The sequence below is a fragment of the Metabacillus sp. YM-086 genome, from assembly GCF_048059995.1.
GTDB lineage: Bacteria > Bacillota > Bacilli > Bacillales > Bacillaceae > Metabacillus > Metabacillus litoralis_B.
The window spans coordinates 1-48418 of the sequence record NZ_JBLUOI010000018.1; the positions used below are offsets into that span (position 1 = coordinate 1).

The following is a 48418-nucleotide window of genomic DNA, read 5'->3' on the forward strand; positions in this document are numbered from 1 at the left end:
AAGTTACATTTAATTCTTCCAGCCGTTTTGAAATTTTTGCCTCTAAAGAAGAAATATTATTCAAGTAATTTAATCCACAATACTCATAAACTAATTGAGCTAATTGCTTTAGCGCAAAATTTTCCATAGTGAGTATCTCCCTTTTCCTAATCTATTGATGCATAAATAGTATGAAGGGTCAGACACTTTTAAACAGTGTAATAGAATATATTCAACTGTAAGATCTGACCCTTATTTTACTATTAGTTTACTGACTGAAGTGTACGTTGCATGTCCTTGTTCGTATCCTTAATGGTTGATGATAGTCTTGTTACTCCATCAATATCTTTCGCACTTTGCTTAAACATAGCACTAGTTTCATTCATTACTTTTTCTAGCTCAATAATTTCATTTAATTGTAGCTTTGTTGCTTCAGTTATTTCTTCAGATTGATCTTTAACAGCCTGAATAAGCTTTACAACATCATCACTTTCTGTAGTCAATCCTTTTGTTTCTGTCGTAACAATTGTCATTTGATCCGCGATATTGGCAATACTCTTTGTAATGTCTTTGATCAGTGCCGTTTGCTCTGATGTTGATTGGGTCACAAGTTCTGCTTGATTTGTGACATCACTTGTAATCGAAACAATTGATCTAGTTTGTTTTGTTTGCTCTTCAATTGCTGAAGTAATTTGGAGCATTTGCTCTTTTGCAGATCGGATATCATTTGTAATTTCTTCAGCTCCACCTGCTTGTTCAATCGTAGCATTTGTGACCATTTCTGCTTGATTTGCCATAGATTGAGCAGATTGCACTACGCTTTCCGCTTGTTTTGCTTGTTCAACCGTTGCAACTGTTACTTGTCTTACTTGTTCACGGGCTTCTACAACACCTGTGATAATTTCTTCTACTCCTGTTACTTGTTCTTTTACTGATTCTGTTACTTGATTTGCTTGGTTCGTAATGGATTCAACTGCATTTACAACATCTTGTGCTTTTTTTGCTTGCTCATCAGTCGCTAACGTGATTTGTCTCACCTGTTCACGTGCATTCGTTACACCTTTAATGATCTCTGTTACACCAGCTTTTTGCTCAATCATTGCTGTCGTAACCTGGTCAGCTTGATTTGTAACATTTGCCATTGCTTTTACCATCTCTTCAGATTGCTTTGTTTGTTCAACTGTAGCTGTAGTAATCTGCTTCACTTGCTCACGAGCATTGAGCACACTTTTAATAATATCTTCTACTCCAGCAGCTTGTTCTTTCATTGATTCTGTTACTTGTTTTGTTTGCTCAACCATACTACTAACTTCATTAATAATCATTTGAGATTGTTTTGCTTGTTCCTCTGTTGCTACTGTAATCTGCCTTACTTGCTCTCTTGAATTACGAACACCCTCGATTATTTCATCCACAGCAATAGCTTGCTCATTCGTTGCATTTGTCACAAGCTCAGCCTGCTTTGTAACATTCGCAACCGATTCTACAATGCTTTGAGACTGCTGTGCTTGCTCTTCCGTTGCTGTTGTGATTTGCTTTACTTGCTCACGTGCGTTAACAACACTGTTAATAATTTCAGTTACTCCTGCTGCTTGTTCTTTTATTGCTTGAGTAACTTGTTCAACTTGATTTGTCATACTTTCTATTGAGCCAACAATATGTTGAGATTGCTTCGCTTGTTCTAATGTTGCATCTGTAATTTGTCTTACTTGGTTTCTTGCATTCAGAACACCTTTAATAATTTCTTCCACTCCAGCTGTTTGTTCAACCGTTGCTTTTGTTACTAAATCTGCTTGTGTTGTTACATTTTCAACAGATTTTACGATATCCTGTGCTTGTACAGCTTGCTGAGTAGTTGCAGTGGTAATTTGAGAAATTTCTGTAGTAATATTTTCAACACCATCTACAATTCGAATAATGGCATCACTAGCACTGTCTGATAGCTTATAGCCCTGTTCAACTTTTTCTTCACCAATTTCAATTGCCTTTATCGCATCAGACGTTTCACCTTGAATACCTTTAATTAACGTAGCAATCTCCTTTGTCGCGGATGCCGTTCTTTCTGCTAGCTTACGAACTTCATCTGCTACAACACTAAACCCTTTTCCATGCTCACCAGCTCTAGCTGCTTCAATCGCAGCATTTAACGCAAGTAGATTTGTTTGCTCTGCAATATCATCAATCACTTCAATAATGCTACCAATTTCATCTGAGCTTTTTCCTAAACTTTGCATAACCGTAGAAGCTTGCTTAACAACTATTCCAATTTCTTTCATCCCATCGACTGATTGTAAAACGGCATCACGACCATTTTGTGCTTCATGTGCTACGTTTGCTGTTAGTGAATTAACATTTTCAGCATTTGCTGCCACTTGTTCAATAGAGGCAGCCATTTCTTGAATGGACTGATTTGTTTCTTTTGCCGAACTTGTTAAGCTTTCTGCATTTACGGAAACGCCTTTTATTGATTTACCCATTTGCTCAATAGAGGCAGATACTTGCTCAACAGAGCTTGCTGTACTTTGTGCATTTCCTGCTACCTGTTGTATTGACGCTGCAAGCTCTTGGATAGAAGCTGCTGACTCCTCAGCTGATTTATTCAAGCTTTCTGCATTCACTGAAACACCTTGTACTTGACTACCCATTTCTTCAATAGCTGCAGATACTTCCTCAACAGCCATTGCTGTACTTCTTGAATTACCAGCCACTTGTTCGATCGACGCGGCCATCTCCTGAATTGCATCATTTGTTTCTTTTGCTGAATTTGTTAAGCTAACTGCATTTGTTGCCACACCTTTAACCGAATCACCGATTTGCTCAATTGAAACAGAAACTTGCTCAACAGAACTTGCTGCGCTTTGTGAATTCCCTGAAACTTGTTGAACAGATGCAGCCATTTCTTGAATAGAAGCACTAGTAGAATCAACTGAAACTGCTAAAACTTCAGCATTTTGAGTAACTCCTTTAATTTGACTACCCATTTCCTCGATTGCAGCTGACACTTCTTCCACTGATGCAGAAGTACTTTCTGCATTTTTTGACATCTGCAGAGTGGATGCAGCCATTTCCTGGATTCCATCATTTGTTTGTTTAGCTGAGTCTGTTAAACTAACAGCATTATTCGCCACTTGCTCAATTGAAACAGCCATCTCTTCTATTGCTGCGGATACTTCTTCAACAGAATTTGATGTACTGCGTGTATTCCCAGCAACTTGTTGAATAGATGCAGCTAGTTCTTGAATTGCTGCAGTCGTATCTGTAGCAGACAATGTTAAGCTTTCTGCGTTTGCTTCAACACCTTTAATTGATTTCCCCATTTGCTCGATTGAAACGGAAATTTGTTCTACAGAAGCTGCTGTTTTCTCAGAATTCCCCGATACTTGCTGAATAGATGCTGCTAATTCTTGAATAGCCTCACTCGTGCTTTTTGCAGAATCAGTTAGACTTTCAGCATTTGTTGCAACTCCTACTATCGATTTGCTCATTTGTTCCATCGATGCTGAAACATTTTCAATAGATTTTGATGTTTCAACTGAATTTCCTGATACTTGTTCAACTGATGCAGCAATTTCCTGGATAGAGTGTGATGCATCTTTTGCAGATCCTGTTAGTATATTTGCATTTTGTGCAACTGCGGTAATTTGGCTAGCCATTTCTTCCATTGCAGCAGTAATTTCATTTAGTGATTTTGAGCTGCTTGTTACATTGTGATCCAAACCTTTGATTGAATGAAGAATACCTTCTAATGAAGAAAAAGATTTTGCAGTAGACTTTCTTAGGTTTTCTGCATTTGAAACAACACCATTTATTGATCTAGAAATCGTCGACATCATGTTCCCTGTTTGATTTAAAGATGCTGCCTGTTGATCGTTTCCGGTTGAAATTTGTGTCATAACATTATTTAATTGATTAATATCTTGCTCTAAATTTGACGATACTCTCGTTAGTTGCTCCATAGGTACTTTTGTTTTTTTAAAGAAACTCATAGCCAAAGGCCTCCTAGTCGTTTAATAGATTCTTACTTTTTGTCATTTATGGTTGTGATACTAGCTCTGCAGGAAGATCTTGTAGATTAATTGATTGTAAGATCTCATTAAATTCAAGAATTATAACAACTCTATCTTCTAGCTTGCTTATTCCTTTAATGAGATTTGAATGATTATATTGACTACCTGACGGTGGTTGTTCAATAAGACTATTTGTTGTTTTTAACACTTGTGTTACTTCATCTACAAGGAAACCAACATCATGCTGGTTATTTTCAACAACGATGATTCTTGATTTCTTTGTTTGTGACTGTTCTTGCAAATTAAACTTTCTCCTTAAGTCAATAACAGGGAGCATTTTTCCTCTTAAATTAATGATTCCTAATAGATCCTTAGGTGCATTGACGACTTTTGTCATAGCAGGAACGGAGACAATATCTTTAGCACGTTGGATGTCAATTCCATATTCCTCTGTATCTAGCTTAAAGGTGACAAATTGACGTTCGTCTTCTAGTTCTTTTCGTTTATTATCTGTAGCTGTTTCAGTATCTTGTGTACCTTGTTCACGTACGACTGAGGAAACGTCTAAAATGAGTGCAACACTTCCATCACCCATGATCGTTGCACCAGCTATATATGGTGGTGAACCAATATAAGGGCCAAGTGATTTAATGACAATTTCTTGATTACCAATTGTTTTATCAGCTATAATGCCAATTCGTTTGTCTGCAATTCCTACAACAATGACAAATTCACGTTTTTTCTCTTCCACCGCCTCTTCAGATGGATCCAACCCTAGTTTTTCCTTCATTCTCACAAGTGGCAGGACTCTTCCTCTCACAAGGCCAACTTCTTTTTCTTTAATTGTTTGAATATCTTCTTTATTTAATCGAATAATTTCAAGAACATTTACCAGTGGAATCGCAAATGTTTTTTGTCCAAACTTGACTAATAAGGAACTAATAATAGCCAATGTAAGTGGCAACTTAATTGTAAAAGTGGTCCCAACTCCAATTGTTGAATCAATATCGATTAAGCCATTTAGCTTTTCAATATGTGCACGAACGATATCCATCCCAACACCACGACCAGATATGTCTGTGATTTTCTCAGCTGTTGAAATACCTGATTTAAAGATGAGGAACATTGCCTCTTTATCATCTAATTTAGCTGCCTCTTCTTCAGAAATTGTTCCCTTATTAATGGCTGTTTGTTTGATCTTATCTGGGTCAATTCCTTTTCCATCATCACGTATTGAAATAACAATATGATTTTCTTCATGTGCGGCACGAAGTTCAATTTTACCTTTTCTTGATTTGCCTAAGCGTTCACGTTCATCAGCTGGTTCAATTCCATGGTCAATTGAATTCCGAAGCAAATGAATGATTGGGTCGCTAATTTCTTCTATCAAAGTTCGATCAAGCTCTGTTTCTTTTCCAGTCATAACAAAGTCAATTTCTTTATTTGCTTTTTGTGTTGTGTCCCTCACCATACGGGGGAACCGATTGAAAAGTTGTTCAATTGGTAGCATTCTTGTTTTCATCATGCCTTCTTGAAGTTCAGTGATCACACGACTTAAATGATTTGTTACCTCGTCGAGTGTTTCCATATCATCTTCTTGACGCGTATCACGGTCTGCCAATCGACCACGAACATCAACTAATCTTGTTTGGTCAATCACTAATTCGCCTACTAAATTCATTAAGTGTTCAAGCTTATCCACATCTACTCGAACGGTAGGATTAATTTTTGCCTTTTGGTTTCCTACAGGCTTTTCTTCCAGCACTTGTTCTAATTGTGTTTTTTGAATCGGAACAGCCAGCTCTTTTTGATGTAAATTCATATTTTCTTCTGTTATTTGATTGATGTTCACATGCTTGATATCAGATATTTGGTTAATCATTTCAAGAATTTCTTGTTTTGTTTGCATGGTGAGAAGAATAAAAATCATTTCACCTTCAAAGCCTTCAGACTTCTCCATCTCATCAATAGAAGGAAAAGCAGCAACAATCTCCCCTGCTTCTTTTAAATTATTATGAATTAAAAGTGCTCTTACATTTTTCATCAATGCTTCATTTGAGAGCTTAATTGAGACCTCCAATGCATTATGACCAAAGGCTAGGCCACTAATCACTACATTTTTGGTGTAATCATCTAACTCGGTTATGATTTGATCTTTTGAAGGTTTCGCATTTTGGATTTCTTCATCGTTCATTTCTTGTGGATGAAATTCATTCAACTTATCAACATAAGGTTGAATGTTAATTTCATCAAGATTTCCATTTAAAATGCCATCTTTTAAAACTTTGATAAAATCGATGCTTTCAAAAATCACATTAACTAGTTTAGGTGTAACAGCTAGCTTTTGGTTTCGAACCTGATCAAAAACATTTTCTAGATAATGAGTAAATTCTTTCATTTGCTCAAAGCCCATTGATGCCGATGACCCCTTAAGTGTATGAGCGGCTCGAAATATATTCTGAATCGTTTCAATTTTTTCAGGGTGCTGTTCTAGCACTAATATCTCTGAATCTAGTATTTGTAATTGTTCATCCACCTCATCAAGGAATACTCCCAGATAGGCAGATAAGTCAAAATCAGCCATATTGACCTCCTTATAACGTTCTATGAGTGCTCATATAGAACTTTCTCTAAATGAAGAATCCCAATAACTTGCTCATTAAGCTTTGCAAAGCCAGTAAAGATATCTTCATCTACTTTCAAACCAGGTGGGGGTTCTACGTTTTCCTCTTCAAATTTCGTCACCATTCTTACTTCATCGACCATTAATCCTATGTTTTCATTTTTGCCTTGAACAATAACAATCCGATTTTTTTTGTTTCTTTCTGAAATTGGTAATTCAAAACGCTTATGAATACTAACAACCGGAATAATGCTTCCGCGTAAGTTAATAACTCCTTCAATCATTTCATTAATTCCAGGAATGCTTGTAATGGCTGGAACTCGTAGAATTTCAACCACTTCTTCTATGGATAATGAATAAAGTTGTTGATTTACGGAAAATACGACAAATTGAACCTTGCCTATGTCAGAAGCAACCGCCAAATTGATCGCCTCCTTGTATTTATTTGATAGCCTTATTGTGAGGGATGTATTAGATTATGAGTATTGGAGTGGATTCCTATTTTTCTACAAAAGTCGACATGCTTATATAGGATTTGAGACCTATTAAAGGGTCAAGAATATAGTTTCAAAGTTTCACTCTTTCATTTTATAGGAATTGTTTCCTGTATTTTTATAGGATTATCTATCTAAAACTTATTTTTACGCCAAATGTGATTGAGGATTATACGTTGGAGACTAAAACTCAAATTTAGGGAGGTTATGAAAAACACCAACATCATATAATTCTTTTCTAACAGAAAAAAGCCAGACCCAAAGGGTATGGCTTTTTCTACGTCCGTATATTAGGAACAAAATTTCTGAAGTGCTTCTGTAATTCGATCTGGAGAAAATGGTTTCACTAAGAAATCTTTTGCTCCTGCTTGAATTGCCTCAACAACCATTTGCTGCTGTCCCATTGCCGAGCACATGATTACTGTTGCATTTGGGTCAAAAGCTTTAATTTCGCGAACAGCTTGGACTCCATCCATAACAGGCATTGTGATATCCATAGTCACTAAGTCCGGCTTAAGATCTTTATATTTTTGTACAGCTACTTCACCGTTTTCAGCTTCACCAACTACTTCATGTCCTGCTTTTGTGATCATATCTTTTAGCTGCATTCTCATGAATGCTGCATCATCTGTTACTAGTATTCTTGCCATTTGTCTTGCCCCTTCCTTTAAAGCAGCCTTAGTCTAACATTAAGCCAACTGCTAATTTGTTACCATTTTGAAATGTTACCTCTACTTCTATTGCTTCTCTAAATCCAGAAAGTGTTGAATTTCCTTCCATAATGGTTGGAGCTGTAATGTCGATGGTCACACCTTTTGAAAAAATATGCGTACAGAGCCCGCCAGATAGCATATTCCCTAGTTCACCTGAAAAAGATTTTAACATTTCACCCTCTAGTGCCATTCCAAACATTAATTCTCCAATTGAGCCAAAAACATCAGGATCTGCTTTATACAGGATTTTCCCCTTCACAGACCCTGTTACCCCAACAAGAACTCCATATTGTAAGGATAATTCTTTTTGTACAATAGGTACTGAAACATCTTCATATGGAATAGGAACAATCTGTTTAATCGAGTCGAGTATTCCTTCCTGAAAATCTTCTAATGTTGTTGATACAGACGCACTCAATAAAAACACCTCCTGTTTATTGGTTGTTGGTCTCACTATTAATTTTTTATTCTATTAACTGGTATACTTAAATTATATCTAAGACTTTTTTCTTATTATATAGTACATCATTCCTAGGAATGGCTCAATAATAAGGTGGAGTTATTGTAGAAATTTGCGGATTTTCGTTAAAAAAATTGCGCCCGAAAATTTGGACGCAATTTTATATGATTACTTTAAGTTAAAAAGTGTATTAAGCTTTGTGATATGTAACAGTTTTTGAACTTTATCATTTGCATTTAATAGTTCCATTTTCTTTTTCTGTGCATTTGCCACTTCATAGACGGAAACAAAAATAGAAATACCAATACTGTCTACATAGTCGACATTTTTCAAATCAATTAGTAAACCTTGCTTACTCTTATTCAATGTATCGAGCAGAGCAGTTAATATCTTTTGATTATTCCTGAAATTCAATTCTGAATGTTCAATATAAAATGTGTCCATAACAACCTTCCTTATGATAATTTTACATAAATAAAGCAAACATCATCTTCATGTTCCGTTAACATTAGGCGTTTTTTTATTTTATCTAAATTCTTACGTTCAATAAACTCAGCGGAAAAACCGCTTCCATTTTCCGTTAGGATTTCATTCATTCCATCAGTATGCAAAAACAGTTCACTATTTGATTGATAATATATGGTGCTCATCCTAAAATCATAGTTCTTTAGAATGCCTACTGGAATAGAAGTAGAATCGAACGATTTCACAGTATGTTCATTTTTTAAATAAAAATCGGGATGACCTGCATTTATATAATCAATTCTTCTTTTTTTAGTATCTATCAAAAGGTAGATACATGTAAAGTAAAATTTTCCAAATTCTTCATTCTTTTCTAAAAACAAGCTAATTTGATGATGATTCAATTTCGCTAAGACCTCTTTAGGATCTATTATCTGCTGCTCAAGGAGAGAGTTTATTTCTGCGTTAATAGACATTGTAATAAGAGACGGCGCTATTCCATGTCCCATTACATCCATGATCATCACGACATATTGATCCTCATTTATCTGATGCCATTTGTAATAATCCCCTCCTAATTTATTAGAAGGACGATAAAAGCCCTCAATTTCAATTAGATTGTTCGTTAAAGGATGACTAAGGAGCATCTGCTGCAAATTTCTCGCTAAACTTAAATCAATAGAAATATCTAGCTCCATCATTTTTCTTTTTGTTATATCAACTTGTATACCAATAAAGTGAGTAAGCTCCCCATTTGGTGAAAAAACTGGACTAATCGTTAGTTCATTCCAAAAGGTTGAGCCATCTTTTCGGTAATTAAGAATTTCGCAGTGAATTTCCTTCTTCTTTTCAACCGCTTCTCTTAGACTAGATATTGTATGTTCACTAGTTTCCGGTCCTTGGAGAAATCGGCAGTTTTGACCGATTATTTCTTCACTTCTATAACCTGTTATCTCCTGAAAAGATTTGTTTGCAAAGATAATAGGATTATCATGCTGATTAGGGTCCGTTATAATGATTCCAACACCTGTTTGATGAACAGCCTCCGCTAATAAAAAGTTTTGTTCCCGCAATTGCTTTTTTTCATTCCTCAAGACCATTAGATTTCCAACATCTTTTAGGACAAACCATATGTATTCCTTTGAATCATGTATGATTGTATCAAACCAGAAGCTGTAATAATGCTTGTTTTGATTACTTGAGATGGCTGTGATGATCATATCCATATGAATATCACCAGCCTGCATCATTGGGTATTGTTCTTTTAACAATTGAAGGGATTTTTCCGTTAGAAAGTGAAACTCCGAGTAATGTTTACCTGTAAAATCATCTTGATGGTAGCCCAAAACATTTTGAGCTTTTTCATTAACGTAAACATATCTCCCCTTTTTATCCATGACAAAAACGATCTCAGGGTAATGTTTAAATAGTTTCTCGAAAATAGTTTGTTCCTTCATTTGTTAGCCCTTATCCAGGTGATAGGCTAAAAAAACTTTACGTCCGTTATCGGAATAGCTTATCATATCTGAACATTTTTTCATGATGGCTATTCCTCTGCCTCTAATACTTCTAATATTATTTTCAAAATACTGATCAGGATTACCAATATGTTCTAACTTTTCTTTATAATCAAATCCTTCTCCTTTATGATCACATTCAACAGAGAAACATTTTTCTTTCACTTCTAAATTTAAAGTTATTGGAATAGCTTGGTTTTCTTTCGTTCCATGCTCTAGCGCATTGTTAACTGCTTCCATAATTGAAAAAATAATCACTGTTTTTTTTGCCCTTGCACATTTTTCAATAAATGCCTCGATGTCAGGCAAGCTTTGCTGAAATTGGTCGTGATCAGTAAAAACAAATGATTTTTTCATAAAATAATCCCCTAGTATCGTTTATTTTCTCTGGTAAGATATGTTTATTTTTTAAAAACAGTTTTTCCTAATTTCTTGTAAGTATGCAGAAATAGCATTATGTAGGAAAGCACGATACTTAGTTTCAAGTATCGTGCTTCTTTTTTATAGTTTAAAGACTGTAAGCTCTTGTTTTAATTGTTCAGCCATCTTTGCTAGCTCTCTTGCGCTTTCTGACACTTCCTCTATCGTCGCGCTTTGCTCTTCAGTGGACGCTGCAGCTTCCTCAGATAAAGCTGCTGATGCTTCAATCACTTCTGTAACCTTTTCAATTGACTCAAGAACAGAGCTTGTATAATTTCTTAGTTCTGAAAAGATATTTTTCACCTGTGAAACTCCTTGCTCCGTTTCCTGTACATTGGATACTATTCTATGAAGAGATTCTCCACCTTTTTCAATTAATCCGACCTGTTCTTTTACGGAGACAAGATTTGTTTCCATTGTATTTACAGTCACTTTTGTTTCTGACTGAATATCTTCAATTAATGTTGTAATTTGGTTAGCTGCGTTATTCGATTGCTCTGCAAGCTTACGAACTTCATCTGCTACAACAGCAAATCCCTTCCCATTTTCACCGGCTCTTGCCGCTTCGATCGCAGCATTCAATGCTAGTAAGTTTGTTTGATTAGAAATGTCTGAAATCACTGTAATAATACTACCAATTTCCTCAGAACGTTTACCAAGCTTTTGGATGGATTCTGTAGCAAATTCAACAGTATTCGTTACTTTTCCAAGATGCTGTATCGCTTCATTGATTGCCATATTTCCTTGACCAGCTTCTGTTGTTGAACGCTTTGCCAATTCGAGAGTTCCATCAATAATTTGACCGCCCACTTCAACATGGCTTGCTGTTTCTTTCATTCTATCTAATATATTATTAGCTTCAGAGGATTGCTTCGAAACTCCTGCTGCAATTTCTGTTGTTGTACTAGCAATTTGAGAACTCATTTCCCCTGTTACGTCTGCACTTGCTGATAACTCCTCTGAAGTTGCTGCTGTTTGATCAGCTGTTTCAATCACCTTTGCGATAAGGTTCTTCAGGTTCGTTTTCATTAGATTGATTGATTGTGATAACTCACCAATTTCATCGTTCAGTTTTGTGTTAATTTCATTACCGGTTAAGTCACCATCAGCAATTTGCTTAGAAAGTACAGTCATTTTTTGTAATGGTTGAATTTGACGATGAATCACCCACCACATAATAAGAGCAATAACGATTAATGCAACGATCCCCTCAACCAATAGTTGAAATTGAAAGTTAGATGTCATTGTTTCGTAAGCTTCAGTTGAATGACCAACAAAAAACATTCCAATGATTTCGCCTGCAGAATTTTTAATAGGTTCATAAACAGTAACTAAATTTTTCCCAACTACATTAGCTTCTCCGATATATGTTTCACCTTTGGCTAATGTCACAGCAGCAACAGCATCTGAAACCTTTGTTCCAACTGCTCTCTCTCCAGCTTCATTTTTAACATTTGTGGTAACCCTTGTATCTCCTTGGAAGACCGTCACAGCATTACTAGTTAGTTCACCAATGGAATCTACAATCTCTTCGTTATCGTTTACCTTTGTATCGCCTTTATATAGCTCATCACCTTTTAATGTCCATTCACCAGGGTATTGTTGATCGATTAGTCCTTTTGCTACTTTCAAATCAGTATTTAAATTCTCTTCAGCAAGATCTAGCACTTCTTTTTTGACTGTATGAACAGATTGAAAGATTAAGATTGACGTGCCAATAAGGAAAAGAATTAGAAACCAAAGAGTTAACTTTCCTTTTACACCTAATTTCATAGCTCTCTTCCTTCCTTTACTTTTCTTTGCGCTTCTTCTAAACTCGAACAAATAATAAATAACTTATTTAGCTTAGCAATCGTAAATAACTCTCGAATAAAGCTGTTTTCAATAATTAAAAAGGTCGTTTTATCAGAATCAATGTAATTCAAAAAGGTAATAAATAACCCCATGCCGGTACTATCAACCATTTTTACAGCTGTAAGGTCAAATACATAGTTTGTGGCTTCTGGATTGATTTTTTCAAGGATAGCTTCCTTCGATTCTTGCGTATATCCATATGTTAGCTTTCCTGATAACCTGAAAAGCTGATATTCTTTTGTTTGTTCCATTTCTGTTATTTCATTTCTAGTTTCGTCCAATTCTAGGCGCCCCTTTCTTTCTTAACTAAAACCGTAAATAGACCATCTTCATCATTTTGATGAAAAGAGATACTGTCTACTAGCTCTCTTACCATAAGCAGTCCCCGTCCACGTTCCTGTAAAAGGATATCTTCAAGCTCATGAGTGAAGACTTCACCTTTCACACCACCACATTCATCAGTTATATGAATGATGTACTCTGAATGAGTCATTTCAACATGTGCATAAATAGAATAAAGTGATGACGGAGCAGAAAAGGTTTTCACCGTTGCTTCAAAAGAATTTATTAGTAGTTCATGAGCAATAAAGCAAATATGGTCTCTTACAGAACATTGATAAAGTGATAGTTGCTCCCTAATTTTTTGCTCTAGTTTCTCAATTTCATTTAAATCACATGGAATTTTAACATTTAACGTAAACATAAATACCCCCACATTATTTAACCGAAATTGATACCGCACAAATATCGTCGTTTAATGTTTTTAATCGACTTACTTGGTCCTTCATCAACGGAATGATGGATACTTGATTGCTAACATACTCTTTATATCGATCCATTAATGCTAAAATAAGTTGCTGCGAATCATTTTTTTCGATTAAATGATCAAGTACTCCATCCGAGTAAAGGAGAATTTCACATGGAGTTTGGTAGGTTACACTCGCTTCTACATAGGGTAACTCATCCAATATTCCTAATGGTACGCCACCTTCCTCCAACATTTCAGAAGTTCCGTTATGATTGACTAGCATTCCTGCGGGGTGTCCGGCATTATAATACTTAATCACATTGTTGTTCGTATCAATTACTAGATAAATACCTGTTATAAAGGTGGTAACCTTGGAATTATTCTGAAACCACTCTTTTATTAAACGATTTAACTCACACATTACTTCATAAGGAGAGTTCACATCATTTACTATGTTTTTTAAAATAGGTGTAATCGCCATTCCAATCATTGCAGATGAAACTCCATGTCCCATAACATCCAGGACAATCGCTGTGTACACGCCATCCTTTACTTTACACCATCGGCATAAATCCCCCGATAAATGGGAGGAAGGAGTGTAAAGGAAATCAATCTTTATCTGTTCATCATCTATTTTTTCACTTAAAAAAGAAGTTTGAATATTCTTCGCTAACTGCAGCTCTAGTGTTATTTGTTCTTCATATTGTTTTAGCTTTGAATATGCCTCTTCCAGGCTAATGGTATTGCTGATAAAGCTTGCATACATCTCCAAAACAGAAATGTCCTTTTCACTTAAACTATTAGGAAGGGGATCTAGAGCACATAATGTTCCAAATACGGATCCATCTTGCATGTAAATCGGCACTCCTGCATATGATCCAATTGAAAAGGCATCTGTTACAGCCATACTTTTAAACGGCTCTTTATTTTCTGCATCTTTTACTAATAAAGGTTTTTTATTGTTAGCCACAATATGGCAGTACGACATTTCGACTGGTTCGTCCACATTACGAGGAATTGGACATCCGCCTTCCAGATTGAATTTTTCTAGTATTTTAAATCGGTTATTTCTAGTAGATGCGACAAAAAATGAACGAGCCGTTATCGTTTTACTCATTAATTGCATGACGTTTAAAGCAGCTTGTTCAAACTTTTTTAATTTACTCATAGATCTCCCTTATTCCTGTGGATTTTACATGCTGTTTACTAAGATAACAATAAAGAGTCTTTCTTCTTATATCGACATAATTCTACATTTTTTTATATTTTTGTCAAAATAAAAAATGTTAGCTTGTTTTACAAACTAACATTTCATCTTCACTTTTTATTCAATTGCTTTTCCAGCCATTGTAAAAGATCTTTAAACACTTCATCACGATTTACTTCGTTTAACATTTCATGACGACCATCTTTATAGATTTTACAATCAATTTCAACTATTCCATGCTTTTTCATTTGTTTTATCAATCCTGATACTCCTTTTGAATAGTTTCCAACAGGATCCATATCTCCGCTGAAAAGATAAAATGGTATATTCTTTTGAACCTTTTTTACTTCTTTATCTTCTTGGATGAGTTTAAGTCCATCATATAGATCGTAATAAAAGCTTGTTGTTGCCGGTTTTCCACAATAAATATCATCCATGTAATTCTTTATTTGCTGTGGATCACGGGACAACCATTCAAACTCTGTTTCAGCATTTACAAACCTTTTATTATAACTGCCTGTTGTTAATCGATTTAACAATTGACTCTCAGCCTGGCTACCATACTTTTTTATTTGTGACTTTGCAATGAGTTTCGCAAGTGATAATGAAACGGGGGAATTTCCACCTGTACCTGACAAAATTACACCGTGAATATCCGTTTGAAAGCGTTGTAGAAAACGTCTAACTAAAAAAGATCCCATACTATGACCCATTAAAAATATAGGGACAGAGGGGTACTGCTCACGAACATGATCATAAACTTCCTTTAAATCATCTACCACTTTCTCAAACCCATTATCTTCTGCAAAGTAACCACTATTTCCACTTTTTTCTCCTGTTCGCCCATGTCCCCGATGATCATTTCCAACCAAATATATTCCATTAGAAACTAAGAATTGAGCAAATGTTTCATAACGTTTAATATGTTCAGCCATTCCATGTGACAACTGAATAAGTGCTCTTGGTTTCTTTGTTTCATCCGACCATTTCACAACAAAAACCTCATGTCCATCTTTCATTGGTAACCAATATTCTTTTTTCAACTCATCCACTCCTTAATAAGGGAGTTGGAGCACGCTCCTCCCCCCTTCACAGCCTACCTTTCATCAACCGGTGTAACCGCATCTTTTAATTCTTGATCTAATTGTACCTGATAATTCTTTATTTGATCTTCTGTCCAATTTAATTTTTTTGCCATGAACAGGATCACTTTTTCCTTCCAGGTAATCACCCAGTTACGATCAAAAAATAAAGCTCCTGTCCGGCGAATAAAGAAATCAACCGGCTTCACCACCATTTCATGCTCGATGGCGTACATAAGCTGAGCATATACACCCCTTGATAAACCCATTGCATCATGATTATGATAGCTATTGCTATACTCAAAAACTAAATCCACATTTGATCCGTATTGCTTTGCTAAAAAATGACCTTCTTCTTTAGTAAAACCGTATTTAACTGCCTCTACCTCTTTTTTCTTAATAAAAGCCATAAATCCCTTCGAACCGCCTACATTACCACCTGAGATTGGATATGTTTTCGTTTGAGAACGTTTGAAGGAAACGCCCTGTGAGGATTCACTGATTCTCATTGAAACGAGATCCACTACTGACTCAGCCATTTTTCGATAGCCTGTTAATTTTCCACCAGCAATTGTTATAAGCCCACTGTCAGCTTCCCAAATCTCATCCTTACGAGAAATTTCAGAAGGGTCTTTTCCTTTTTCGTAAATCAATGGACGCACTCCAGCCCAGCTTGATTCAACATCTTCCTTTGATAATTTCACATTCGGAAACATATACGTTATGCTGTTTAAAATATAATCTCGGTCTTCTGCAAGCATTTTTGGATTGGCTGTGTCTTCCTCGAAAAATGTATCTGTTGTTCCTACATACGTTTTCCCATCACGTGGAATAGCAAAAACCATTCGTCCGTCTGGTGTATCAAAATAAACAGCTTGCTGAAGAGGGAAAGCAGATTGGTCAAGTACTAAGTGAACTCCTTTTGTTAAACGAAGCTGTTTGTTATTTCTCGAATAATCCTTGTTCCGTACATCATCCACCCAAGGACCAGCTGCATTTACAACTTTCTTGGCGGAGATGGTATATTGCGTTTGTGTGAGCATATCCATCACTGTCGCACCTGACACTTTATTATCTTTATATAAAAGATCAACTGCTTTTGCATAATTTACGATATGAGCTCCATTTTGAACAGCTGCCTTTAATACTTCAATCGTTAACCTTGCATCATCTGTTCGATATTCAACATAGTAGCCCCCACCTTTTAACCCCTTTTTCTTAAGTAACGGCTCTTTACGTAATGTATCCTTTGCAGACAACATTTTACGGCGTTCTCCCTTTTTTACACTTGCTAAAAAATCATAAAATCGTAACGCAACGGAGGTAGTGAATGTGCCAAAGGTTCCTCCTTGGTGTATCGGCAACAGCATCCATTCAGGGGTTGTGACATGTGGTCCATTTTCATACACAATTGCACGTTCTTTCCCAACCTCAGCCACCATCGCTACTTGAAATTGTTTTAAATATCTTAATCCACCATGAACAAGTTTTGTTGAACGACTCGATGTTCCTGCAGCAAAATCCTGCATTTCAACAACTGCGACCTTCATCCCGCGAAGGACAGCATCCAACGCAATCCCAGCCCCTGTAATTCCTCCCCCAATAACGAGCAAGTCGTATTCCTGTTTATCCATCGTTTCAAGAAGTGCACCTCTTGTTATACTTGAAAACTTCATCATTTCGACATCCCCTTAGCGTCAAATGTAAGGCTTAATAAAAGGACGGATTACTAACAAAAAAGAGACCAAACAACATCATAGACAAATGACTATAATGTAGTTTGGTCTCTCCGAATCTCTAACCGTCTTATTAACTTACTATTATTGTAGCATTTTACGGAAAGTATGGAAAGATTTCTGTTCAATAACAACACAGTCTACTTGCTGAATTTCCATAGCTCTCTTTTGGATGTAGTAATCGCATCAGCACCAGCCTCAAGCGCCTTTTCCACTTCTTCCGGTGTCCGAATAAGACCTCCGGCAAGAATCTTTGTATTTGTTCGTTCCTTTACCTCTTGAATCATCCACGGCATTGCCCCTGGGAGCACCTCAATGTAATCAGGCTTTGTTTTTTCAAGTAAACGATAGCTTCTTTCCAAAGCATGTGAATCAATTAAAAACATTCGTTGAATGGCGACAACACCCTTTTGCTTAGCTTTTAAAATCACATTAGATTTTGTAGAAATAAGACCATACGGATCAAACTCCTGGCATATGTATTCAGCAGCATAATCATCATTTTTCAGCCCATGTATTAAATCAACATGGTAAATCAACTTTTTATGATGCTGCTCTGCTAATTTATGAAAATTGCCTAATTGAGAAATGTGAGTTTCAAGGAATATTCCGATCTCATAATCACTTTGTAAAAATTTCTCAAACTGTTTGATTGAGGAAAAAGCCGGTAAAATTTTTTGCATGGTAGTTCCTTTCCTTTAAATAAAAGTTCTATACCAAGCTTAAATTTAAATAACGTATTTGTAAATAAAAGGTTTTGGCATGAAACTGAAAAGCAAAAAATGGATAGGGATATGATTTCGTTAGTTTATAAGGAAAAGTCACGTTTCTACTAACTTTCATTTATAAGAACTTTTCCCCTTTCTAGCATTTAACTAGTAAGAAAACGACCGTGGTATACCTCAATCCCACGATCGTTATTTTCACCTTAATCCGCTATGCACATGATGTCCCGTTACTACTTTATACTCACTCTCCAACTCACTAAGAGTTAGTTCATATAACTGACGATTATCTGAAGATTTATAGTAATCTAGCCTTAACAATTGCTGAATGACCTGTTCCTTTTTCAAGCGAATTGCTTTTTTAAAGATTTCACCCATATTCGTCCACTCCTTTATTAAAGAATGATAGGAAAATCTACAAAAATTGACTTTCAATCTCCATTTGATGAAGAAAGTGCTCTAATCTTACTTTAAGTTCCGATGACTCTTTTAAGCATTTTGTGCTATGCAAAAAAGAGGATTCATCACCTTTCCCCAGCGACTGATCTATTTGAAACTTTAAATGATTTATTTTTAATTCAATATCCACTAATGAAGCTAGATAACCTTTCGTAAAATATTTATCTAAATCGTCCAGAGCTATATAAAAATGCCAATGTCTATTTAAGATGACTAAAATATACCACCCTGTATCAAAAAGAAATTTTTTATCATTTGTCACTTCAATAAAGTCCTCTTTTTTAATTTCAAGAACATCTGAGTGATCTCCGTCCGGACAAAAACAATCAACTATATGCTCAAACGATTTGGTTACAATTAAATAATGATGATGCATGTACTTTCCTCCTTAATGCCAGTTATTTTTAATTCTGTTCGGTCTTACCGGATGATCCTCCTGACATCTGTCAGTAAATGGACAATTAACACAATCACTTAATGAACCGTTTTGAACCAATTCTTTCATATATTCCAAATACATAACACCTTTTGGAATATCCTTCACAGAAGGAGTTGTAACAAATACTTCTCCCTCCATTAAAGAGTAAATCTCAATTCTTTCTGGTAAAATGCCAAAAGCTTCGTAAGAGAAAACGGCTAGTAAATGAGTGTAAAGATCTATTAATTCCTGGTCTGCATCCACAAGGAATTTTTTAATAGTAAATGACTTTATTGACCATTCAACCAATTCAAGTGTAATGGAAAACTGCATCTCCAATCCCTTCATATATGTATGAAGCTTCTCATATAAAATCAAAGGTGGTATGTCATGGTCTTTGGTAGAAAGAAACTGCAAAAGATGATCAGTTGTTTTGGCCAAAACCATATAATATTTCTCTTTAGACTGAAAGTAGCGAAGACTAACATTACTCCAATAACGATCAATTAACTTAAAGGCCATTAAATTTGTCTGTTCTTTTACTGGCAACTGATAATAAGCCTGAACAACTCCATTAATAAGTAATTGAACAATCTGTCTCCACCTTATATCACTTTCATTTCCCTCTAGAGTTTGCTGGTAATAAATTTTATATGGACATTTAATAAATGACTCTAAATGCTCATCAGTCATCGGACTTATATAAGTCTGGTTGTTTTTATGTACCATTTAGAATCCCTTCCTTTTTCCGCTAAATGAAATTCGTTCTCATTGTTAATCATAATCAAGTAGACCTGCTCCACAGCAGGGACAGACCGGATCGTCATGATTTTCTGTACATTCGAGAAAACCGCAAAGTGCACAATAATTGAATACAATGATGGGCGTTGTCTGTTCCATCATACACTCCTAGTAGATGAAAATGATTATCATTATCCTTTGAGGATATTTTAAATGAAAACAATTCTCAATGTCAAGCAGATCTTATGACTTTGTTTTTAGACGTAATACATGAGAAAAATGAACAGAAATGTTTTCGTGGAAACATTTAATGGCATACAAAAAAGCTTGGTGACCAGCCAAGCTTTTTCACTATATAGGGGGTTGGGGAAAATCGAGTTTCAAGATGAATCAAGGCAACCCTGCTTTGAACGACCGCTTAGTGACGACTATGTAAAGTAAGGTGTAATTGATTATCTCTATAATCATATGATAATGATTCTCAATATCACTGTCAATGGCTTTTATGAATTTTATTAATTTTTTTTGTTTATTGATGGAGAGCACTAGGTGCAAGTAGTCTTTGTGTACTGTTGGTTTCACGTTTCTTTTCACTTTTTATGATCGGCTTAGAGAAATTCGGCTATTATCGGGAGACATTTTGGTCTCAAGGCCTGATTTGTGTCCCGATTCTTATACTATTGAGACACATTTTGTTTCCTCGACCTGTTTTTTGTCCCGATTCCTCTTCTATCGGGACACATTTTGTTTCCTCGACCTGTTTTTTGTCCCGATTCCTCTACTATCGGGACACATTTTGGTCTCATGACCGGATTTCTGTCCCGATTCCTCTACTATCGGGACACATTTTGTTCTCATGACCTGATTTCTGTCCCGATTCCTCTTCTATCTGGACATATCTTGTTCTCACGACCTGATTTCTGTCCCGATTCCTCCACTATCGGGACACATTTCGATCCCATGACCTAATTTGTGTCCAGATTCCTCTACTATTGGGACACATCTTGATCAATTGACCTGTTTTTTGTCCCGATTCCTCTTCTATCGAGACACACCTTGATCCCATGACCTGATTTCTGTCCCGATTCCTCTACTATCGAGACACATCTTGATCCCACGACCTGATTTCTGTCCCGATTCCTCTACTATCGAGACACATTTCGATCCCATAATCTAATTTGTGTCCCGATTCCTCTACTATCGGGACACATCTTGATCCCACGACCTGATATGTTTCCCGATTCCTCCACTATCGGGACACATTTCGATCCCATGACCTGATTTCTGTCCCGATTCTTCTACTATCGGGACACATCTTGATCCACGACCTGATTTGTGTCCAGATTCCTCCACTATCGGGACACATTTCGATCCCATGACCTAATTTATGTCCCGATTCCTCTACTATCGAGACACATCTTGATCCCACGACCTGATTTGTGTCCCGATTCCACCACTATCGAGACACATTTCGATCCCACGACCGGTTTCTTGTCCCGATTCCTCCACTATCGGGACACTTTTTAATCCCCTAACCTGTTTCTTGTCCCGATTCCTCTTCTATCGAGACAAGGTTTGCACTCCAGAACTGATCCTTGTCCTGATTCTGTCTTTCTGCGTGCAATTCTTGTTTGTTAACTTTCATTAAAGAGACCTCTCCCTTCCGAAGTCAGAGTCTCGCTTATTTCATTAACCTCTTCATTAATTTCAACCCATTTTTTGCATTAGGATATCGAAAATGAAAGTCAAATCGATTTGTTTGTTTGAGGACACTTTTATAATGTGAAAATGCTGTAAAGCTCGATTCACCATGGTAGGTACCCATACCGCTTTCTCCGACACCTCCAAAAGGAAGATACGGGGTAGCAATATGCATAAGTGTGTCGTTAATACATCCACCACCGAATGATATAGATTCTGTTACCTTCTTCTCCATTTCTTCAGATGTCGTAAATAAATACAAAGCTAACGGCTTAGGACGATCTGTTACAAAATCAATCACAGTACGGATATTTTCATATTCAAGCACAGGGAAGATTGGTCCGAAGATTTCGTCTGTCATAACACCAGAAGTCATACTTTTCGGTTCTAACAAAGTTGGCTCTATTTTCAAGCTCTCCTCGTCAGTGTCGCCTCCAAATAATAGTGAACCGTCCGACAAATAGTTCTTTAATCGATGAAAATGACGATCATTTACAATTCTTGTAAAGTCCTCATTTTCTAATGGTTTATCTCCATAAAAATCTACAATAACCTTCTTCATTTCAGTTAGGAACAAATCCTTAACTTTCTTATGAACAAATAAATAATCAGGAGCAATACAGGTCTGACCTGCATTAATAAATTTACCAAAGGCAATCCGTTTTGCAGCCAATTCAATATTTGCTGTTTCATCTACGATACAAGGACTTTTTCCACCCAATTCAAGTGTAATTGGAATTAATCGTTTAGCAGCAGCTTCCATTACGGCTTTTCCAACAGGGACACTTCCTGTAAAAAAGATATAATCAAACTCTTGATCTAGTAAATAAGTCGTCGTTTCAACACCACCTTCAAGTACAGCTATGTATTCAGAAGAAAAGGTGTCTTCTATCATTTCAGCAAGCAATTTTGAAGTGTGCGGGGTTAATTCTGAAGGTTTTAAAACCGCTGTGTTTCCTGCTGCAATTGCACCAATTAAAGGAGCAAGTTGTAGTTGAAAAGGATAATTCCATGGAGCTATAATAAGCGTTACTCCATATGGTTCTGCCACTTTAAACCCCTTTGAGCCAATATGTGTTTTGGCTGTTTTTACTTTTTCCGGCTTCATCCATTTATGAATATGTTTTAATGTAAAGCTTATTTCCTCTAAAAGAAATCCGATCTCAGTGACATAGGCCTCTGTTTCTGATTTATTTAAATCCCGTTTGAGAGCGAGGCATATCTTCTCTTCATTTTTTCTAATTTGTTCAGCAAGCTTCTTTAGCATATTCACTCGAAAATCTTTTGATTTTGTTTGTCCTTTGCGAAAATATTCCTTTTGCCTTCTTACAGTATTTTCGACTGTAGTAAGTGATTGCTCCTTTATCTGTGTCATAAAAAAGTCCTCCTAATACGCTTCATCACTTATTGTTAATATAGACATCTTACATTCTTAGTGTCAAAAAGAGGTGTGCCTAATGCTATAGAAAGAGACTTAATCTTGTGATTAAGCCTTTTATTACAGTGACTGTGCTCGCTTGCCTTGCACAGTAGTGTTCATAAATCCCCATTTCATTGATAAGATCATCCCTATGAATCCAGCTCCACCAGCCGTTAAAAACACTGAAACATAGGCACCTTCATGACTAAACAGACCCGCAATAAATGGACCAAGAAAAATACCTAATGCATAAATTGCTTGAAAGAGACCCATTGCAGTTGCACGTTTATTGCTTGGAATCGTTTGAATGGCCATGCCCATTAATAATGGTATCGTCATTCCTTGTGCAAATCCATTTAAAGCTTGAGATACATATAGAATAGGTAGACTGCTAATAAACGGTATTATAGCAGAAAATATACATGTACCTAAAAAGCCTATTATTAATATTGTCCATTTTTGAAAACGAGCAATCAAATAGCTACCTGTCACAATCGGTGCAATAGCATGTGGTATCATGAAACTAAACACAAGAAAAAGCAATGTTTCACTTTCGGCACCTATTGTTAGAGCATAATCAGGGGTAAAGCCAAACATCGTAATAAATAAGACTGCATGAGCAATTGCAGATAAAATGGCTGCTTTTAACACAATCTTTTCTCTAAAAACTTCTGTCAGTTCGTGTTTTTCAATCTTCTTAGTATTCTTTTCACCGCTTACCTCTCTCACTCGTAAGGAAAGTATAATCCCTATCGTACCAATAACTCCACCTAACCAAAAAGGTGCCTTCCAACCCCAATGACTAACAAGATAACCACTTAGGCCCATACTAATAAGCTGAGATGATACTGTTATAAACTGAACATTCCCCATTGCTTTTGTTGTGTCTTCTTGTTTAAAATAACTAGCATATAATACGGTAAAAGCCACCCACATCGAAGCAGTTACACCTGAAACAAACCTGGCTAATAACGCAAAGCCAAGGCTGTCTGTTAAAGCAAAACCAAAACAGCTAATGACCCCTGTAATGAGTCCGATCATGACAAACGGCTTTCGAATTTGTAGTCGATCTGAAATAATCCCTACCGGAAGACGTAGTAAAATTTGCATGATCCCATAACTACCAACAATAAACCCTACTAATGTATAAGTCCCACCTAAAAAATCCAAATAAGAAACAAACACTGGAACATAAATATACAGAGAGAACCAATAGATAAAGGTTATGATAATAAATAACATATGGTCATAGACTGAAACTTTATTAACGTTTATAACACGATACCTCCTAAAACAAACTTTCATCCTTATATGTATGTTATCTTTTTTTCACATATTTTTAAATGATAAAAAGCCTGTTCCATATTTCTCTAGAACAGGCTACCAAAATTAAAAGTATACAATCCATATCACAATAACTAATAAAATTCGATAAATCGCAAAGGGCATTAACTTGATTTTATTAATGAGCTTTAGGAAAAAGCGAATTGAAAGAAGGGCAAATACAAAGGCACTAATAAATCCTGCGATAAAAAATGGCATGGCTTCAATAGAAAAGTATTGCCAGTTTTTCAAAAGAGAGATCGCGCTTGCTCCCGCCATGATTGGTACTGCCATAATAAAAGTAAAATCAGCTGCAGCACGGTGGCTCATTCCGAGTAGAACTCCTCCTGAAATGGTTGATCCAGAACGTGAAAATCCAGGCCATAATGAAAGACATTGTATTAATCCAACAGAAAATGCTTGTTTATAAGTAATTTGATCAACTGTCTCAATTTTTACTTCCTTTGGACCAAAAAGATCGGCTGCAATCATTAAGACTGCCCCAACAACTAAACCGATTAACACAGTTGTAATAGAAAATAAATGTTCATCAATATAATCCTCGAAAAGGACACCTAGCACACCGGCTGGGATTAAGCCTACAATGACTTGAGTAAGCTTTAAACGACTTGATCCTTCCGTAGATTCAGCTGTTTTTTTGCTCAATCTACCTAAACCCAACATTTGGATAAAGCGGTCCTTAAAGACGACCACTACAGCTAAAATGGAGCCTAGTTGTATAACAATTTTAAACGTATTTGCTACATATTTACCTAAAAAATCTTCCGATTGTAACCACATATCATCGACAATAATCATATGACCAGTTGAAGAAACGGGTGCAAATTCAGTTAACCCTTCTACTAAGCCAAGTATAACAGCCTTTAAGAGTGTAAGAATATCCATCTTGTAAGCTCCTATCATTCTTTTAATCGTTAAACCACAAAAGTAAGTATAACGTTAAAATTGTCAGGAGGGAATCTCTTTTTTATTTTCGCCTTGCTCACCAAACATCATAATTTTATTTCGCCCACTAGCCTTTGCTGAATACAAAGCTTGGTCTGCCTGTTCTAATACTAGTTCAGCTAGTTGGCCCGGTTGAGACTCGGATATACCAAAGCTTGCAGTAAGTTTTCCTACTACCTTAAACTGATGTTGGCTAATTAAGAGTTTTAGTTTTTCAGCTAGCTTTAATGTTTTATCAATCGTCTCTTTTTTTGTAATGACAATGAATTCTTCTCCACCCCACCGAGCAAAAAAGTCACTTTTGTTTAAACCACAACTAATGATCCTAGAAATTTCTATTAAAACTGAATCACCAACACTATGTCCATACTGATCATTCACTTTTTTGAAATAATCAATATCAAAAAAGATAATAGAATACGTTTTACTTTCAGAATTAAGCTTTTCAAACAACTGGTGAACAGCCCGTCTATTCTCAATACCGGTTAACATATCTTTAAAAGCCATTTGCTCAAGCATTGAAGTCCTAACAGATGCATCAAGGCCTTTTCTAGCGAAAAAAAGTATAACAATATAAACAAACATTGCTAACTGGTAGTTTATAAGTGAGTTGATCATATCAACCTGTATAATGCTCAACGAAGATAGAATGATTGCTGTTGTCATAGACCATAAAACAATGGATAACACGATTCCGTAAATTCCATAGAATGTAATAAAAATATAAATATAAATCATCGGTGTCCAAATTGCAGCATCACTAATTGAATAATGTTGATTCTGAACACTTTCCACATGTAAAGACCAGTATGTTAACAATAAGTGAACAATAGACACTGATATAAAAATTGTAAGTTCAACGACTCTAAAGAAAATTCTCTTCAAGATTAAAAAGTAGGAACTTATAAAAAGGATTAAGTATGAAGCTATTATAGTTCTATCTAGAAAGTTAAATTCATTCCAACTAGGAAGACCAAATAATAGAGCCAGTAAAACAATAGGTATGACATATAAATACAGCTTTCGTTTTTGATTTTCAAATGTTGATAGATCACTATACAAGACCGTCATCTCTCCTAAAAAAAGAACTAATCCACCGATTAGTTCTTCTTTATATTAAATCGGTAACTGGCAAGCATATTCCTCAGAACTTAGCCCCTGTAGCTTTGCGTCTCTACCTTTCAGTAGATTTGCCCTTAACTATTTAGTTGGAGTTGAGAAATACAGGAATATATTCCTTGATACTTTTTACCTATAAACCTATTCTATACTAATATGGATAAATCTACAAGTAATATGAATTCTTTGTTTATAGCTATTTTTAAAAAGGAAAACCTATAAAGGTTCTCCTCCTTTTTTCCTATTCCTTTACGATCTCCTTTGTACTACGAACAGTATCAATTGGACGAACCAGCTTTTCAATTTGTTCCCGTTTTGGCTCTAGAAATGGAGGTAATGACAGCTTTTCTCCTAGAGTTTCATAAGGTTCATCTCCCATAAAGCCTGGTCCATCAGTTGCAAATTCAAAAAGTATATGGGGTGCAACTCTTGCATATAGTGATTCGAAGAAGTGACGATTCACATAGCCTGAAGTTGGAAAACCGATGCTTTGCATATGACTAATCCACTCTTCTAACACTACGCGGTCTTCAACACGGAAGGCAACATGATGAACAGTGCCATAGCCCTGAATTCCATGAGGGAGTACATCATTATGCTCTAAAATGACCTGTGCTCCATTTCCCCCTTCGCCAACTTCAAATAGGTGAAATGATCCTTCCTGTGCCACTTCCTTAAAGCCAAGTGCTCTCTCTAGTACCTCTTTCATTTGTTCCACATTATTTACTCGAATGAAAATAGGTCCTAAACCAGTAATAGCATGCTCTAGAGGAATCGGCCCTTTTTGCCATGGTGTACCAGAGGCAACTCCTTCATTTTTTTCATCTGAAATTAATTGATATTGTTGATCATCGAAGTCTACAAAGGATAATGATTTTTTCCCAAACTGCTCTTTAATTCCTGTGTGTTTAACTTCCAGGCGATCAAAACGTTTTACCCAATAATCCAATGAAGCATCTGTTGGAACTCGAAATGATGTTTTGGAAATTTCATTTGTCCCGTGTACTCCTTTTGGAATTCCAGGGAAGTCAAAGAATGTCATGTCAGTCCCTGCACTTCCTACATCATCAGCAAAAAATAAGTGATATGTCTGGATATCATCCTGATTTACAGTTTTCTTAACTAAACGCATTCCTAACACATATGTGAAGAACTCATAATTTTTCTCAGCACTACTTGTTATAGCCGTTACATGATGAATACCTTTTAATTGATTCATTGTGATCCTCCATTATTTTGTATTGTTTATATTTTAACTACAAGTTGTTAGTAACATTCCTCACAAAATATCTCTAAATAAAATATCTTGAATTAAAGATAATATATCATAGAAAAACCTTTTTTTCAAACAATAGATAATCGGCTTACTTCCAAGGCCAATTCATGAATGTATAAAAAAAGACAGGGATCCCCCTGTCTTTTTCCTATATTAATCGTGGAAGTTCGTTCCGTCTGTTGTTTCTCCGATAATACCTGCGCGAATGACAAAGTCCCCAAAGTGCTCATTTTCTTCACGTTCCTTCGCATAGCGAGGGATAATCGTATTTAGCTCTTTTAAAATTTCTTCTTCACCAATGTTTTCACGGTACATTTTGCTTAAACGGCTTCCGTCATGTGCTGCACCAAGATACATATTGTATTTACCAGGTGCTTTACCGATAAAGCCGATTTCACCTAATGCGTGACGGGCACATCCGTTTGGACAGCCTGTCATACGAATGGTAATTTCTTTATCTTTTAAACCGTTTTGATCCACAATCTCATCGATTTTATCAATTAATTTTGGTAAGTAACGTTCTGCTTCAGCCATTGCTAGACCACATGTTGGTAAAGCAACACATGCTAATGCACTACGACGTAATGCCGAATAATGCTTACCATCAGTTAAACCGTATTTTTCAATAAGTTCACTGATTTTTTTCTTTTTCTGACTTGATACATTTCCAATGATCAGGTTTTGGTTTGCTGTTAAACGGAAGTCACCTGTGTGAATTTTAGCAATTTCTCTAATACCTGTCATAAGCTTGTAGTCGTCATAATCTGTTACACGTCCACCTTCAATAAATAGCGTGAAGTTCCATTTTCCTTTCACACCTTTTTCCCAACCATAGCGATCTCCGTTATGATCGAAAGTGAATGGCTTCGCTTCTTCTAAACTCCAGCCAAGACGATTTTCTAACTCTTCTTTTACGTTTTCAAGTCCTAGGCGATCGACCGTATATTTGAAACGTGCATTTTTACGTACAGAACGATTTCCATAGTCACGTTGAATTGTAATAATCTTTTCTGCTACATCATAAGCCTGTTCTGGTTTAATGAAACCAATAACTTTCGCAAGCTGTGGATATGTTTCTTTATCACCATGACTCATTCCCATACCACCGCCAATTGCTACGTTAAAACCAACAAGCTTGTCGTTTTCAACAACGGCGATATAGCCTAAGTCTTGAGAAAAAATATCCACATCATTTGATGGTGGTACCGCAATACCAATTTTAAATTTACGTGGTAAATAAAGTGGACCGTACATTGGTTCTAGCTCATCAGTATCTGGTGTACCAGCTACTCTTTCTTCATCAAGCCATATTTCATGATAAGCTCTTGTACGTGGTAATAAATCATCACTTAATTTTTTCGACCATTCGTACACTTCTTGATGGACGTTCGATTGATACGGATTTGCCACACACATTACGTTACGGTTAACGTCCCCACATGCGGCGATTGTGTCTAACAATGAAGCATGAATACCTTGAATCGTTTTCTTCATGTTCCATTTTAAAATCCCATGCATTTGGAACGTCATACGAGTTGTTAGCTTTAACGTACCGTTTCCGTATTTTTGTGCAAGGTCGTCCATAACAAGCCACTGGTTTGGTGTTGCAACACCACCAGGTAAACGAACACGTAGCATAAATTGATAAGCTGGTTCTAATTTTTGTTTTTGACGCTCATTTCGAAGATCACGGTCATCTTGTAAATAGCTGCCGTGATGCTTCATTAAGCGGTTATCATCATCTGAAATACCTGAGCTTAATGGCTCTAGCATAGATTCTTTAAGCGTTCCACGCAAATAGTCACTTCGTTCTTTAATACCCTCAACATCACTTGGTGGGCCTTCTGGTGCTTTTAATATTTTGTTCGCCATGTTGCTAGTCTCCTTTCAATCAAAAAATCAATATACATCGCGTTGATAGCGTTTATTTTGTTTCATATCTGCAAGGTAGGCTTCCGCTTTTTCACGGCTTAATCCGCCTTCTTTTTCAATAATTTCGATCAGTGTATTGTTAACATCTTTCGCCATATGATTTTTATCACCGCAAACGTACACAACAGCCCCTTCTTCAAGCCATTGGAACAACTCTTTGCTGTGCTCTTGCATGCGATTCTGTACATAAACCTTCTCTTCTTGATCACGTGAGAAAGCAACATCCATTCTCGTTAACACACCGTCTTTAATCCATTTTTGCCATTCTGTTTGGTAAAGAAAGTCTGTTACAAAATGTTGATCACCGAAGAACATCCATGATTTACCTTCTGCACCGATTTCTTCACGCTCTTGCATAAATGCACGGAACGGCGCCACACCAGTACCAGGTCCGACCATAATAATTGGCGTATCAGGATTTTGTGGTAGTCTAAAGTTTTGATTTTTTTGAATATACACGGGTAATGTATCACCAGGTTGTAGACGCTCTGCTACTTGGGTTGACGCCACACCTTTACGATGACGACCATGTGTTTCATAACGGACAGCCCCAATTGTTAAGTGAACTTCATCAGGATTTGCAGCTAAGCTACTTGCAATAGAGTATAGACGAACTGGCATTTTGCGTAGAATACCAGCAAATTCCTGTGCAGAAACTTCCCATGGACCAAAGTCACGAATTAAATCTAGTAGGTCACGACCATCAATATATGCTTTTATAGAATCCCTGTTTGATACAAGTGATTGTAAATCTTTATTAGAATTAAGCTGTGCTGCTTTTTCAACAACAGGCTTCGTTAACGTGGCAATTTCAACCCTTGAGCTTAATGCCTCTTTCAATGTTACTTCTTCATTATTCACTGTAACTTTTTCATTTGCATCCCATTTTACTGCTTCAAGAATAAGGTCAACAAGTTCAGGATCATTTTCCGGGTAAACACCTAGAGCATCACCTGGCTCAAATGTTAGTCCAGATCCTTCTAAAGATAACTCAAGATGACGCGTTTCTTTGTTAGAGCCTCGACCATTTAGGTTTAGGTTTTCAAGCACCTCTGCTTTAAAAGGGTTTGTTCTTGAGTAAGCTGATTCTAAAGCTTGAGGAGCAGGGGCAGCTGCTTCTTGAGCTTGAACAGGTTCTACTCCCGCCGCCCGAGCTTCATCAAGACCAGCTAAAACTCCTGCAATCCACTCAGATGCAGGCTCATCAAAGTCTAAATCACAATCAATACGTGGATAAAGACGAGTTCCACCAAGATCTTCTAAACGTTGATCAAATTCTTTTCCTGTATGGCAGAAAAACTCATAAGAGCTATCACCAAGCGAAAGAACTGAATAGCGAAGTTCATCAAGCTTTGGAGCTCGTTTGCCATGTAGGAATTCATGGAAAGAAATTGCATTATCCGGTGGATCTCCTTCACCATGTGTACTTACAACGATAAGAAGATTCTCTACCTTCTTCAAGCTGTTTGGTTTAAAATCACTCATTGATGAAACAGTTACTTTATAGCCACGACTCTCAAGTTCTTTTCCTGCTTTATTTGCAAGACCTTGGGCATTACCAGTTTGAGAACCAAATAGAATCGTAACATCTTTAGATACAGGTTTAACATTTACTGGCGCAGCAGCTTCTACTACCGGCGCTTCGGGAGCAGCCGTAACATTAGCAGAACCAGCTTGTGTAGCAGCTAGATACCCACTCAACCAGACTTTTTGAGATTCCGTCAAGGTTGGCAGAAGACGATTTAGGAGCTCTACTTGCTCCTGATTAAACGGACTGTTCATTACCTGAAGTTGCAACAAAATCCACACCTCACAAAATTTACTTGTACAAATTATTCATAATTACTAGTTTCCATTATTTCAGTCTCACTGACAAGTGAAAAATATAATTCATTTTACCACAACTCATTATTCCTATCAATAAAGTTGGAATTTAATTGTGTGAAGAATGAAAAAGTTTTTGACAAGTTTGTGAGGATTGATGTTGTTTATTATTTGATACTTTTTGTTAAAAGGAAAACTTTGTTCGTTATATAATAGAGTCATAGTAAAAATTTATAACATAAATCCTCTTAAAAATACCCGTACTAAGCCAAAAAGTACCTATTCAAGGAGGCTTCACCTATGCACCAGTTAAAATGGCTCGATGCCACTGAACAGGCTCAGCTTATTAAAACCAAACAAATTACAGCTGCAGAATTACTTTCTTATACAATTGACTTAATAGAAGAGTTAAATCCCAAATTAAATGCCATCACACATAAATTGTATGAAAACAGGTTACCATCACCTGAATCAGGTCCTTTTTCAGGTGTTCCGTTCCTCATGAAGGATTTAGAATTCTTTGCAAACACTCCGTACACAGCAGGATCTACATATCTTAAAGACTTTATTGCCCCAGCTGATAGTGAATATTCATCAAGAATCCGTCATCAAACGGGGCTTATTACAATTGGAAAAACAAATACGTGTGAATTTGGACTAGTACCAACTACTGAGCCTTTACAATATGGTCCAACGAGAAATCCATGGAATCTAGCTTACACAGCTGGAGGCTCAAGCGGAGGGGCAGCGGCTGCCGTTGCAGCTGGAATGGTTCCGATGGCACATGCTTCGGACGGGGGAGGATCAATTCGAATTCCCGCATCTTGTTGTGGAGTTTTTGGCCTTAAAGTAAGTAGAGGTAGAATTCCAAAAAACCCTGATCCGGTTGGCCTCGGAGTTAATCATGTTATTACGCGGACTGTTCGAGATAGTGCGGGACTTCTTGATGCAACATATGGAAACCATCCTGGTAATCCATTCTATGTATCCCAACCAAGTGATTCATTTGTCACTGAATCAACCAAAGAACCGAGAAAATTAAAAATAGCTGTTTTAAAAACCGGTTTTAATGGTAAAAAGATTCATCCTGATTGTGAAGATGCTGTTTTAGATGCAGCAAATCTCTGTCAATCGCTAGGTCATGATGTTGAGGAGGGATCTCCTACTATTAATGTTGATACATATAACCGAGCATTCCAAGTGCTTTGGCAATCATCCTTTTCACAAGGAATACATTCTTTAACAAATTTAACTGGAAGAGCTCCGAAGCAAGAAGAACTAGAACCTTATACTTGGGAAGCTTTACAATGCGGTAATTCATACAGAGCAACAGAATATCTTGCTGCGATTAGTTACATGCAGCAAGTAACTAAAGAAGTGGCTCAATTTTTCAACAACTACGATCTCCTGTTAACCCCAACTCTTAGTGAGCCGCCTTTAAGAATTGGTGAGTTATGTTATCCAGGTAATATAGAGGGGTACGTTAACAGACTAAATGAATGGGTTCCCTACACTCCACTTGCAAATACAACAGGCTGTCCGGCGATGTCCGTTCCATTATTTTGGAATAAAGATAACTTACCTATCGGTGTTCAGTTTATGGCACCGCTTGGAGATGAAGCTACTCTGTTTCAGCTTGCAGGACAGCTTGAGAAAGCACGGCCTTGGAAGGATAAAAAACCTACTATAATATAGAAGAAAGTAGACGAAAAAATCGTCTACTTTTCCTTTTTATCGATTAATAACCCTTTCAATATGAATGGTCAAATATAGCTTCTCATCATTCGTTAACTCATAATCAAATTGTCTTTTCACATAATCATTAATTTTTTCCGTGCATTCATAAGCTTGTTTGTGTTTGTTTTTTACAGCTTCAAACAGAAAGTCGTCTTCACCTTCCATGTAAGTTTTGCTATACAGTCTTTGAGCAAAGAACTTCAAATGAGTGACAAATCGGAAGAAGTTAAGCGACTCTTCGTTAAAATCCATCTTAAAGTGATATTTAACAATTTTCAAAATGTCTTGCATCGTTTTTGTAATGTTTACGATATTAGGCATTTCCTCATTAAGTTCTGCATTTACAATATGCATGGCAATAAAACCAGCCTCATCTTCCGGTAATGTTACATGAAGCTTTTCCTGAATCATACCTAATGCTTCTACTCCAAGAGAAAATTCATCTTTATAGAGTTTTTTAATTTCCCATAGCAATGCATTTCTTATGTCGAGACCTTTTTTATTACGTTCAATGGCAAAATTAATATGATCTGTAAGAGATACATAAATGCTATCATTTAATTCTCTTCCAAGCTTACTTTTTGCCTTTTTAATGATGTCTTCTGTTACTTCCATAAGCTCAAGTGAAACTTCATATAATAATGTTTTAAAACGTTCCGACATATCTTTATTTTTCAGTGTGAACACTTTCTCAATTTTGTCATCATCTATTTCATCACCAGGTCTTTTTTGAAAAGCAAGACCTTTTCCCATAATAACAAGCTCTATCTTTTCTTCATTAAATGCACTTACAACATTATTGTTAAATACTTTTTCTATTTTCATATAACCACCTAAACTTTTTATGGTTTATTTGTCAAACAGATTTTCTCGTATAAGCTCTACTTTACCGTATTATAAGTTATACCATTCTCCATGACCACTTCTAAAGATTATAGGAGAAACCCTGTACTAATAGAAGGAAAGCTGTTGTCAGCTTTCCTCTTATTTCATCATGCCCCGAAAGTATTCTCCATTGGCATATCACATGCTTGAACAATCTTTTCTTTTGATCTCGCAACTTCTTAAAGTGTTTCACCATTACTTTCAATTACTTTTTTATACCAATCAAAGCTTTTCTTCTTAGTTCGTTGTAGTGTACCATTTCCTTCATTATCTTTGTCAACATAAATATAGCCATAGCGCTTTTTCATTTCTCCAGTCGAAGCACTCACAATATCAATTGGACCCCAACTTGTATAGCCAATAATCTCTACGCCATCATCAATGGCTTCACTCATTTCCACAACGTGCTTTTTCAAATAGTCAATACGATAGTCATCGTGAACTTCACCATTCGCAGTTAGCTTATCAATAGCACCTAATCCATTTTCAACTACAAATAATGGCTTTTGATAGCGATCATATAATTGATTCGCTGTAATACGGAATCCTCTTGGATCGATCGTCCAACCCCACTCTGATTTTTCTAAGTACGGATTTTCAATCGATCCAAACACATTCCCAGATGTCATATTATTAACTTCTGGATCTGTACTAGTTGCACGGCTTGCATAATAACTAAAGCCGATATAATCAACGGTATGATTTTTTAAGAGCTCTTCATCTCCATCTTCCATTTCGACCGTTATGTTATGATCTTTAAAAAATCTCTTTGCATACCCTGGATATGCTCCACGTGATTGCACATCAATGAAAAAGAATGATTCACGATCTTTCTCCATTGCATCCCAAACATCCTCAGGGTTACATGTGTACGGATAAGTCATACCAGCAGCAAGCATACAGCCAATCATCGCCCCTGGGCTGATTTCATGACATGCTTTTACAGCAAGCGCACTAGCAACTAATTGGTGATGTGCAGCTTGGTATTTTATTTGTTCTTTATTGTCTCCTTCTTTAAAAACAAGGCCAGCACCTACAAATGGTAAATGTAATAACATATTGATTTCATTAAATGTCATCCAGTATTTTACCTTGTCTTTATAACGTTTAAATAAAGTTGTCGCATAGGTTTCAAATAAAGATACCAGCTTACGATTTTTCCAGCTTCCATAGTTTTCAACCAAGTTAACTGGTACATCAAAATGGGCAATGGTTACAACAGGTTCAATGTTATTTTTTAATAGTTCATCAAAAAGATCATCATAAAACTTTAACCCTGCTTCATTAGGCTGCTCGTCATCACCATTTGGGAAAATTCTTGCCCATGAAATAGATACACGTAACGCTTTAAAACCCATCTCTGCAAAAAGGGCAATATCTTCCTTATAACGATGATAAAAATCTATTGCCGTGTGGGATGGATAAAATTCGCCTTCAAGTGGTTGGAAAGAAGGAAGATTACCAAACATGATATCCCATCGTTTTTCTCCTGTAGGTAGTAAATCAACTGTTGTTAATCCTTTTCCACCTTCGAGATAGGCACCTTCTGTTTGATTGGCAGCAATCGCACCGCCCCATAAAAATCCTTTTGGAAAAGCCATGAAGAAAACTCCTTTTCATAAAAAATGAGGGAGAGAACGACTTAAAAGACGATCTCCTCCTTAGATAACATTTAATTGATAGTAAAAACACAGTCCCCAGTTTTCACTTGTTTCTCTGGTGTTAAGTTAATATTAAACTCTTTATGATTCGTTACCACAACAGGTGTTGTTAACGGTTTACCCGCTTCTTTAATCTTATCCATCTCAAATTCTATTAAGAGTTGCCCTTTTTCAATACGTTCACCTTGAGCAACATGGGCTGTAAAATACTTTCCTTCTAACTGTACTGTATCCATACCGATATGAATCAGAATATCTACCCCAGTTTCAGTCGTGATACCAATTGCATGATTAGTCGGAAACAAAGCAGTCACGATACCAGAAGCAGGAGCAAGCAGCTTTCCTTCGCTTGGCTCAATTGCTATACCATGCCCAAGAGCACCTGATGCAAATGCTTCGTCTTCAATCTCTGATAATACCTTCACATCACCTGTTAAAGGACTGATGATTTGTTCTTTTTTAGCATTTGGAGCTGTTGTTACTGCTACTTCACTTTGAGTATTTTCAGTTGCTTCATTTTTAGCTTTCCCCATTCCGAATAGATACGTAAGGATAAAGCCTAGACCAAAGGCTACAGCGAATGAAATCAACATTGCCCAAAAAGCAAATGTAATACCATCTGTTGGACTAATAAATGATGGAATTCCGAAAACTCCAAGACCACCTACCATATAAATCTTTGAACCAGCTGCACCGATAATCCCCCCACCAACAGCAGCTGCAATACAGCTAATGATAAATGGCTTTTTAAGCGGTAATGTAATACCATAAATGGCTGGCTCTGTTACACCGAAAATACCAGAAATAAATGCTGGAATACTTAATGTTTTCAACTTTTGCTGCTTTGTTCTAATCCATACTGCCAAGACTGCACCAATTTGTGCAAATGAAGCAGCAAAAGTAGTTGCTAATACTGGGTCCGCTCCCATTGTTGTAAGGTTGTTAATCGCAATTGGTACAAGACCCCAGTGAAGACCAAAGATAACAAGTAACTGCCATAATCCACCTACAAATATCCCTGCAACTAGCGGGCTTAGATTATAGATAAATAGGGTTGCCATTCCTAAAAGATTACCTAACCATGTTGCGATAGGTCCAATGATGATAAATGTTAAAGGAACAACAATTAATAATGTAAAGAATGGTACTAAGAATGCTTTTACTACACTTGGAATAATTTTTTTCAAACGGTTTTCTACAATTGCTGCGAAATAAGATGCTAAGATAATTGGAATAACAGAAGATGCATAACTCATTAAAATAACAGGTACACCTAAAAATGTAATATGAATTGGTGATTCAAACATTGTTCCTGCGAATAATGTGTACAGCGGCTCACCTGCCGTTAATCCTGATAACGTTGGATAAACTAATGAGCCCCCAATCGCCATTCCAATAAATGGACTTCCACCAAATTTTTTAATCGCTGTATATCCTAAGAAAATTGGAAAGAAGTAAAATAGAGAATCGCCAATTGCATTTAAAATTTGATAAGTTCCTGATGTATTCTCTAACCAACCTAATGCTAGAAATAGCGCATTAAAACCTTTGATCATCCCTGTTGCAGCTAATACGCCAAGTACAGGTGTGAATATACTTGAAATTATGTCAATTAAACTTGATTTTTGCTTTTCTTCATCATCACTAGCTTGTGACTGTCCTTGAAAACCACCAACATGTAATACTGCTTGATAAACATCCGGTACATGATTCCCAATAACCACCTGATATTGTCCACCGCTTTTCATAACAGTTACAACATCATCCATATTTTTAAGGACTTCTGTATTTGCTTTTGATTCATCTTTTAATTTAAAACGTAATCTAGTAATACAATGCACGACACTGGAAACGTTTTCTTTTCCGCCGACATTAGAAAGTATATCTTTAGCCAACTGCTCGTATTTCATGAGCTGTCCCTTCCTTCATCTTAATTTTAGACAAATAAAAAACCTGAGCCGAATAGCACACAAATATCGCGAATATTGTGTCTCTATTCAGTCCAGGTTATGCCCACTTAAGGTAACATTCCTATAACGGAATATGTGTTATTTATTTGTTATATGTAATTTATCACGGGCAAAATCGAATGTCAACGCTTTCTTTTAATTTTTTTATAGCTTACTAGACTTTGGAACTAAATGTAAAAAAGAGATCTCTCATGACCTCCTTTTTTCATAATCAACTATTCGCTTTTAATAGCTTACTTCCTTTTTCTCTAAAGCTTGTGTCACCAATCTTTTCAACGTAAGGTTTACCATCAACAAAATTGACAACCGAAACACTGCAATTGTCATGAACCTTAAACTCTTTGCTGTTTGTTACTTGGATGATATAGTTACCAATTGTTACACCATGAGAAAAAATTAAAATGTTTCCACCATCTTGAGTATGTTTTTCTACAATTTCATTGATTGCTTGTTCAGTTCTCGCAAACAACTGTGCATATGTTTCACCTTCAGGAGCACAGGCATTGATATCAAGTGAAAATAATTTTTCAAGAGCATCTCCATAAAGAGTAGGAATTTCATCCTCCAACAAAGCCTCTAGTACACCAAAGTTCATTTCCTTTAATCGTGCATCTGGATTTAAAGGAATGTCACGATCACCAATGGCAAATTTAGCTGTGTCGAGTACTCTCTGGCTGTCACTTGCGTAGGCTGCGATAAACTCAATATCAGATAATCCCTTTCCAACTGATTTAGCTTGTAAAATCCCTTTTTCGGTAAGTGGAGAATCACAGAATCCTTGCATTCTTCTTTCTACATTATATTGAGTTTCTCCATGGCGGACAAAATAAAGAGTTAATTTGTTTTCAGTTAGCATGCATGAACACGTCCTTTTTCAGTCTCGGTCTCTGAAAGATTTTACCCTAATAATGACATTATGACCATTATAATCCTCTTCTAATGGTGTCACAATGAAAACATACTTTACCCTTAGAACATAGAAAAAAGCATAACCATAATGGCTATACTTTCTAGCTATATAAACTATATAACAGTATTCTCTCGATTATAGGCGATATACTTAATCGTACTCTCAAGCACATTACGTATTTCTTCTATGTGAATTGGTTTTTTAATGTAAGCATAACAGCCTTCTTCAGAAGCCTGGTTTATCGTAGATTCCATTGCATCCGCACTAACAGCTATAACAGGAATGTCCTTTGATATAGGGTTTGATTTAATATGCTTTAATGCATCTAGCCCATTCATATCCGGCAACGTAATGTCTAGTAAAATAATATCAGGCTTTAGTTCTATGGCTTGTTTTATTCCATCTTTTCCAGACGTTACACACTGTAAATCGATCGTTTGAATGATACGTAGCATTGATCTCATTACGTCAATATTGTCGGTGTTATCCTCAATATATAAAACTCGTAAAGGTTGGCTTAATGGGATCAATGGCTCTTCATCTATATTTTGCCCACATACTTCAGACTGTTTATTCAACTTTTTAAAAGAAACCCAGAAAGTTGAGCCTTTCCCCTTTTCTGTTGTCACACCGTAGTTACCATTCATTCTCTTTGTTAGCTGTGATACAATCGCTAGCCCGATACCTGTACCTTTCCAGTTATTCATCGTATTTTTACTTCTATAAAAAGGCTCATATATAAGATCAAGATCTTCTTGCTCGATTCCGATTCCACTGTCTTTAACATTAATCTTTACTTCTTCACTATCAGTTTCCTCATCACAATAAATATGAACCGTTCCATTTGTTCTGTTATACTTCAAAGCATTATCCAATAGATTTGTAATAATTTGTGTAAAACGAACTGGGTCTGCTTCTATGAAAAGCTCTGATGGAACACCTTCTAAATGGATATCGATATCAGAGGTATTTGTTTCAAGAATAGAGCCTACACAATCTTCTAGAAAAGATTTGACTTGAATTTCTTCTTTGTGAATATTCACTCTACCCGTATCAATAGCCGTAAAATCTAATATCTCCTCTATTAAATTCAGTAATTGTTCAGATGCATTATAGATTCTAGATATTTTTTGATTCAAATCTGGATAATTTTTATTCATCAAAAGAATTTGTGAGTAACCTTGAATCGTATTAAGAGGAGTTCGCAAATCATGACTCATTTGTGATAAAAAGACGGTTTTTGCAAGATTAGCTTTCTCTGCATTTAATTTTTCTAATTCAAGAAACTTTTCACGCTCCATTTGACGGGCATTCCCAATTAACAGCTCTTCATTTTTCTTTTTCAGCAAATTATTTTCTGTTTCTAATTGTTGGACCCTCTCTCTTTCTGCTGCTGAAAATGAAATATATTTTGTATGATAAAAAGGGGACTTCTCAATTGCTTCATCCACCATGACATACTCATGAATTTTTAATAACTCATTTTGAAAAAAAGCAGGTGTAATAAAGGCATTATAAGCACACACCGAGATCGTATTACTTCCCTGCAATAGTCGATCTACTTGACTCTCATAATTCCTTATTTCACTTATTGAAGAATCATCCGCTAATACTTGTCCCCAAGTTCGTGTTCTTATTCCCTTTTCAACATTTATCTGCAATATTTCCTTTAACTGCTTAAAACTCTCATCTGCCTCAAATCCTTTTTCTGAAAGGTAAAAGTCATCAATAGGCATGTAATCTACTAAGTTCATTTCTTCTTCTGAATATCCACTACTTACTAAAAGGTCAGATAGAGTTTTATATACACTCTTTTCTTCTACAAACAAGATTTTATCCTGATGTTGTATACCTTGACTAATAAATTGATAAGCATGCTCCAGATACTTTTTCTCATCATTAAACATATATAAAATGTGAGCACCTTTTCCATCTAAATTATTAGTAAACTCCTTTAAAAAAGGCACACTTTCCCACTTAGGTGTTTTTCTTTCTTTCATTTGCCATCCCCCGTCCTAATCTAGTTACTATGTTAATCAATCATTTGTTATCGTAGAAGAAAATATCTTTGGAAGTAGTTCATAAATTTAACAAAAACTTCAAGTCTTATAAATTCATAAATTGGAACAGCAAATAAGCCTCTTAATCTGTAAAATACATAAAAAAACTCTAAGTATCTCCCTCATGGAGTTATTTAGAGTTTTCAAATGAAAGTGCATGATATAACTTGTTTTTCTGAAGTTTAGATACATGGGCGTAATGGGGATAATTTCGAAAATGCACAAAATGTGTATCACCTTCAAATGTTAGATGTGATACATAGTTTAAATTCACGATAAACGACCGATGTGTTCTAAAGAAGTCATGATTCAGCTTTTGCAAAATTGTATCTAACGACTCATTTGTTTCATACTTCTGATCTACTGTATGAATAATGGTTTTTCGACTATCTTTTTCTATTAAAACGATTCTAGAAAAATGAATAAAATGTGAGGTACGGTCTACGGTTATCGGTAAAATTTGTTTTCTTTCTACCTTTTGATTTGAAAGTAATGCGTTTTTAGCTCTTTCTAGCGCGATATATAACCTCTCTTTTTTTATAGGTTTCATCACATAGTCAACAGCATGTAAATCAAAAGCACTTACAGCATACTGATCATATGCCGTAATAAAAACAAATTGTAATTCAGGGGAAATTTTAAGACATGATGAAATGGCATCAATACCATTTAATTTTGGCATATGAATATCAGCAATAATAAGATCAGGCTTTTTATTTATATTAATATCCAATAAATTCTCACCATCTTCAGCTATCCCAACAACCTCAAAGCTATCCAGTGGCTCTAAGAAGGCACTGATGATTTGCTGAGAATCAAAGTTGTCTTCTGCAATAACTACCTTAATTTTGGGATCCACGACATGACCTCCTTCACCGGTTGATCATCTACTTTTAACTGAATCTCCTATTATATTGTAACATGATAAAATTGCTTACTTAGTAGGAAATATTACCAACTGCATGAATAAACAAGATATTCAACCAATACTAGTTGAAGCTTTTTACGTATTACTTGCTTTAAACACTGATTCAGAAATGATCTTACTTTTCGCCCTATCAGGGTTCCTACGATCAATTTCTTCTCTTAACATCATGATAAAGTTATGATCTAATTCATAAAGAACAGCATCCTCATAGGCATGTAATAGTTGATTATAACTTAATTGCCGCATTTTTAAAGTCTCCTTTAAACAGAAATACATAGTATGCTCATTCTCTATTTTACTATTATTAAACATTCATACCTCTCAAGAAGACTGTGTAGAAACAAGAGAATCGGTAGAACAACCAACAATTTATTACATTCAGGAAGGATAAACGGCATTTTACTAAAAATCTACAAAATAAGACAGATACTTTGAAGGTGATCAAGCTAAAAAAACACCACCAAATAGGTGATGTTTCTACTATTTTTACTTTCTTCACTTCAAGGATTCTGCTAACTTTTTATAAGAGTTGTTTATGTTCAGGCCCCAATTGATGATAGTCAAATTATTGGGTGATATCATGGAAGCTTTTGCTAAATACGACATTTATTCACACTATTAATGGAGGCTACTTGCACTAATCCCTTACCCTTTTTCCCTTAGCTTATATTTTTTATATGCCAACGGAGTCATGTTCGTTGTTTTTCGAAATTTATCAATGAAATAGCTTGTGCTGTTAAAGCCTACTTGATAGGCAATTTCTGTTACGTTTAACTCAGTTTGTTGGAGTAAGATCAAGCTATTCTGAATGCGATAATCCGTCACATAGCTTAATGGTGTTGTTTTTAAGGTTCGTTTAAAGTAACGGCAGCATTCCGAACGACTTAACTGACCTGCCTTGGCGATATCATCTAATGTTAATTTTTCAGCAAAGTGAGAATGAACATAGTTTAGCATTTCCTTCATACGTTTATTTTTTTGAACCTCAACCTGATCATACTCCAATTTGAAACCATTAACGATGAGGTTCTTCCATAGAGAAGTTAAGGAAATAGATACATCCATTTCATAGTAAGGTGCTTTTTGATGGATCAATTGATGAATGGTAAAAATGGCACTTAAAATATTTTCACCCCAGACCTCATCAGAATTTAATAGTAAATATGATAGATTGGTTGCTCGTAGATAAGGTGAAACATAGGTTGCATAGAGCTCCTGTGGTAAAAGAAAATGTGGAGAAACATTCAAGCAAAGATATACACATCCTGAATGATCCTTATCCTCCGCCATATGCAAGCATTCACTATTTATAAAAAGCCCCTCTCCTTCTCTCACACTTAAGCTTTCTTCATTTATTTGAAAAGTGGCCTCACCTTTTAAAATAAAAACAAATTGAAGTTCTTCATGCCAGTGAAGAGGAATATATCCATTAATATTTTTGTTAATCGTTGTTTCATAGCACGCTATGGGTAATTCAACCGTCCGATGCTTCGTCAGTTCTTTTAAACTTTTATCTATTTTAAAATTTTTAATCTGCATACATCCATCACCTCAATATTGTGATACTTTTTGATTCAATTTAAGTATATTTCAGTTGTTTTTCAGCTTATTATTACACTATTATTATATTTTGAGGTGGTCAATACAAATGAACTCATCTTCTAGAAAAATTGGATATTTGCTTGTGATAACAGGAGCCATTTTTTGGGGTGTTGGAGGTACGGTAGCACAAAAGCTTTTTCAGCAATATGCCGTTAATGTTAACTGGCTCGTAACTACACGATTGCTTATTGCTGGTATGTTACTTTTATCTGTTCAATACTTTCGTAAAGATCGGTCACAAATACTAGGAGTGTGGAAAACAAAAAAAACAGCCATACAACTCTTAATTTTTGGGATACTCGGTATGTTAGCCGTTCAATACACATACATGGCCTCTATTAAATATGGAAATGCAGCAGTCGCCACCCTCCTACAATATTTGGCACCAGTTATGATTATTATCTATTACATTTTTCGAAAACAAACTGTGCTATCAAGACAGGATACCATCACTGTTTTTCTTGCTTTATTGGGCTCATTTTTCTTATTAACAAATGGATCTTTTTCTCAATTGTCTGTCCCCCCACTTGCTGTCATTTGGGGAATACTATCAGGTGTAGCACTTGCTTTCTATACATTATACGCTGTTCCCCTACTTAAGAAATTTGATACATTAGTCATTGTAGGTTGGGCTATGATCATAGGTGGTTTAGCATTAAGTATGATCCATCCACCATGGAAAATAGAACTAGCAACTTTACCACTCGAGGCCTATCTTTACTTTCTTTTTGTCATTATCTTTGGCACAATGTTTGCCTTTTGGTTTTATATTGAAAGCTTACAAAGCTTATCTCCAAAAGAAACAAGTCTTTTAAGTAGCGTAGAACCACTTGCAGCTGTCATCACCACAGTCATTTGGCTAAAAGAACCATTTGGATCTCTTCAATGGATTGGTGCTCTTAGTATTATCGGTATGATTTTGTTATTAGCGGTGGGAAAAAAGAGTTCTGCCGAGGTTGAGGTTGAAGAAGTGAAGGTGGGGTAGGGAGGGAGTGCCTGTCACTCCCCGAAGTTTGTCGAATAACAATGAGATACTTTCACTCGGGATTAAATAGATGTTTCAAGCCATTAGCAAAAGCACCCTTCAGTCAATGAAGACTTTAGGATGCTTTTTCTTTTATATCTACCTATTCATTAAGGAAGCACATTACCAGCTGCGCGGAAAATACTATACCATTCTTCACGTGTAAGCTTGATTTCACTTGCTTTCACGCAATCTTTTAATCTGCCTTCATTCATTGTACCGATTACTGGCTGCATTTGGGCTGGATGACGTAATAGCCATGCAATCGCAATCGTTGTATTGCTTACTTCATATTTTTTTGCAATTTCATCGATTTTTTGATTTAGTTCCGGGAACTTTTCGTTGCCTAGGAATACGCCTTCAAAGAATCCATATTGAAACGGAGACCATGGTTGAATGGTAATATCGTGCAATCTGCAAAACTCAAGAACACTAGCATCTCTATTCACAGCAGCCTCATTTTCCATGTTCACATTAAATCCGTTTGAGATCATCGTTGCGTTTGTAATACTTAATTGCAGTTGATTCGCAACAATTGTTTGCTTAACTGACTTTTTAAGCAGTTGAATCTGCATTGGATTTTGGTTGGAAACACCGAAATTACGTACCTTTCCTGAGCTTTCAAGAATATCGAATGCCTCCGCTACTTCTTCTGGCTCCATTAATGTATCTGGACGATGAAGCATCAAAACATCTAAATAATCAGTTTTTAAGCGTTTTAAGATTCCATCAACCGATTCTAAAATATGCTCTTTAGAAAAATCGAACATTCCATTACGAATCCCGCATTTGGATTGTAGGATGATTTTTTCTCGAACATCATCGTTCATATGAATGGCATCAGCAAAGATTTCTTCACATTCTCCTCTACCATAAATATCGGCATGATCAAAGAAATTTGCGCCCAATTCCATTGCTGTTTGGACGAAGTGCTCTGCCTCGTTTCTTTCAAGTGAATTAATACGCATACAACCTACTGAGACAACAGGCACGTCTAACGTACTTTTTCCAAGTTTCATTGTCCTCATGAATGGATATCCTCCTTTTAAAAACCTACTTTATATTGTTGTTTGTCTATCTAGTTATGTAACCGACATACAGGTTTGGATATGTATCCTTACCGATTTTCCCACAATAGGATAGCGTTTACAAGGAAACAGTGTTTTCGTTGTAACTTTTTAACTAAGTACCCAAAGATCGTTCTTTGCACCTTTTAAATTAAAACTCCTCATACACAGCAGGATCTTGATTATTAATTCTTCCATCGGGTTGAGTTAATTCTAAGATCATACTCATTTCAGTCTCATCTAACGAAAAGTCAAAAATGAAGATATTCTCGAGTTGTCGTTCTTTAGATGCTGATTTCGGAATACTAACTGCCCCCAGCTGATAATGCCATCGTAAAATAATTTGGGAAACCGATTTGTTATGATTATCAGCAATCTCTTTCAATGTAGGATGTTGTAACACGTCATTAGCTCGTGCTAACGGGCTCCACGACTGAATCTGAACACTATTTTCTTCATGCCATTTTCTTAATTCAGCCTGATTATAAAACGGATGAAGTTCGATTTGATTGATGCTTGGCTTCACCCCTGTTTCGTTTTCAAGACGTTCAATATGTTCCGGTAAAAAATTACAAACACCAATCGAACGAATCAATCCTTGTTTTTTTGCATCTATTAATGCTTGCCATGCTTCTACATATAGATTTTGCTTCGGATTGGGCCAGTGTATTAAATATAAATCATAATAATCAAGATTTGCACGGTATAACGACTCTTCAATTGTTGTAACAGCTTTTTCATATTGCTGATAGCGACCTGGAAGCTTGGATGTAATTCGTAATTCTTCTCTTGAAACTGAACTCCGTCTAACAGCTTCTCCGACCGTTCCTTCGTTTTCATAATTATAAGCAGAGTCAATCAGTCGATAGCCAAGGTCATCAATCGCACTTTGGATAGACTTTACACCTTGATTGCCTTTAAGTTTATATGTTCCTAACCCAATGACTGGAAGGGTACTACCATCATTAAGGGTTATATTCGGAATTGAAACCACACCTAATCACTCCTTTTTCGTAATAGTTTTAGGTTACCATATTTTTCAATAAGACTCATAGTTATTGAGCTTGGTTTAGTAAAAAAATAATCGAGTTTCATGGAAAAGTTTATCAGTCTATTCATTACAAAAAGCGCACTTCAGAGAGATGCGCTTTTTCATTCATCTATTATTTAAAAGATAGAATTTACTCTTTCACTCGTCTCCTTCTCATCCATTGTGTTGCCGCCCATTTATCTCCAACAATAACAGGAGCTCCACCGTGAAGAGTTAACTCATTTAATGTTTGATTATCATAAAAATACTCAAAATACACGGCCATCCCTTTTTGAGGTGAAACTGAAAAATTCAGTTTGGGAAAGTATGTTTCCCCGCCTTCCTCTACATCATTTAAGTACATAACAAGTGTGCTAATTCTAGGATTACTTACAGGCCTACTTGCTGAAGCAAAATAATCATAATGTTCCTTATATTCCTGGCCAATTTGATAGTTTAAAATTTGCAGGCCTTCTCCATGCTCATACGGAATGTTCATAATTTGAGAGACTCGTTTTTCAATTCTAGTAACAAGTTCATTTTCACCATCTTGAAAAAACATGCTGCTGCTAGTTCTTAGTTCATCTAATTCACGTGAATTTCCAATCTTTGAACGGCGCATTCTATCTTTCGATAACCTAATTAGTTCATCACATTCTTCATCGCTTAAAACATTTCCTAAAATGGCGATTAGGGGTTCCTCTAATCGTGCAATGATCTTAATTTCCCGATCATCTGTCATAATTTTATTACCAATGTGATTAAAAATAGATTGTTCTTTAATCGTTAATTCATTAGCATCCATTGTCAACTTTCATCAACCTCTTATTATTAAATTTTTAAAAATTAGGTTTTGTTATTAGAACACGCCTTTTATAGAATTAATCAAATGAACTGAAACCTTTTCATTCAAAAAGAATGCTAAGATTGAATTTATTTTACACCTAGCATTTCAGCTTTTCTACTACTTTATTTTTACATTTTCAAAATGTTTTTTCTTTACTAGTTTTAGGTGTTTTATTTTGAATCATGAAAGATAATTCCTAGTCCAAAACGCTCTCCAGATGTTACTGTACTCACTCCGTGCCGAACTTTGTTTTTATAATATCCTTTCTTACCAAGAGCTGGCCTTTCATTTGTTGGAAAAATTAATGCACTTCCTTGATCAAGTGTAATAACATGCCCTCTGCTTTGAGCACGTGGAATTCGTTCAACTAATAAAGATTCACCACCTGTATAATGTTCATCTCGTTGATTTAAGATGAAAACCACTTGAAAAGGAAAAAAAACATCTCCATATAAATCCTGATGTAAGCAGTTAAATCCGCCTTCTTCATATTTTAAGATTAAAGGTGTTGGCCTCGTTTGCTCATGCTCCTCACATCTTTTTATAAACTCCTGCAGCTCAGCTGGATATTGTTCTGGTTTTTTTAAGTACCCTAACCATCGATTTGCTGTCTTTGCTAGCTCAGGATAAAAGGCTTCTCTTAAACTTTGAATCATATCAGGCAATGGATAGGTAAAATATTTATATTCACCACTCCCAAAGCGATATCTTTGCATATTAATAGTTGTTCTATATAATTCTTCCTCATAATAAATTTGAATGAGCTGCTCACATTCTTCTTTTGTTAGTAGTTGTGGAACTTTTGCAAAGCCTTGGTCATCTAATACTTGTTGAATTGACTCCCAATTTAATTGTTCGACTCGTGATTTTATGTCATGAAGCATATTAGACCTCCTTATATCCATTTACATATAATGGTATCTTTAACTATATTTGATTTTTTTATGATTAATTATTGGTTTGAAGGCAAATAACTCGTTTTCCTGATTTGATTCGGCCACTATTGAGACTCATTTTGGCTGCCAGCTCTTTTTTCTGTCCCGATTCAGCCACTATCGAGACTCATTTTGGCTGCCAGCTCTTTTTTCTGTCCCGATTCTCCTACTATCGAGACTCATTTTGGCTGCCAGCTCTTCTTTCTGTCCCGATTCGGCCACTATCGAGACTCATTTTCACTACCTGCTCTTCTTTCTGTCCCGATTTGGCCACTATCGAGACACATACTCATTGCTCACTCTTCTTTCTGTCCCGATTCTCCTATTATCGAGACTCATTTTCACTACCTGCTCCTCTTTCTGTCCCGATTCGGCCACTATCGAGACACATACTCATTGCTCACTCTTCTTTCTGTCCCGATTCTCCCACTATCGAGACTCATTTTCACTACCTGCTCTTCTTTCTGTCCCGATTTGGCCACTATCGAGACACATACTCATTGCTCACTCTTCTTTCTGTCCCGATTCTCCTACTATCGAGACTCATTTTCACTAC

Annotated in this window: 39 protein-coding genes and 1 riboswitch; of the genes, 2 read left to right on the forward strand and 37 right to left on the reverse strand. The window is 36.1% G+C overall.

What is annotated here, in order from left to right; translation table 11 throughout:
• Positions 1–242: 242 nt before the first annotated feature.
• From ACEWK1_RS10135 to ACEWK1_RS10255, 25 genes are all read right to left on the reverse strand, one after another.
• Positions 243–3965, reverse strand: coding sequence for a methyl-accepting chemotaxis protein (locus ACEWK1_RS10135; protein ID WP_416636145.1), 3723 nt, complete (start codon positions 3963–3965; stop codon positions 243–245).
• 46 nt (positions 3966–4011) lie between these two features.
• Positions 4012–6570, reverse strand: coding sequence for a chemotaxis protein CheW (locus tag ACEWK1_RS10140; RefSeq protein ID WP_416636147.1), 2559 nt, complete (start codon positions 6568–6570; stop codon positions 4012–4014).
• A gap of 20 nt (positions 6571–6590) precedes the next feature.
• On the reverse strand, positions 6591–7031 hold the full coding sequence (locus ACEWK1_RS10145; RefSeq protein ID WP_232273812.1) for a chemotaxis protein CheW: 441 nt from the start codon (positions 7029–7031) through the stop codon (positions 6591–6593).
• Between the two features lie 362 nt (positions 7032–7393).
• The gene (locus ACEWK1_RS10150; RefSeq protein WP_098799710.1) at positions 7394–7753 is read right to left on the reverse strand and encodes a response regulator; all 360 of its coding nucleotides are present in this window, start codon (positions 7751–7753) and stop codon (positions 7394–7396) included.
• A gap of 28 nt (positions 7754–7781) precedes the next feature.
• The gene (locus ACEWK1_RS10155; RefSeq protein WP_416636149.1) at positions 7782–8234 is read right to left on the reverse strand and encodes a chemotaxis protein CheX; all 453 of its coding nucleotides are present in this window, start codon (positions 8232–8234) and stop codon (positions 7782–7784) included.
• A 210-nt stretch (positions 8235–8444) separates the two neighbouring features.
• On the reverse strand, positions 8445–8720 hold the full coding sequence (locus ACEWK1_RS10160) for an STAS domain-containing protein (protein WP_121663393.1): 276 nt from the start codon (positions 8718–8720) through the stop codon (positions 8445–8447).
• Positions 8721–8731: 11 nt separating this feature from the next.
• Positions 8732–10195 (reverse strand): PAS domain-containing protein, encoded by a 1464-nt coding sequence (locus tag ACEWK1_RS10165; RefSeq protein ID WP_416636150.1) that lies wholly within the window; start codon positions 10193–10195, stop codon positions 8732–8734.
• A 3-nt stretch (positions 10196–10198) separates the two neighbouring features.
• A complete protein-coding gene (locus tag ACEWK1_RS10170) occupies positions 10199–10612 on the reverse strand; it encodes an ATP-binding protein (RefSeq protein ID WP_212137560.1) in 414 nt (137 codons plus the stop codon).
• A 144-nt stretch (positions 10613–10756) separates the two neighbouring features.
• Positions 10757–12448, reverse strand: a complete 1692-nt coding sequence (locus ACEWK1_RS10175) for a methyl-accepting chemotaxis protein (protein ID WP_251397751.1) — start codon at positions 12446–12448, stop codon at positions 10757–10759.
• Positions 12445–12810, reverse strand: a complete 366-nt coding sequence (locus ACEWK1_RS10180) for an STAS domain-containing protein (protein WP_251397753.1) — start codon at positions 12808–12810, stop codon at positions 12445–12447. Before ACEWK1_RS10180 ends, ACEWK1_RS10175 begins: the two co-directional genes overlap by 4 nt.
• Before the next feature lie 2 nt (positions 12811–12812).
• Positions 12813–13232: an ATP-binding protein gene (locus tag ACEWK1_RS10185; RefSeq protein ID WP_251397755.1), complete on the reverse strand. Its 420-nt coding sequence runs from the start codon at positions 13230–13232 to the stop codon at positions 12813–12815.
• Positions 13233–13245: 13 nt separating this feature from the next.
• Positions 13246–14445: a GAF domain-containing SpoIIE family protein phosphatase gene (locus ACEWK1_RS10190; RefSeq protein ID WP_416636151.1), complete on the reverse strand. Its 1200-nt coding sequence runs from the start codon at positions 14443–14445 to the stop codon at positions 13246–13248.
• Between the two features lie 149 nt (positions 14446–14594).
• Positions 14595–15527: a lysophospholipase gene (locus ACEWK1_RS10195; protein WP_416636152.1), complete on the reverse strand. Its 933-nt coding sequence runs from the start codon at positions 15525–15527 to the stop codon at positions 14595–14597.
• A 53-nt stretch (positions 15528–15580) separates the two neighbouring features.
• Positions 15581–17242 (reverse strand): glycerol-3-phosphate dehydrogenase/oxidase, encoded by a 1662-nt coding sequence (locus ACEWK1_RS10200; RefSeq protein WP_285849075.1) that lies wholly within the window; start codon positions 17240–17242, stop codon positions 15581–15583.
• Between the two features lie 200 nt (positions 17243–17442).
• Positions 17443–17985: a glycerol-3-phosphate responsive antiterminator gene (locus tag ACEWK1_RS10205; RefSeq protein ID WP_212137551.1), complete on the reverse strand. Its 543-nt coding sequence runs from the start codon at positions 17983–17985 to the stop codon at positions 17443–17445.
• A gap of 240 nt (positions 17986–18225) precedes the next feature.
• Positions 18226–18405, reverse strand: a complete 180-nt coding sequence (locus tag ACEWK1_RS10210; protein WP_212137549.1) for a Fur-regulated basic protein FbpA — start codon at positions 18403–18405, stop codon at positions 18226–18228.
• Between the two features lie 37 nt (positions 18406–18442).
• Positions 18443–18862 carry a hypothetical protein gene (locus tag ACEWK1_RS10215; protein WP_416636154.1) on the reverse strand — a complete coding sequence of 140 codons (420 nt, stop codon included), beginning with the start codon at positions 18860–18862 and terminating at the stop codon, positions 18443–18445.
• A gap of 12 nt (positions 18863–18874) precedes the next feature.
• A complete protein-coding gene (locus ACEWK1_RS10220) occupies positions 18875–19633 on the reverse strand; it encodes a hypothetical protein (RefSeq protein ID WP_416636156.1) in 759 nt (252 codons plus the stop codon).
• Between the two features lie 1693 nt (positions 19634–21326).
• A complete protein-coding gene (locus ACEWK1_RS10225) occupies positions 21327–22721 on the reverse strand; it encodes an aldehyde dehydrogenase (RefSeq protein WP_416636157.1) in 1395 nt (464 codons plus the stop codon).
• Positions 22722–22844: 123 nt separating this feature from the next.
• A complete protein-coding gene (locus tag ACEWK1_RS10230; RefSeq protein ID WP_353056984.1) occupies positions 22845–24071 on the reverse strand; it encodes an MFS transporter in 1227 nt (408 codons plus the stop codon).
• 84 nt (positions 24072–24155) lie between these two features.
• Complete coding sequence (locus ACEWK1_RS10235) at positions 24156–24995, reverse strand: undecaprenyl-diphosphate phosphatase (protein WP_251397772.1); 840 nt, start codon at positions 24993–24995, stop codon at positions 24156–24158.
• A gap of 63 nt (positions 24996–25058) precedes the next feature.
• The gene (locus tag ACEWK1_RS10240; protein ID WP_416636158.1) at positions 25059–26117 is read right to left on the reverse strand and encodes a GGDEF domain-containing protein; all 1059 of its coding nucleotides are present in this window, start codon (positions 26115–26117) and stop codon (positions 25059–25061) included.
• Positions 26118–26175: 58 nt separating this feature from the next.
• Positions 26176–26260, reverse strand: a riboswitch (cyclic di-GMP riboswitch).
• Positions 26261–26415: 155 nt separating this feature from the next.
• Positions 26416–27393, reverse strand: coding sequence for a ring-cleaving dioxygenase (locus ACEWK1_RS10245; protein WP_212137533.1), 978 nt, complete (start codon positions 27391–27393; stop codon positions 26416–26418).
• A gap of 210 nt (positions 27394–27603) precedes the next feature.
• On the reverse strand, positions 27604–29322 hold the full coding sequence (cysI, locus tag ACEWK1_RS10250; protein WP_121663410.1) for an assimilatory sulfite reductase (NADPH) hemoprotein subunit: 1719 nt from the start codon (positions 29320–29322) through the stop codon (positions 27604–27606).
• A 27-nt stretch (positions 29323–29349) separates the two neighbouring features.
• A complete protein-coding gene (locus tag ACEWK1_RS10255) occupies positions 29350–31179 on the reverse strand; it encodes an assimilatory sulfite reductase (NADPH) flavoprotein subunit (protein WP_121663411.1) in 1830 nt (609 codons plus the stop codon).
• A gap of 327 nt (positions 31180–31506) precedes the next feature.
• Between ACEWK1_RS10255 and ACEWK1_RS10260 the strand changes: the two genes are divergently transcribed.
• A complete protein-coding gene (locus tag ACEWK1_RS10260) occupies positions 31507–32901 on the forward strand; it encodes an amidase (RefSeq protein ID WP_121663412.1) in 1395 nt (464 codons plus the stop codon).
• A gap of 36 nt (positions 32902–32937) precedes the next feature.
• Here ACEWK1_RS10260 and licT read toward each other — a convergent pair whose 3' ends face one another.
• From licT to ACEWK1_RS10300, 8 genes are all read right to left on the reverse strand, one after another.
• A complete protein-coding gene (gene licT / locus ACEWK1_RS10265; protein WP_121663413.1) occupies positions 32938–33768 on the reverse strand; it encodes a BglG family transcription antiterminator LicT in 831 nt (276 codons plus the stop codon).
• Positions 33769–34007: 239 nt separating this feature from the next.
• Positions 34008–35429: a 6-phospho-beta-glucosidase gene (gene ascB, locus ACEWK1_RS10270; protein ID WP_416636161.1), complete on the reverse strand. Its 1422-nt coding sequence runs from the start codon at positions 35427–35429 to the stop codon at positions 34008–34010.
• 71 nt (positions 35430–35500) lie between these two features.
• Positions 35501–37399 carry a beta-glucoside-specific PTS transporter subunit IIABC gene (locus ACEWK1_RS10275; protein ID WP_212137524.1) on the reverse strand — a complete coding sequence of 633 codons (1899 nt, stop codon included), beginning with the start codon at positions 37397–37399 and terminating at the stop codon, positions 35501–35503.
• A gap of 271 nt (positions 37400–37670) precedes the next feature.
• Positions 37671–38315 (reverse strand): histidine phosphatase family protein, encoded by a 645-nt coding sequence (locus ACEWK1_RS10280; RefSeq protein ID WP_416636164.1) that lies wholly within the window; start codon positions 38313–38315, stop codon positions 37671–37673.
• Between the two features lie 167 nt (positions 38316–38482).
• Positions 38483–40369, reverse strand: a complete 1887-nt coding sequence (locus ACEWK1_RS10285) for an ATP-binding protein (protein ID WP_416636166.1) — start codon at positions 40367–40369, stop codon at positions 38483–38485.
• 190 nt (positions 40370–40559) lie between these two features.
• The gene (locus ACEWK1_RS10290) at positions 40560–41288 is read right to left on the reverse strand and encodes a LytR/AlgR family response regulator transcription factor (RefSeq protein WP_121663418.1); all 729 of its coding nucleotides are present in this window, start codon (positions 41286–41288) and stop codon (positions 40560–40562) included.
• Between the two features lie 144 nt (positions 41289–41432).
• Positions 41433–41603: a sporulation histidine kinase inhibitor Sda gene (sda, locus tag ACEWK1_RS10295; RefSeq protein WP_162987459.1), complete on the reverse strand. Its 171-nt coding sequence runs from the start codon at positions 41601–41603 to the stop codon at positions 41433–41435.
• A gap of 399 nt (positions 41604–42002) precedes the next feature.
• A complete protein-coding gene (locus ACEWK1_RS10300; RefSeq protein WP_212137518.1) occupies positions 42003–42896 on the reverse strand; it encodes an AraC family transcriptional regulator in 894 nt (297 codons plus the stop codon).
• 109 nt (positions 42897–43005) lie between these two features.
• On the opposite strand from ACEWK1_RS10300, the gene ACEWK1_RS10305 reads away from it, so the two are divergent.
• Positions 43006–43944, forward strand: a complete 939-nt coding sequence (locus tag ACEWK1_RS10305; protein WP_212137516.1) for an EamA family transporter — start codon at positions 43006–43008, stop codon at positions 43942–43944.
• 149 nt (positions 43945–44093) lie between these two features.
• Here ACEWK1_RS10305 and ACEWK1_RS10310 read toward each other — a convergent pair whose 3' ends face one another.
• The 4 genes from ACEWK1_RS10310 to ACEWK1_RS10325 all read right to left on the reverse strand — a co-directional run bounded on the left by ACEWK1_RS10310 (position 44094) and on the right by ACEWK1_RS10325 (position 47811).
• Positions 44094–45011, reverse strand: coding sequence for an aldo/keto reductase (locus tag ACEWK1_RS10310; protein WP_416636168.1), 918 nt, complete (start codon positions 45009–45011; stop codon positions 44094–44096).
• Between the two features lie 190 nt (positions 45012–45201).
• The gene (locus tag ACEWK1_RS10315) at positions 45202–46044 is read right to left on the reverse strand and encodes an aldo/keto reductase (RefSeq protein ID WP_212137512.1); all 843 of its coding nucleotides are present in this window, start codon (positions 46042–46044) and stop codon (positions 45202–45204) included.
• A 187-nt stretch (positions 46045–46231) separates the two neighbouring features.
• Complete coding sequence (locus tag ACEWK1_RS10320) at positions 46232–46885, reverse strand: 2OG-Fe(II) oxygenase (RefSeq protein WP_212137818.1); 654 nt, start codon at positions 46883–46885, stop codon at positions 46232–46234.
• 212 nt (positions 46886–47097) lie between these two features.
• Positions 47098–47811, reverse strand: coding sequence for a 2OG-Fe(II) oxygenase (locus ACEWK1_RS10325; RefSeq protein ID WP_416636170.1), 714 nt, complete (start codon positions 47809–47811; stop codon positions 47098–47100).
• Positions 47812–48418 lie beyond the last annotated feature (607 nt).

Bases quoted from the DNA above. Each gene is read 5' to 3' on its own strand.
- ACEWK1_RS10160 (WP_121663393.1), bottom strand. From the start codon at position 8,720: ATGGACACATTTTATATTGAACATTCAGAATTGAATTTCAGGAATAAT.
- ACEWK1_RS10225 (WP_416636157.1), bottom strand. From the start codon at position 22,721: ATGACACAGATAAAGGAGCAATCACTTACTACAGTCGAAAATACTGTA.
- ACEWK1_RS10275 (WP_212137524.1), bottom strand. From the start codon at position 37,399: ATGAAATACGAGCAGTTGGCTAAAGATATACTTTCTAATGTCGGCGGA.
- ACEWK1_RS10170 (WP_212137560.1), bottom strand. From the start codon at position 10,612: ATGAAAAAATCATTTGTTTTTACTGATCACGACCAATTTCAGCAAAGC.
- ACEWK1_RS10260 (WP_121663412.1), top strand. From the start codon at position 31,507: ATGCACCAGTTAAAATGGCTCGATGCCACTGAACAGGCTCAGCTTATT.
- ACEWK1_RS10235 (WP_251397772.1), bottom strand. From the start codon at position 24,995: ATGGATATTCTTACACTCTTAAAGGCTGTTATACTTGGCTTAGTAGAA.
- ACEWK1_RS10200 (WP_285849075.1), bottom strand. From the start codon at position 17,242: ATGAAGTTTTCAAGTATAACAAGAGGTGCACTTCTTGAAACGATGGAT.
- ACEWK1_RS10175 (WP_251397751.1), bottom strand. From the start codon at position 12,448: ATGAAATTAGGTGTAAAAGGAAAGTTAACTCTTTGGTTTCTAATTCTT.
- ACEWK1_RS10140 (WP_416636147.1), bottom strand. From the start codon at position 6,570: ATGGCTGATTTTGACTTATCTGCCTATCTGGGAGTATTCCTTGATGAG.
- ACEWK1_RS10210 (WP_212137549.1), bottom strand. From the start codon at position 18,405: ATGGGTGAAATCTTTAAAAAAGCAATTCGCTTGAAAAAGGAACAGGTC.
- ACEWK1_RS10205 (WP_212137551.1), bottom strand. From the start codon at position 17,985: ATGCAAAAAATTTTACCGGCTTTTTCCTCAATCAAACAGTTTGAGAAA.
- ACEWK1_RS10285 (WP_416636166.1), bottom strand. From the start codon at position 40,369: ATGAAAGAAAGAAAAACACCTAAGTGGGAAAGTGTGCCTTTTTTAAAG.
- ACEWK1_RS10320 (WP_212137818.1), bottom strand. From the start codon at position 46,885: ATGGATGCTAATGAATTAACGATTAAAGAACAATCTATTTTTAATCAC.
- ACEWK1_RS10165 (WP_416636150.1), bottom strand. From the start codon at position 10,195: ATGAAGGAACAAACTATTTTCGAGAAACTATTTAAACATTACCCTGAG.
- ACEWK1_RS10150 (WP_098799710.1), bottom strand. From the start codon at position 7,753: ATGGCAAGAATACTAGTAACAGATGATGCAGCATTCATGAGAATGCAG.
- licT (WP_121663413.1), bottom strand. From the start codon at position 33,768: ATGAAAATAGAAAAAGTATTTAACAATAATGTTGTAAGTGCATTTAAT.
- ACEWK1_RS10215 (WP_416636154.1), bottom strand. From the start codon at position 18,862: ATGCATCATCATTATTTAATTGTAACCAAATCGTTTGAGCATATAGTT.
- ACEWK1_RS10220 (WP_416636156.1), bottom strand. From the start codon at position 19,633: ATGGTACATAAAAACAACCAGACTTATATAAGTCCGATGACTGATGAG.
- ACEWK1_RS10325 (WP_416636170.1), bottom strand. From the start codon at position 47,811: ATGCTTCATGACATAAAATCACGAGTCGAACAATTAAATTGGGAGTCA.
- ACEWK1_RS10190 (WP_416636151.1), bottom strand. From the start codon at position 14,445: ATGAGTAAATTAAAAAAGTTTGAACAAGCTGCTTTAAACGTCATGCAA.
- ACEWK1_RS10280 (WP_416636164.1), bottom strand. From the start codon at position 38,315: ATGCTAACTGAAAACAAATTAACTCTTTATTTTGTCCGCCATGGAGAA.
- ACEWK1_RS10185 (WP_251397755.1), bottom strand. From the start codon at position 13,232: ATGTTTACGTTAAATGTTAAAATTCCATGTGATTTAAATGAAATTGAG.
- ACEWK1_RS10135 (WP_416636145.1), bottom strand. From the start codon at position 3,965: ATGAGTTTCTTTAAAAAAACAAAAGTACCTATGGAGCAACTAACGAGA.
- ACEWK1_RS10310 (WP_416636168.1), bottom strand. From the start codon at position 45,011: ATGAGGACAATGAAACTTGGAAAAAGTACGTTAGACGTGCCTGTTGTC.
- cysI (WP_121663410.1), bottom strand. From the start codon at position 29,322: ATGGCGAACAAAATATTAAAAGCACCAGAAGGCCCACCAAGTGATGTT.
- ACEWK1_RS10245 (WP_212137533.1), bottom strand. From the start codon at position 27,393: ATGAATCAATTAAAAGGTATTCATCATGTAACGGCTATAACAAGTAGT.
- ACEWK1_RS10305 (WP_212137516.1), top strand. From the start codon at position 43,006: ATGAACTCATCTTCTAGAAAAATTGGATATTTGCTTGTGATAACAGGA.
- ascB (WP_416636161.1), bottom strand. From the start codon at position 35,429: ATGGCTTTTCCAAAAGGATTTTTATGGGGCGGTGCGATTGCTGCCAAT.
- sda (WP_162987459.1), bottom strand. From the start codon at position 41,603: ATGCGGCAATTAAGTTATAATCAACTATTACATGCCTATGAGGATGCT.
- ACEWK1_RS10300 (WP_212137518.1), bottom strand. From the start codon at position 42,896: ATGCAGATTAAAAATTTTAAAATAGATAAAAGTTTAAAAGAACTGACG.
- ACEWK1_RS10230 (WP_353056984.1), bottom strand. From the start codon at position 24,071: ATGAAAGTTTGTTTTAGGAGGTATCGTGTTATAAACGTTAATAAAGTT.